The organism is Micromonospora sp. NPDC048986, assembly GCF_040649335.1.
Lineage (GTDB): Bacteria > Actinomycetota > Actinomycetes > Mycobacteriales > Micromonosporaceae > Micromonospora > Micromonospora alfalfae.
The window spans coordinates 113,965-171,635 of the sequence record NZ_JBEZFJ010000009.1 but is presented as its reverse complement, the minus strand read 5'-3'; the positions used below and the strand labels follow the sequence as shown (position 1 = coordinate 171,635).

The following is a 57,671-nucleotide window of genomic DNA, read 5'->3' as shown; positions in this document are numbered from 1 at the left end:
TGATCCCGTCGAACTGCTCCACCACCATCACCGCCCGTAACTGGGCACCGGACACTCGGCTGGCGGTCCCCTCCCGGGCGGATTCCCAGATGCCCAGCAGGGCAGCGGCCGCCACGTCCAGCGCGGCAGCCATACTCGTCTCAGGGTCCGTCGGACGGTTCAGTTCGGCCATGGTGGCCCGAGAGTACTCCGAACCCACTGGTAGTCGAGCTTTCAGCGAGGGAGTGACGATGAGCGAACCGGTCAATCGGGCACGACGTGCCCTGAACGAGACACCAGCCGACCGGCTCGTCGGTGGTATCGGGGACGTGCTCGCCCAGTCGTACGGGATCACCGACGTCGAGCTCTATCAGGTCGACTACCGACTCGCGGAGCTCCTGCCACTCACCGACGGTGACTCGATCACGAGCCCCGGGCACCCGGCCTGGCGCGCCTTCGACCACCAGTCGCCGATACTGATCGACGGCACCGCCTGGTTCCCGGTCACCATGCGTGGCGAGCGTCGAGGTGTGCTGTGCCTCTCGCCCGTTTCGGACGACCGGGAGCTCGTCGCCGACCTGGCCGACATCGCCACCGCGCTCGCCCACGAGGTGGCGGCGGTCTCCGCCGGCACCGACGTCTATCGGGCGGCCCGGCGCGCCCAACGCCTCACCCTGGCCGCCGAGATGCAGTGGGACCTGCTCCCCGGCCGCAGCCGGATCCGCCCCTCGTTCAGCCTGGCCGGGCAGTTGGAGCCGGCGTACGCGGTGCGCGGCGACAGCTTCGACTGGTCCGACGACGGGGAACGGCTCTGGCTGTCCACCATCAACGGCACCGGTGAGGGCGTGGCCGCCTCCCTGCTCACCTCGCTGGCCACCCACGCCCTGCGCAACGCGCGTCGGGCCGGGCTGAGCCTGGCCGACCAGGCCGCCCTCGCCGATCAGGCCATCTACGACCTGTACCGGGGCGAACAGCACCTCTCCGCGTTGCTGATGGAGCTGGACCTGCGCTCCGGGATGATGACAGTGGTGGACGCCGGTTCGCCCCGGCTGGTCCTGCTCCGCGACGGCGACGTCGCCGAGCAACCGCTGGAGGCGCAGTTCCCGCTGGGCATGTTCGAGGCGACCGACTACCACGAGCAGAAGTTCCCGCTGGAGCACGGCGACCGGGTCTTCGTGGTCAGCGACGGGGTGGTGGAGGCCACCGGTCAGCACGTGCGCTACGGCGAGACGGCACTGGATCGGTTCCTGCGGCGGACCGGGCCGATGGCACCCCTGGACGCCGTCCGGTCGCTGATCGGTGATCTGCGCGCGTTCGTGGCCGGTGACCTGGTCGACGACGCGGTGGTCGTCTGCCTGGACTGGACCGGCCCGCAGGCGTGAGCGCGGTGGTCAGTACGCGCCGCGGCCGTTGAGCACCGCGCCGAAGGTCTTCCAGAGAATGGTGAGGTCGGCGGCGAGGGACCAGTTCTCCACGTAGTACAGGTCGAGCCGGATGCCGTCCTCCCAGCTCAGGTCGGAGCGGCCACTGACCTGCCACAGGCCGGTCATGCCGGGCTTGACCAGCAGCCGCCGGGCCACGTCGCCGTCGTAGCGGGCCACCTCCGAGGGCAGCGGCGGGCGGGGCCCGACCAGGCTCATCTGCCCCAGCAGCACGTTGACCAGCTGCGGCAGCTCGTCCAGTGACCATTTGCGCAGCAGCCGGCCGACGCGGGTGACCCGGGGGTCGTGGCGCATCTTGAACATCAGGCCGTCGGTCTCGTTGCGCGCTGTCAGCTCGGCCAACAGCGCGTCCGCGTTCACCACCATGGTGCGGAACTTGAACACGCCGAACTCCTGCCCGCCCCGGCCGACCCGGACCTGTCGGAACAGCACCGGGCCCCGGCTGTCCAGTTTGATGGCCAGCGCGATGAACGCGATCAGCGGCAACAGCACCGCCAGCGCCAGCGACGAGACGGACCGGTCGACGAGACCCTTCACCAGCTTGCGGACGCCGCGGAACTCGGGCGCCTCGACGTGGATCAGCGGCAGGCCGGCGACCGGGCGGGTGTGGATGCGCGGGCCGGCGACGTCGGTCAGCGCGGGTGCCACCACCAGATCGATGCCGGTCCCCTCCAACTGCCAGCCGAGGCGGCGCAGCCGGGTCGCGGTCAGCTCACCGGAGGCGGTCACCGCGACAGTGTCCGCGCCGATCGCTGTGGCGGCCTCCGGGATGCCCCGGAACGACCCCACCACCGGCACGTCACCCAGCCGCTGCGCCACCGGCGCGAGCAGCGCGTCCGGGATGCAGGCGCCCACCACCTGGTAGCCGGCGTACGGCTCACGGCGCAGCGTGTGGACCAACTCCAACACGTGGGCGGTGTCACCGACCACCAGCACCTTGCGGGACCAGCCGGCGCCCAGCGAGCGGGCCCGGTGCAGCCGCTTGCGGGCGGCGAACCGCGCCACCTCCAGCCCGACGGTGCCCACCGCGAAGGAGATGCCCAGGAAGCCCCGGGAGACGCCGACGTCGGCGATGTAGCCGATGATGGCGATCGCCCCGGCCAGCCGCAGGCTGGCGGAGCTGACCCGCCGGTACTCGTCCGCGCCGTAGCCGATCACCCGGTCGTCGTAGCAGCCGAGCGCCTTGAGCGAGATCAGCCAGGCCAGCACCAACCCGGGGGCGACCAGTACGTACGGGATCTCCGACCCGGTCGGCTCGTCGTCACCGAAACGGGCGACGTACCCGATCAGCAGCGCGATGATGAGGATGGTGGTGTCCAGCACCACCAGAACGCGGACGTAGGACCGTTCGTCGGCGCGCGCCACGAACCCGGCGCGTGCACCGTCCGGCTCCGCCGACGTGGCGGGGGTCAACAGTGTCGCCACGCTCACCGGCCCTCCCACTCTGTACAGGATGGCCCCGGCCGACGGCTCGGACCGGAGGCGGACCGACCATGCCGGAACAGTCGACATCCTGCCTTGACAACTATGACTGCCGATTGCTTCCGACGTATTGCCGTCACTTTTCTTCAACAACCTCGTGACCGAAAAGGGGCCTGCCACACCGAATCGACGGTACGGCAGGCCCCTTGACGTCTGAGCGTCGGATCAGCGCGGCGCTGGCGGACGCCGTGCGATGGCGCTGAGGAAGATGCTGCCGATCTCGCTCGGGTCCTTCGTGACGAAGACGTCGCCACCGGTCACCTTGGTGATCGACTCCAGCTCCGCCTTGCTGACGCCCTCGCCGATACCGATCATGATGACCTGGACCGGCCGCTCCGGGTCGGCGATCTGCTTGAGCTTGCCGAGCAACTGCTGCTGGTTGAGGCCGTTGTCGTCCTCGTTCTTGCCGTCGGTGAACAGCACTATCGAGTTGACCCGGCCGGGCTGCCAGTTTTCCTGCACGGCCTGGTACGCCGCCAGCATGGTGTCGTAGAGGCCGGTGTCGCCGCTGGACGGCTTCACGGTGGCGAGCGCGCCCTCCAACTGGGCCCGCTGGCCGGAGAGCGGCCCGATCGGGACCAGCTCCCGGTAGTCCCGGTTGCCGACGAGCTTGGTGGAGAAGGTCCACAGGCCGATCGACCAGGAGTCGTCGAAGAGGCCGAGGCCGCGACGAGCCGCGTCGACGGTGACCTCCTCCCGGCTGCGGTTGTTGGCGCTGGGCACCGGGTCCTTCATCGAGCCGGATACATCGATGACGGCGAGCATCCGACCGGACTGCGTGGCGATCGACCAACTGGAGACGACCCGCTGGATGGCGGCCGGGTCGAGGCCACCCGCCGCGGTGCCGCCGTTCGCCGGTGCGGTCGGCGCGCCGCCGGACGGGCTCGGAGCACCCTGCGGCGCCTTGAATCCCTCACCCCAGTTGCCGTCCGGCGCGCGCAGCGACTGCGCGGCGAGCCGGTTACGGAAGGTCGGGCTGGTGAGCAGCTCGAACAGCACCTTGGCCGCCGACGCCTTGCTCGGCTCGATGCCGGGCAGCACCGCGTACGGGTAGTCCAGCGGCATCGGCGCCGGCTCCATGTAGAGCGCGGCGAGCGGCACCGGCGGCTTCTTGCTGTTGTACGCGATCACGTCCTCTTCGGACAGGGCCGCCGCGCCGAGACCGCTGGCGATGGACGTCGAGTCGTTGGCGGTGGGGAAGCGGGCCAGCAGGTCGTTGCGGAGCGAGGATCGCCCGGTGGCCAGTGCGCGGAGCGCGCCGACCGTGTTGCGCTGGGCGTCGCCGCCGGCGCCGTTCGCGGCGGCGGTCAGCGAGAGCAGACCGGACAGACCCGCCGCGTCGCGGGTCGGCTCGACGATCCCGGTCCGCAGCGGCGCGCTGGTGTTGTTCACCTGCTTGAGCAGGTCGGTCCAGTTGAACTTCCTGTCCGGCCAGCCCAGCCGGGTGGCGATCGGCTCGGGCATCGCGACGACGATCGGGCTGCGCGCGATGGACTGGCCGTTGGTCGGTGCGAACGCCGTCGCATCCTTCTTCAACCGCAGCAGCCAGGTCGAGGAGTCGGGCACCCAGACGTCCGGGCTGACGGCGGTGCCACTGGCCTGCCCCACACCGGCCAGCACAGCACCGTGCTTGGCCGCCACCACGGCCGCCACGTCGACCGGGTCGGACGCGGACACGTCGACGCGGATGCAGGTCGGGCCCACCGCCGCGCCATCCTTGACCCACTGGGACGCGGCGGCGTCCACCGCTGGCGCGAGTTCGGAGGCGACCGCCACGGCGAGTCGGATCTCTCCCGAGCAGCTGGGCTGAATCAACTCCTGGTAGCCGAACCACGCGCCCGTCGTCACGACGAGCACCCCCGCCGTTGCGGCGGCGGCGGCTAGGTGGAGTTTCGAACGCATGCGATGGCGGCCTGCTGACACGGTGACCATCTTGCGTACTAGGTGCCGTCTCTGCCACATCCGTTCGGACTAAAGTTACGGAGGAGAAACAGTTGACCACTTTTTTGCAACACAGAGTGATGGGGCAGCCTCACGGCGTTGCCAAATCAGTATCGCCCTCACTTCTCTAAGTCATCGTTCAGGCGAGTACGCACGTCGGGCTCGGCACCGGCACCGGCTCGCCGACCGCCTCCAGGACACCGGTGTCGGCGTCGCGACGGAACACCCGCACCATGTCCGCCCGCTCGTCGGCGACGTAGAGGTGCTCCCCGATGAGGGCGAAGTGCCGGGGCCACTCCCCGCCGGTGTCCACTTCGGCCACCAGCTCGGGCAGCTCTCCAACCAGGGCGAAGACCGCCACGGTCCCCACCCCACGGTTGGCGACGTAGAGGAACCGGCCGTCCGGGGCGACAGCGACCTCCGACGGCTGGACGTGGCCGGCGCGCTCGCTCGCCTCGACCCGCCCGCGCTGGTGCAACGCGCCGTCGTCGGTCAACTCGTAGGCGGTGACCGAGGCGTCCAGCTCACCGACGAGGTAGCAGCGCCGTCCGTCGGGGTGCCGGGCCAGGTGCCGGGGGCCGCTGCCGGGCTTCGTGTGCATCCGGGGGCCACGCGGCACCAGTCGACCGGTCGCCTCGTCCAGGTCGTACCGGTAGACCGAGTCGGTGCCGAGATCCACACCGAAGATCGGCCCGTGGCCCGCCCCGGGCGAGACCATGTGGGCGTGGGCGTGGTCCTGGCGCTCCGGGTCGGGGCCGTGCCCCTCGTGCACCACCAGGTCGGTGCGCTCGCCCGGCACGCCCTGCGGGTCGAGCGGGAAGACCGCGATGCTGCCGCCGCCGTAGTTGGCCGCCAGCAGGTGACTCCCGCCGGGCAGCACCGCCAGGTGGCAGGGCTCGGCCCCGCCGGTCGACCGACTGCCGAGCGGGTCCAGCGCGCCGTCCGCCCCGACCTGCCAGGCGCTGATCTCGCCGTCCGTCAGCTCGTTGACCGCGTAGAGCACCGGCTGGGTGGGATGCCGCGCCAGGAAGGAGGGGGACGGGGTGAGGGCCACAGTGCCGAGCGGGGTCAGCGCCCCGGTCCTCGGGTCGCGACGAGCGGCGACGATGCCGCTGCCCCGCCCGCCGCTCTGCGCTGTGTAACCCCCGATGTGGACGACCTCACCACTACCGCTCACGCCCAACTCCTCTGCCGGCATCCTTCGTCGATCCAACCAGAGGCTGCCCGCGTTGCCCGTCCGTTAACCGGCTTTCCGGCAGGGATCTCAGGCCGCCGGCACCGGCTCGCCGCGCTGTCGGGCGACGTGCTCCACCAGAGAGATCAACACCATCTTTCCGGACTGCCGGTCCCGGGCGTCGCAGAGCACCATCGGCACGTCCGGGTCCAGGTCGAGCGCTCGGCGTACGGTCTCCAGGTTGAACCGGCGGGAGTCGTCGAAACAGTTCACGCCCACCACGAACGGGATTCCCCGCTGCTCGAAGTAGTCGATGGAGGGGAAGCAGTCGGCCAACCGTCGGGTGTCGGCGAGCACCACCGCGCCGAGCGCGCCGAAGGCCAGCTCGTCCCAGAGGAACCAGAACCGGTCCTGGCCCGGCGTGCCGAACAGGTAGACCTGAAGGTCGTCGTTGATGGTGATCCGGCCGAAGTCCATCGCCACGGTGGTGGTGGACTTGCCCTCCACGCCGGAGATGTCGTCGGTGCCGATCCCGGCACCGGTGAGCACCTCCTCGGTCTGCAACGGACGGACCTCGCTCAGGGCGCTCACCAATGTCGTCTTGCCAGCCCCGAAGCCTCCCGCGATGAGGATCTTCAGGGCCAGCGGGATGGTGGTGCTGGTGCCCACCTGGTCATAGCGCACGGAGTCCACTGACCACCGCCTTGAGGATGTCGTCGTCGGGAAGGATGCCGGCGGGCGGCGGCTCGTGCACCGCTACCAGGCCCTCGGCGAGGAGATCACCGAGCAGTACCCGGACCACGCCGACCGCGAGGTCCAGCTCGGCTGCGAGTTCGGCCACCGACACCGGCCGGTGGGCCAACGTGACCAACCGTCGATGCTCCGGCGGCAGCTGCGACTGGCTCGTCGCGTCGACGTTCGAACCAGCCAGCACGAACGCGACAAGGTTGAAATCGTCGACGGCGGAGCGTACCCGGCCTCCGGTGAGCGTGTACGGGCGCATCACCGGGCCGGCTTCACCGTCCAGCCACTCGTGCTGCGGCCCGGGCGGCTCAGTCCGCATCTCCGGCACCCGCTGCCGATCGGGCCGGCGCGGCAAGGCTCTCCCCCACCCGGATCACCAGCATCGCCATCTCGTACGCGACCAGCCCGATGTCCGCGTCGGCGTCGCTCACCACTGCCAGGCAGGCACCCTGCCCGGCGGCGGTGACGAAGAGGTACGCCGCCTCCATCTCCACCACTGTCTGCCGGACCGGGCCGCCGTCCACGTGCCGGCTGGCGCCTCGGGCGAGGCTGGAGAAGCCGGCGGCGAGCGCACAGAGGTGCTCGGCGTCGGCGCGCTCCAGCTCGGCCGAGCAACCGAGCAGCAGGCCGTCGGCGGAGAGCACCACCGCCTCGCGGGCGGCCGGTACCCGTTGCACCAGTTCGTCGAGCAACCAGTCCAGGCCGGCGCTCTGCTTCGTCGAATGCCGCACTAGGCGTCCCTCTCAGTCACGGTCGGGGGTTCGGGGGTCGTCGTCGGCGGGTCGGTTGGCGCTGGCGGGCTGGTTGGCGCGGCCGGGCCGGTTGGCGCCGCCGGGGTGATGGCGGTGGCACGTCCGCGCGCCGTGCCGGCCTGGAGCGCCGCCATCACCTGACGGACCTCCTCGGGCGAGCGGGGCGACGGCGTGTCGGTGACTGTCGACCGGGGCTGGGCCGCCGCCGGGGTACGACGTCGCACCCGGCGGGGCAGGCCATCCAGCTCGTCGTCCGGCTCGTCGGGGGTCGCCGACCCCTCGTCGCGCCCGTTGGCAGGCGCGACGGCCGAGGTCGGCGCTCCGGTGGGTGGGGCGGGCGGGGCCGTGCTGGCGGACGGGGCCGTCGGCGGTCGGGTACGGGGGCGGGTGACGGTGCCCCGGCGCTGCGTCCGGGCCAGCCGCCGGCTCGGGTCGGCGGACGCGGCACCGAGCGTGGCGGGGTCGGGGCCGGCCGGCGGCTCGGTGGTGACCAGGTCGCCGGGGATCAGCGCCACGGCGGTCACACCACCCTCCCCGGATGGGCGCAACCCCACTCGTACGCCGTGCCGGGCCGCCAGCCGGGCCACCACGAACAGGCCGAGTCGGGCGCTCTGCGCCGGGTCGAACTCGGGCGAGCTGGCCAGTCGGGTGTTTGCGCTCTCCAGTGCCGCGTCGGACATGCCCAGCCCCTGGTCGGTGATCTCCAGGACGTACCCGTTGGCCACCTGCGCCCCGGTGACTGTCACCCGGGTGTCCGGCGGGGAGAAGGCGGTGGCGTTCTCGACCAGCTCGGCGAGCAGATGGATGATGTCGCCGACCGACCGCCCCAGCACGCCGGCCGGCTGCACGGCCTTGACGTCCACCCGCTCGTACGCCTCGACCTCGGAGATCGCGCCGCGGATCAGGTCGACCATCGCCACCGGGTTCCGCCAACCCCGGCCGGGCGCGGAGCCGGCGAGGATGACCAGATCCTCGGCGTGCCGGCGCAGCCGGGTGGCCAGGTGGTCGACCTGGAACAGCTCGGCGAGCTCGTCCGGGTCCTCGCTACGCCGCTCCATCCGGTCCAGCAGGTGCAACTGGCGGTGCACCAGGCTCTGGCTGCGGCGGGCGATGTTGAGGAAGACCTCGTTGAGCCCGCGACGCAGGGTTACCTCGTCCACCGCGGCCTGGACGGCGGTGCGCTGCACCTCGGTGAAGGCCCGCCCGACCTCGCCGATCTCGTCGTGGCCGTACTCCAGCGGCGGTGCCTCCCGGGCGACGTCGACCTGCTCGCCACGGCGCAGTCGGGCCACCACGTCGGGCAGCCGGTGCTCGGCCAGCTCCAGCGCGGCGGTGCGGACGCCGCTGAGCCGCCGGACCAGGGTGCGGCCGACCCGCAGCGCCACCAGCACCGAGACCACCACCGCGACGAGCCCGAGCACGCCGGCGGCGGCCAGCCGCACCAAAATCCGGACCGCCATCGGCACCGAACGGTCGGTCAGCGCGTCGGCCTCGGACAGTTCGAAGTCCCGCAACTGCTGCTGCACCGCGTCCTGGCTGGCCTGCCAGGCCGCCGCGTCGACCGTCGGCCGACCGGACCGGTTGGGTACGACAAGCGCGTCCTGCATGCTGCGCAGCCTGGTGAACGCCTCGCCCTCGGTCAGCCGTTGGTACGCGACCCGGCTGCTCTCGGGCAGGTCGGCCACGGCGCTCTCGGTGAGCCACCGTTGGTTGCCGATGGCCTGCACGAGCTGGGTGTGCTCCCCCTCGGCGAACCGTCCGGCGGTCAGCGCGCCGGCCAGCAGCGCGTCGCTCTGGCCGAGCAGCTCCCGGGAACGACCCAGCGCGGTGAGCGCCAGGGCCTGCCGGTTGATGTCCGGGTCGGTCAGGGTCGCCATGCCGGCGAACGCCTGGAAGGCCGCGGTGACCATGCCGCTGTACAGGCCGATCGCGCCGGCCCGGTCCACCTTGCGCTCGTCGATGAACCTCCGCCCGTCGGGTAACGCCGCCAGGGCGTTGACCAACTGGTCGACCCGCGTTTCCAGCAGGTCGTCAGCGGCGTCGCGCAGCGGTTCCCCGTCCACCCGGCGGCGCAGCTCGGCGACCGCCCGATCGGTGCGTCCGCGCTGCTCGGCGAGGGCGGGCAGCTCGCTACTGCCGGCGAGCTGCACCGCCGAGAGTCGGCGCTCCCGTTGCAGCTCGGTGACCACTGTCTCGCCGGGGCGGCCCAGGTCGTACAGCAGGGTGCGGGCGGAGAGCAGGTTCAGGGCGGGGCCGAAGGTCAGCGTGGTTGCGAAGATCCACAGCGCCAGGAGCGCGGTCACCGGCGCTACGACCAACGCGGTCAGCTTCGAGCGGATCGGCCAGTCGCGGGTTTTCATCAGACCTCGCCCGTACAGGGTGGCAGGAGGGGTGCCGGCACCGCCGGGCACCGCGCCTGCCGGTTGCGCGCCCGGCCGCGTCGCCGGGCACCGGCGCGGGCGCCTTGGGCAGGATACGTAATCGGAGGCTGTTTCACTACCGCCCGTGTCGTCACCGCCCAAGCGCCTCTTCGGGGATGAATCAGGTTTTGCCCGGTGAGTAGTTGCGCCCCTCGTCAGGAAAGTGTCTCGGATCGGGATTGGCGATCACTGCGTGGAGGGAATAGCAGATGACGAAGGAGGAGCCCATGTCGCCCACGCAGATAGTCGTCATCGTGCTCGTCGTGCTGGTGATCGTCGCGGTGCTGGCCGTGGCCGCCCGCTCGCTCAACAACCGCCGGGCCCTGCGCAACCGGTTCGGACCGGAGTACGACCGGGTGGTGGCGGAACAGGACAGCCGCTCCGCCGCGGAGCGCGAACTGCGCGACCGGGAACGCCGGCATGCCGAGCTCACGCTCACCCCACTCACCCCGGAGTCCCGGGCCCGGTACGCCGCCGCCTGGGAGGAACTCCAGGTCCGCTTCATCGACTCCCCCGGCGAGACAGTGGGTGACGCTGACGAACTGGTCACCCGGCTCATCGAGGAGCAGGGCTACCCGACCGGTGACTTCTCCGACCAGATCGCCCACCTCTCCGTCGAGCACGCCCGCACCCTGACCAACTACCGGGACGCGCACGAGATCCATCTGCGCAACTCCCGGGGCGAGGCCAACACCGAGGAGCTGCGGCAGGCGGTCGTGCACTACCGCGCACTCTTCGCCGACCTGCTGGGCGAGGAGCCGGTCGGCCACCACACGCCCGAACAGCGCCACCACCCGGACCACGACGCCACGAGCCGCTGAGGAGGCCACCGATGCGCCAGGAAGAGCAGCAGGTGAGCAACGACCACCCGGAGGCAGTCCGGTCCGCGCCCGTGCCGGTGCCCCCGGCCGGCGACCGGGCCGGCCGCTCCGACGTGCCGGAGGACGCCCTCGACGACCGGGGCACCTTCGACGACCAGGCCGCCGCCCACGAGCGGGCCGACGACACCGACCGGGACGCCGCGTACGACGCCGACGACACCGACCGGGACGCCGCGTACGACAGGGCCGACGACGAGCTGACCGACGACTCCGACCCGCGCCACCGGCGCGACGACCGGTCCACCGACGAGGGCGGTTTCCACGAGCCGGGGCCGCTGCCCACGACGTTCGGCGCGACCACTGTGGCCGACGCGGTGGCCGCCTCCGCGCTGGCCAGCCCGCGTCCGCAGGATCAGCCGGACCCCCGGGCCGAGCGGACCGCCCAGCCGGGCGACGGCGCCGAGGATGGTGAGCGGGAGGGTCTGCGCGCCGACCCGACAGCGGAGCTGCACCGGCGCGACGCGGACGTCGACGACAGCGCGGACGTCGACGGCCGCACCGACCTCGACGACAGCGCCGACGCTGACACGTCCGCGCGGACCGTCATCCCCCCGGGGAGCACTGACGGCGACCCCGAGCGGCGCGTCGATCTGACCGGCGACCGGGACGCCGCCGCGGCGGGCGCGGCCGGCTACGGCAGCGCGACCCCGGAGATGGTCGACCCGGACGCGGACGGCGAACCGGTCCCCGGCGACGACACCAGCCCCACGCTGGAGTCCGCCGGAACGTCCCGACCCGCCGGGTCGACAGTAGCGGCCGAGCCGGCCACGCTCCTCGACGCGGACACCGCACAGGGCTTCCGGGACCGCTGGCGGGACGTGCAGCTGCGTTTCGTCGACGACCCGCAGGCTGCTGCCGGCGAGGCGCAGTCGCTGGTGCAGGAGGCCATTCAGGCCCTCTCCTCGGCGCTGGCCGCCCAGAAGAACACGCTGGGCGGGTGGCAGGACGCCGGCTCCGCCGACACCGAGCAACTGCGGATGGCGGTCCGCAACTACCGGGACTTCCTGGACCGCGTACTCGGTCGCTGAGTCCACCCGACCAACACTGGCGCCCCGGCCGAAACGGCCGGGGCGCCAGCTTGCGTGCCGATCGTCGCCGAGCCCGCCAGACCGCCCGAAGGGCCCGAACACGGCAGTCCCGACACCTTCGGGAGTGAAATCGCGCGGACGGGGTAATAGGGCGCGCGCGAACCAACCAGCGTGGACGTCGGGACGAGGGGTGACGGGATGGACGGCGACGGTCTTCGGCTCAACATGAACGGCCTGGACTACCTGATCCTGGCGCTGTACTTCGTCACGGTCCTCGGGGTCGGCTTCGCCGCGCGCCGGGCCATCCGGACCAGCGTCGACTTCTTTCTCTCCGGCCGCTCCCTGCCGGCCTGGGTGACCGGTCTCGCCTTCGTCTCGGCGAACCTGGGCGCGTTGGAGATCATCGGAATGGCCGCCAACGGGGCCCAGTACGGCGTCATGACGGTCCACTACTACTGGATCGGCGCGGTCCCGGCGATGGTTTTCCTGGGCATCGTGATGATGCCCTTCTACTACGGCTCCAAGGTCCGCAGTGTGCCGGAGTACCTGCGGCTGCGGTTCAACCGCCCCACCCACCTGCTCAACGCGATCAGCTTCGCCGTCGCCCAGGTGCTGATCGCCGGCGTGAACCTGTACGCGCTGGCCCTCGTCATGCAGGCGCTGCTCGGCTGGCCGCTCTGGACGGCGATCGTGGTCGGCGCGGCGATCGTGCTGGCGTACATCACCATCGGCGGCCTGTCCGGGGCGATCTACAACGAGGTGCTCCAGTTCTTCGTCATTCTGGCCGGCCTCATCCCGGTCACGGTGATCGGCCTGGTCAAGGTCGGCGGGTGGAACGGCCTGATGGACGCGGTCGGCGACACCAAACTCGGCGAGGCCGGGCTGCACGCCTGGCAGGACACCGGCAGCACCGCGAACCCGCTGGGCGCGCACTGGATCGGCATCGTCTTCGGCCTCGGCTTCGTGCTGTCGTTCGGCTACTGGACCACGAACTTCGCCGAGGTGCAGCGGGCCCTGTCGGCCAAGAACATGAGCGCCGCCCGGCGTACGCCGATCATCGCCGCGTACCCGAAGCTGTTCATCCCCCTGGTCACTGTCATCCCTGGCCTGGTGGCCCTGGTCACCGTGAAGGGCCTCGGCGCGGAGAGCGGCGACCTGCAGTACAACAACGCCATCCCGCTGCTGATGCGCGACCTGCTCCCCAACGGCGTGCTCGGGGTGGCGGTCACCGGCCTGCTCGCCTCGTTCATGGCCGGCATGGCGGCCAACGTGAGCGGCTTCAACACCGTCTTCACTTACGACATCTGGCAGGCGTACATCCGCCGTGACCGGTCGGACGACTACTACCTGCGGGTCGGCCGGTGGGCGACTGTCGCCGCAGTGGTCATCGGGATCGGCACCGCGTTCATCGCGGCCGGGTTCAGCAACATCATGAACTACATCCAGGCGCTCTTCTCCGTCTTCAACGCGCCGCTGTTCGCCACCTTCATCATCGGCATGTTCTGGAAGCGGATGAGCGCGCTGGCCGGCTTCTGGTCGCTGCTGCTGGGCACCCTGGTGTCGCTGAGCCTCTACCTGCTCTACAAGGGCGGGGTGATCGATTTCAACTCCGACCTGGAGGAGAGCTTCTGGGGCGCCGGTCTGGCGTTCGTCACGGCGGTGGTGGTCGCCGCGATCGTCACTCCGCTCACCTCGCCCAAGCGGGACGAGGAGCTGCGCGGGTTGGTGTACGGCATGGGCGGCGTCGACCTGAAGGGCGACGTGCTCGCCGGGGACGCCGCCTGGTACCGCTCCCCGGTGCTGCTCGGTCTGATCGCGGTCGCGCTGGCCGCCCTGTTCTACATCCCGGTCTTCTAAGGAAAGGGGTCGGCAGATGAGTAACGATGGCCAGCCGGCACAGGACCCGCTGATCGACGAGGCGCAGGCGGAGCAGCGGCGCTCGGCCGCGGCCCGGCTGTTCGACATCCGCCGGGTGATCGGTGGCCTCTTCGTCGCGTACGGGGTCATCGTGACGCTGATCGGCATCTTCGACAGCCGGGCCGAGATCGACAAGGCCGAGGGCGTACGGATCAACCTGTGGGCCGGGCTGGTGATGCTCGTGTTCGGGCTGCTCATGCTGCTTTGGCAGTGGTGGCGCCCGGCGGAAGCGCCGGCCCCGAACGAGCAGCAGCCGGACGCCTGACCGCCTGACCGCACGGCATGCGCACGGCCCGGCCGGACCGCCGGGCCGTGCGGCATGAGCGCGGCACGAAGGGGTACGTGGGGGAAATCAGGCACCGTGTCGGACACAGGAGGCAGCACCATGACCGATCGCGATCGCCAACCGCCGTTGGAGGACAGCCCCGAGGTGGCCTCGGCGGTGGACGATGACGCCACCGTGCCGCAGTTGCGGACCGGAGGTGGCCCGGACCGGGACACTCCGGGCTTCGCCGAACCCCGCAGCCGACCGGACGACCTCGCACCCGACACCGACGAGCTGATCGGCGATCCGTACGCCGCCGGCACCGGGGCGACCGGGACGGGCACCGGCGCTGGCGGGGACAACATCCGCACCGGTGGCGAGCAGCAGTGGGAGCCGGAGGACCTGGTGATGGCCCGCGGGCAGGATCTGACACCGGAAAACCTGGAGAAGGCCCGCCGTGACCTGGCCGAGCAGGGCCGGGCGGCGATCGAACGCACAGTGCCCTGATCGGGGGCAAGGGGGGGTCCCCGGCCCGACCTGTGACGGTCGAGCCGGGGACCCGGGGGGAACCTGCTGCCAACAGTGCCTCACCAACCACTGGCAGCGGGTTGGTGCGTGGGCTACCCGATCAGAGCGCCGGGTAGGCGTTGCGCATGAGCTCCTGGAACTGGGCGGAGAACCAGGCACCGGAGATCGGTGCGTTGGCCAGCGCCCCGGACGGGTTGTTGCCGTTGCGGGCGTTGCCGCCGTACGTCGGGTCGCACATCCGGTCGAAGCCCTTGCCCTCGTTGTTCGGGATCTCCTTGCTGGAGCCGTCCGACTCACCCGGCGGCTTCACCCAGACGTAGGCGTCGATACCCGTGGCCGGGTTCGCCCGCGGCCGCTCGCCGAGACCGGCACCGGCCTGGTTGCACCAGTTGCCGAGGTGGGCCCGGCGGTCGATGCGGCCCCCGTTGACGTACGTGTCCACGCTGGTCGTCGCGCCCGGGCCGGTGGGCCGGGCAGAGCCACCCCAACCGTTGCGGGACGTGTCGATCAGCATGCCGATGTTGGAGTTGAAGCCCACCGAGACCAGCTGGTTGCGGAACGCCTGGGCGAAGGACAACTCGTCGACGTAGAAGTTCCAGTCGACCCACTTGGACTGCCGCACGGTCTGGCCGTTCACGTTGTCGGTGACCTTGAAGTACGGCTCCTGCAGCGCCGAGTAGTTCGCGGTGTTGGTGATGAACCCGTGCACGTTGTTGACAGTGCTGCCGGAGGCGACAGCGGCGGTCTTCAGGATGTTGGAGGTCGGGACGAAGTTGGAGTCCCAACCGAGCCAACCGTGGTGGCCGGCGTCGATGTAGTTGTAGACGTTGCCGATCGCGCCCAGCTTGGCGAGGGCGTAGCCGACACCGTTGACGTACGCGCCGTTGGCCTTGACCGTGTCGCACATGACGGTGCCGCCGGCCTGATCGGACGTGTTGGTGACCAGGTTCGGCAGGGAGTCGATCTCGATGATGTTGATGATCCGCAGGCTGCTGTACTTCGACTCACCCTGGATCGCGGCGATCGGGTCGATGTACTGGGACTTGTACTTCGGCAGTTCGTCCGGGCCCAGCTCGCCGTTGGAGGCGAGCGCCGAGCAGTCCCGGCCGGGCAGGTTGTAGATCACGAACTGGATGTAACCGGCGCCCTGACGCAGCGCCTCGTCCAGGTGGTCCCGCACTCCGAAGGCGCCGTTGGAGCTGCTGTCCGGCGTGCCGTTGATCGCTGCGATCCGGTCCAGCCAGACGGCGGTGGGGTTGTTGGAGACCCGGCTTCCGCCGGCCTCGGCGTCCGCCTTGGCCTTCCACTCCGGGTTCACGTACCCGCGCACCCCGGCGTACGGGTTGTCGACCTTGACGCCGGGAGGCGTCGTGGTCGGCGGATCGGTCGGCGGGTCGGTCGGCGGGTCGGTCGGCGGATCGGTCGGCGGATCGGTCGGCGGGTTAGTCGGCGGCGTGGTGCCACCGTTGCAGACCACACCGTTCAGGGTGAACGAGGTCGGCTTCGGGTTGCTGCCGCTCCACGCGCCGTTGAAGCCGATGCTCGTCGACGCACCGGTGGCCAGGGTGCCGTTGTAGGACAGGCTCCGGGCGGTGACCTGGCTGCCGGACTGGGTGAACGTGGCCGACCAGCCCTGCTGCACCCGCTGGCTGGAGTTGGCGAAGGTCCAGCCCAGCGTCCAGCCGTTCAGCGGGTCGCCGACGTTCTTGATGGTGACGCTCGCGGTGAAACCGCCGGGCCAGTCGTTGCTCGTGTACGCGATGTCGCACTGCGTCGCGGCCTGCGCCGCGGTAACCGGAATCGTTACGAGCCCACCGGCGACCAGGGCACCCGCGCCGGCGAGCGCGAGGGCCCGGCGTGGGCCGGTTAGCCTTCTCCACACATTCATGCCACTGATCTCCTTGGGCGAGACCGGGCCCAGGTACGGCCCGGCGGGACGGCCCGATGGGCGTCCTGCACGGACGGCCGTCGGCGCCAACGGGATTCTTTGGGGGCGCCCGACCCGGACGGGCGATGGTGGTGGTGGTGCCCGGCCGATGCGTCGGCCGGTCGATCGGCGGCGGGTGCGTCGCCCGGTGAAACCGGGTGCCCTCGACTCCCCTGCCTGCACGGTGTGGCTCTCTGAACCGCGTTCGCCGATTCTTGCATGGGAGCGCTTCCATGGCAATGGCTCGATGCCTCGCCGGGGAGTCGTTTCGGACGATACCTCCGAGTGCGCCCGACCGGCACGTGCCGCTCGGGCCCGCCGTTACCGGATGACCGGGGCAGGCCGGGCACGGGCAGCGCGGAACACCGTGGCCCACACACAGGCCCCGGGACGCCTGACACGACACTGAGTGCGGCGAAAGCCGCGTACCACCCCTTCACCTCTTACCCGGATCAAAGGTAAAACGCGAATCTTTCACTTCATAAGTCATGAAACGGTCTAACGTCGGTCTTAGCTCGGTTGTCGCCGAGCTCAGGACAACAGGGATGGAGTGACGCAGGTCATGGCTAAGAAGATGCTCGGGAAGGTCGTTGCGGGCGCCGCGCTCGGCGGCGCGTCGCTCCTGGTGTTCGCACCGGGGATCGCGTTCGCCGACGGCCACGACGACGGCAAGGTCTACGCCAAGCCGCACGTCGTCAAGGCTGGCGACGAGGTCAAGCTCCTCGAGATCTGCCCGGATCGGCAGGAGCACGCGTACGTGTGGTCCAAGGTCACCGGCAAGGTCAAGCTCAAGCCGGCGCACGAAGAACGGGGCGAGGACCGCGAGTGGCGCGAGGAGGAGAACTCCTCCGACCACGACAAGGGCAAGGACGAGCACGGCAAGGACGAGAACGGCAAGGACGAGAACGGCAAGGACCACGAAGGCAAGGACGACAAGGGCAAGGACCACGAAGGCAAGGACGAGAACGGCAAGGACGAGCACGGCAAGGACGACAAGAGCAAGGACGAGCACAAGGACGAGAACGGCAAGGGTGGCCAGGGTGGCGGCGCTGCCGCCGACGCCTACGGCGACGAGGACAGCAAGGACTGGAAGGGCGAGGAGCACGGCCAGGACGCCGAAGAAGGCCGTGACAAGAAGGACTGGGACTCCAAGGACGAAGACAAGAAGGACTGGGAGTCCAAGGACGAGCACGGCTCCGAGTACGGCTCCGACAAGGGCTGGGAGTCCAAGGACGAGCACGGCTCCGAGTACGGCTCCGACAAGGGCTGGGAGAACAAGGACGAGCACGGCTCCGAATACGGCTCCGACAAGGGCTGGGAGAACAAGGACGAGCACGGCTCCGAATACGGCTCCGACAAGGGCTGGGAGAACAAGGACGAGCACGGCTCCGAGTACGGCTCGGACGAGCGCGGCGGTTACGGCAAGGACGAGCGTGGCTCGGACGAGCGTGGCGGCTACGGCAAGGACGAGCGCGGCTCGGACGAGCGTGACTGGGACAAGGAGCGCGAGTTCGTCTACTACGGCGAAGCCAAGGTGGACAAGGACGCCAAGCCGGGTCGCTACGAGCTCAAGGGCTCCTGCGGCGAGGGCGAGCTCGTCGTGCTGCCGCACGGCGGTGTCGACGGTGGTGACGGCGGCGTCAGCACCGGTACCGACCGGGGCCTGGCCACCGGCGGGGCGGGCCTGCTCGGCGCTGCCGCGCTGGGCGGGATCGTGCTGATGCGTCGTCGGCGGACCGATGGTTCGCTCGTCTGACGTGACGACGACACCGGCCGGCGGCCGTCGCGGGAGACCGTGGCGTGCCGCCGGCACGGCCGTCGTCGTCACCATGGCCATGATCGGTGCCGGCATGATCGGCGCCTCCCTGAAGACCACGCCCACTCCCCGACCGCCGCAGCCGCTGGCGCAGGCCGGCCCCGAGGCGACCGGGCCGGCGAGCACCGCCGACGATGCCCCTCCGGTCGATGGGCAGCCGGTCGGTCAGGCGGCGGCCGGGTTGGCCCGTTCGGCACCGACCAGCATCGAGATCCCCCGGATCGGCGTCGACGCGACGATCATGTCGTTGGGCACCAACCCGGACGGCACGGTCCAGGTCCCTCCGCTGGAGAAGGCCGACCAGGCCGGGTGGTACGAGCCAGGGGCGAGCCCCGGCGAGACGGGCAACGCGGTCATCGTCGGGCACGTGGACTCGGCGGTGCTCGGCCCGGCTGTCTTCTTCGACCTCGGCGCTCTCACCCCCGGCGACACCGTCACAGTGCGCCGCGCCGACGGAGTGCCGGCCACCTTCACCGTCGACTCGGTGAAGTCGTACCCGAAGACGGCCTTCCCCACCGAGCTGGTCTACGGACCGAGTGACCGGCCGAGCCTGCGGGTGGTCACCTGCGGCGGTCAGTTCGATCAGGCCGCGAAGAGCTACCCGGACAACATCGTCGTCTTCGCCACCCTGGCGGCCTGACCGGCGGCGAGACGAAACGCGGTCCGGCCGGTCGGGTCACCCGCCCGGCCGGACCGCGTCCGGCGTACCTCTGACTCAGGCGGCCGCGGAGGTCCGTACCAGGGTGCGGATCTGGCGCAGCAGCACCGACAGGGCGGCGAGATCCGCCCGCGACTCGTCGAACTCACCCATCGCCCGCCGGGCCCGGTGGATCGAGGTGGCGTTCGACTGTTCCCACTGCTGCACCCGCTCGTGCGGCGGCAGGTCGCCCGGTGTGGAGTCCAGTACCTCCGCGGTGAGCGCGGCCAGCGCGGCGTACAGGTCGTACCGCAGCGCCATCCGGGCCAGCGTCTGCCAGCGGTCCTCCCGCGGCAGCAGGGAGATCTTCGACAGCAGCGAGTCCACCCGGAACAGGTCCGACAGCACGAAGTAGACCGAGGCCACCTCGCTGACGTCCCGCCCACTGGCGTTCGCGGTCTCCACCACGTCCATCAGACCGAAGCTGTACATCAGCCGGGTGGCCCGCTCCGCCAGCTCGCGGGGCAGCCCACGCTCGGTCATCGAGTCCATGTGCGCGGCGATGCCCTGGCGTTCGTTGCCGTAGAACAGCTCCTCCAGCCCCGGCAGCAGCCGGGTGACCCCGTCGCGCAGCCGGGCGATCTCGGCCGGCACGTCGATCGGCGAACGCCGGTTGGAGACCAGCCACCGCACCGCCCGGTCGAGCAGCCGACGAGTGTCCAGGTAGACGCTGGTCTGCAGCTCCGGCGCCACCTTGTTGTCCAGCGCCTCGACCTCGTCCCACAGGTCGCGCAGGCCGAACACCTCGCTGACCACCACGTACGCCCGGATCACGTCGGCCGCGCTGGCCGCCGTCTCCTCGACCACCCGGAAGATGAACGAGATGCCACCCCGGTTGATCGCCTCGTTGACCAGCACTGTGGTGACGATGTCGCGGCGCAGCCGGTGTCGGCCCATCCGGTCGGCGAACCGCTCGCGCATCGGCGTCGGGAAGTAGTTGACCAGGACGTCGGTCGTCCACTCCTCGTCGGCCAACCCCTCGGTGAGGATCTCCCGCTCCAGGACGATCTTCACGTACGCGAGCAGCACGGCGAACTCCGGCGCGGTCAGCCCGGACTCGCTGCGGACCGCCAGTTCCTCGTCCGGCGGCAGCGCCTCCAACGCGCGGTCCAATCCGCCCGAACGCTCCAGCTCGTTGATCATCCGACGGTGCACCGGAAGCAGCGAGGCGGCCTGGGCCTGGGCGTTGTTGATCGCCCGAGCCTGGTCGTAGTTGTCCCGCAGCACCAGCTCCGCGACCTCGTTGGTCATCCCGGCCAGCAGCTCGTCCCGGTCGTCAGTGGTCAGCTCACCGTCGGCCACCGCCGTGTTGAGCAGGATCTTGATGTTCACCTCGTGGTCGGAGGTGTCCACCCCGGCCGCGTTGTCGATGAAGTCCGTGTAGATCCGGCCACCTGTCAACGCGTACTCGATCCGGCCGAGCTGGGTCCAGCCCAGGTTGCCGCCCTCGCCCGCCACCCGGCAGCGCAGGTTGCGCCCGTCCACCCGGATCGCGTCGTTGGACTTGTCGCCCACCTCGGCGTTGGTCTGGGTGGAGGCCTTGACGTAGGTGCCGATGCCGCCGTTCCAGAACAGGTCCACCGGGGCGGTGACGATCGCCTTCATCAGGTCCTGCGGCGACAACTGCGTCACGTCGTCGTCCAGGCCGATCGCCGCCCGCACCTGCGGCGTGATCGGGATGGACTTCGCGGTACGCGCGAAGATGCCGCCACCTGCCGAGATCAGCTCCGGGTTGTAGTCCTCCCAGGAGGAACGGGGCAGGTCGAACAGCCGTCGACGCTCCGCGTACGAGGTGGCCGCGTCCGGCTCCGGGTCGAGGAAGATGTGCCGGTGGTCGAAGGCCGCCACCAGCCGGATGTGCTCGGAGAGCAGCATCCCGTTGCCGAACACGTCGCCGGACATGTCGCCGACACCGACCACAGTGAAGTCCTGGGTCTGGGTGTCCAGGCCCAGCTCACGGAAGTGCCGCTTGACCGACTCCCAGGCGCCCCGGGCGGTGATGCCCATCTTCTTGTGGTCGTAGCCGGCGGATCCGCCGGACGCGAACGCGTCGCCCATCCAGAAGTTGTGGGCCTTGGAGATCTCGTTGGCGATGTCGGAGAACGTCGCGGTGCCCTTGTCGGCCGCCACGACCAGGTACGGATCGTCGCCGTCGTGCCGGACCACGTCCTCGGGCGGCACGATCTGCCCGCTGACGATGTTGTCGGTGACGTCCAGCATCGCGCCGACGAACTCCTGGTAGCAGGCGACCGCCTCGTCCCGGTCGCCCGGCTTCTGCTTCAACACGAAGCCGCCCTTGGCGCCGACCGGCACGATCACCGTGTTCTTCACCATCTGCGCCTTGACCAGGCCCAGCACCTCGGTGCGGAAGTCCTCCCGACGGTCGGACCACCGCAACCCGCCCCGGGCCACCGGCCCGAACCGCAGGTGCACACCCTCGAAGCGGGGCGAGTAGACGAAGATCTCGAACTTCGGTCGCGGCGCGGGCAGGTCCGGAATGGCCTGCGGGTCGAGCTTGAACGCCACGTACGCCTTCGGCCGCCCGTCGGCGCGCTTCTGGTAGAAGCTCGTCCGCAGGGTCGCCTCGATCAGCGTCAGGTACGAGCGCAGGATCCGGTCCTGGTCGAGGCTCGCCACGTCGTCCAGCGCGCCCCGGATCGTCTCCACCAGCTCACCGCTGCGCTGCTGCCGCTGCTCGGTGCTCAACTCGCCCGGCGCGAACCGGGTCTCGAAGAGCTCCACCAGCAACGCGGCGAGCTTCGGGTACGCGATGAAGGTCTGCTCCATGTAGTCCTGCGAGAAGACCGTGCCGGCCTGCCGCAGGTACTTCGCGTACGCCCGCAGCACCACCACCTGCCGCCAGGTCAGCCCGCCGCGCAGCACCAGCTCGTTGAACCGGTCCACCTCGGCCTCGCCGCGCCAGGCAGCCGCGAAGGCGTTCTCCACGTGCGGGCGCACCTCGGCCAGCTCGTGATGCCCCTCGGGCAGCATGAGGCCGAAGTCGTACAGGTAGACCCGACCGTCGATCCGGTCCACCTCGTACGGGTGCTCGTCGACCACCCGTACGCCGAGCGAGTGCAGCACCGGCAGCACCGCGGAGAGCATCATCGGCTCGCCGTAGCGGTAGACCTTGAACCGGACGTCCATCGCCTCGGCCAGGTCGGCGCCCGGCACCCGGGTGCCCGGCCGGGGCGCCAACTGCTTGCGGAACAGGTGCATCTCCAGCTGGCCGGGCTCCTCCAGCAGCTCCAGCTTCGCCAGGTCCTTCATCGCCTCGTACGGCGTGTGCCCGTCCTTGTAGCCCTCCGGGAACGCGTCGGCGTACCTGGTGAACAGGTGCTTGGCCTGCTCGTCGCCGAGCTTGCGCTCCAGCACCAACCGGTAGTCGTCGTCCCACAGTCGGGTGGCGTCGGCCAACTCCTCGGCGAGCAGGTCGGCGTCGATGTCGCCGGGTGGCCGCGTCGGGTCGGTACGGACGATGAAGTGCACCCGGGCCAGCATCGACTCGGTGACCCGGGTGGTGTAGTCCACCCCGACACCGTTCAGCTCACGCAGCAGGATGTCCTGCATGCGCAGCCGGTTCTGGGTGGTGAACCGGTCCCGGGGCAGGTAGATCAGGCAGGAGATGAACCGCCCGTACGCGTCGCGACGCAGGAAGACCCGCAGCTGCCGGCGGCCGGCCATCCGCAGCACTCCGACCACCGCGTGGTACAGGTCGTCGGTCTTGATCTGGAACAGCTCGTCGCGCGGATAGGTCTCCAGGATCTGGATCAGATCCTTGCCCGAGTGGCTGCGCCGGCTCAGGCCGGAGCGGTCCAGCACCTCGGCCACCTTGCGGCGTACCACCGGCAGCTCGCGGACGCTGGTCCGGTAGGCGGCTGTCGAGAACAGGCCCAGGAAGCGCCGTTCACCGATCACGTCACCGGCGGAGTTGAAGATCTTGAAGCCGATGTAGTCCAGGTACGCCGAGCGGTGCACTGTGGCCCGGGAGTTGGCCTTGGTGATGATCAGCAGGCGCTTCTCCAGCACCTTCTCGTGCGCCTCGGGCGTCATCGAGGACAGCGACCGGGCGTCCGGCGAGTCGGAGCGCAGAATGCCCAGACCGGTGCCGAGCACCGCCTCCAACGCCTTGCCGTCGACCGGGTCGGCGGCGTCGCCGCCGTCGGCGTCCACCAACCGGTACTCGCGGTAGCCGAGGAAGGTGAAGTGGTCCTGGGCGAGCCACCGCAGCAGCTCCACCGAGTCGGTGATGTCCTTTTCCGGCACCGGTGGGCGGTTGTCGGAGGTACGGGCGGACGCCAGCTCGTCGGCGAGCGCGAGGGCACGCTGACGCATCTTCGGCCAGTCCTCCACCGCCTCCCGCACGTCGGTGAGCACCCGCTGCAACTCGCGGCGCAACCGGTCCCGTTCGGCCGCGTCCCGGACGGGGTCGATCTCGATCCGCATCCAGCTCTCGATGATGTCGCCGGCGATCGCGTCGTCCGGTTCCACATCGGCGGAGACCTCGGTGAGCCGACCCAGCGGCTCCCGCCGCACCACCACCAGCGGGTGCACCAGCAGGTGCACGTCGAGGTGGTACGAGTTGAGCAGCGCCGTCACCGAGTCGACCAGGAACGGCATGTCGTCAGTGACGATCTCGACGACCGTGTGGTGCTGGTCGGCGTGCGGTTCGTGGATCCGCAGCTTCAACTCGCCTGGCACCCGCTGCTGGGCGAGATCCCGGTGTGCCCGGGCCGCGTCGAGCATTTCTTCCGCCGTGAAGCCGACCAGCTCCTCGTCCGGGGCGAACCGCCAGAAACGGCCGACAAGTGTCGCCGCGTCGTGGTCGTCCCCGGCGAGCGCGACGGCCTGGGCCACCAGGCGCTCCGCGTTGGGGACGGGTTCGTCGAGCTCGGCGTCCTCCACGTCGTCGGCCAGCGCCTCGGCTGGCAGACCCAGATCGTAGATGGTGTCGATGCTCGACCCGGTCAGCCCGGTGACTCCCGTGTCGAGTCGGCCGTAGCCGTCCCCGTCGGTCGCCGAATCGAAGCTGTCATCGTCCCGGCCGGAGTCATCCTGCCGGAGGTCGGGTTCCGGTTTGATCGCCGGACGCCGGTCCATCGGTGCCACTCCCCTCGACCCACCGCGTTGTGGGTCACTCTGCCGCCCAGCCTAGGCCCTGCCGTTGTGCGCCTTCGTCGGCGGACCACTGGCCAGACGTCCGGATCGGGACTTTGTCCTTTCACCCGTTGCGGGTCCGAGGTTGGCCGGCTCCGGGATACCCCGCCACGCGATGTTCATCACACGGGTACGGCCCGTCTTTGAGCGCGGCCGAGCACCTGGGGGACGTTGGGGACGACGTTCCCGTACTACCGTGCGAGGGCAGTCCGAGATCGGAAGGACCAGCTTCATGCCCTTGTCGTACCCCCGGCCCCACCGGCCGAACCCCGCCCGCCGGCTCGCCGCCGCCACCACCACGGCGCTGCTCGCGGCGGGTGCCCTGGTCGGTTGCTCCGGTGACGACGGGCCGCAACGCACCGTCGACGCCTTCCTCGCGGGTTGGCGCAGCGGCGACCTCCAGGCGGTCGGTCTGATCGACCCGCTCGGCTCGAAACTGCCGTCGGCCGACGTGGCTCGCGAGATCAAGGACCTCTCCGGTGAGCTGGCCGCCACGCCGCCCACGCTGACGCGTCGCGGCGAGCCGAAGATCACGAAGGACATCGCCACCACGACCGTCCAGGTGGAGTGGACCCTGCCCGGTCAGACCCGCTGGGCGTACGACCGGGAGGTTCGGCTCGCCCACGGCGGCGACGACCAGTGGCAGGTGATCTGGGAGCCGAAGGTGGTGCACGAGCAGCTCACCAAGGGTGACCGGTTGGCGCTGCGTCGCGACCCCGGTGCCCGCGCCGCAGTGCTTGACAACGCCGGGAAGGCGCTGGTGACCCCGCGCCCGGTGGTCCGGGTGGGTGTGCAGCCCAACGGGGTCACCGACATCAGGAAGCTCGTCAAGGACCTCGACGCGGCGTTCACTGCCATCCGCCCGGCGCTGGTCCCCGGCGTCGACCTGGCCGACCTGCCCGACCGGGTGGCCAAGGCCGAGCCGGGCGCGTTCGTCGAGGTGGTGTCGCTCCGCGAGGAGGCATACCGCCAGATCAAGCCCCGGATCTACGACCTGCCCGGCACCAAGTTCGTCTCCGACAAGATCGACCTGGCGCCCACCCGCGAGTTCGCCCGTGCGCTGCTCGGCAGTGTCGACCAGGCGCAGGCCGACGACCTCGCCGCACACCCCGACCGGTACGTCGTCGGCGATCTGGTCGGGCATGGCGGGCTACAGGGCCGCTACGACGAGCGACTGCGCGGCGGCCCCGGGCTGACAGTTGTGGTCGAGCGTCCGGCCGAGGGCGGCAAACTCGAACCCACCGGCGCTGAGCTGTTCCGCCGGGAGCCGCAACCCGGGCAGGCGCTGAAGACCACGCTGGACGTCGCCGTCCAGAACGCGGCCGACGGGGCACTGCGCGCCGAGTCGCGCCGATCCGCACTGGTGGCGCTCCGCATCAGCGACGGCGCCGTGCTCGCCGCCGCCAACGGCCCCGGCCCGGCCGGGGAAAATCTGGCCTTCGACGCCCAGGTGCCTCCGGGCTCGACGTTCAAGATGGTCAGCACGCTGGGCCTGCTGGACCGGGGCGCGGTCACCCTGGACGGGCCGGTGGACTGCAAGAAGACCTTCACCGTGGACGGCCGGTCCTTCAAGAACTCCGACAACTTCGAGCTCGGCTCGGTGCCGTTCCGCACCGACTTCGCCAAGTCCTGCAACACGGCGTTCGCCGCGCTGGCCCCGAAGCTCGGCGGCGACGGGCTGGCCGCCGCCGGTCGCTCGCTGGGCCTGGAGGGTCAGTGGGACCTCGGCACGGACGCCTTCACCGGCAAGGTCTCGACGGGCGGAAGCCTGGCCGAGCAGGCCGCCGCGTCGTTCGGGCAGGGCACCACGTTGGTCAGCCCGCTCGCGATGGCCGGCGCTACCGCCGCAGTGGCCCGCGGCCGCTTCGAGCAGCCGAAGCTGCTGATCGACCCGGCGCCAGCCAAGCCGGCCCCAGCGGGCGAGCAGCTCAAGCCGGAGTCCGTCGAGGCGCTGCGCACGATGATGCGCGAGGTGGTCACCGCCGGCACCGGCAGCGCGCTCAAGGATGTGCCGGGCGAGGTGTACGGCAAGACCGGCACCGCCGAGTACGACGACAACCCGGCGCACACCCACGCCTGGTTCGTCGGCTGGCGGGGCGACGTGGCGTTCGCCGTCTTCGTGGAGAAGGGCGGGGCCAGCACCGCCTCGGCCGTCCCGATTGCCGAGCGCTTCCTTCGCGCCCTCCCAACCCCCTGACCCCACCGGCCTCGGCCCTTCTGGCCTTGATCCACTCGGTTTCGGTGAAACTGCGGTGTCCAAGCCACCCGGACGCCCCGGATTCACTGAAACCGAGTCGATCAAGGCCGGGTGGCCGAGGGCCGGGTCAGGCGGTGTCGGCTTCGCGCCCTTCGGGCGGATTCTGGGTCGACGGGGAGATACGTCGGAGCAGACCTGGACCGGCCGACGCCGGCGGGCCGACCGGTTCGCGCTCGATCAGCGGCGCGATACCGGCCGCGACGCCCGGCGGCTCGGGGTGGGCTGGTCCGCCGGTGCCGGGCGACTCCGCCTCGGCCGGCACGCCGCGAGGCGCCGCGCCTGGGGTGCCGCCGCCAGCCGGCCCGAGCCCAGCGGGCCCGACGCCAGCAGACCCGAGCCCAGCAGACCCGACGCCAGCAGACCCGAGCCCAGCCGGCCCGAGCCCAGCGGGCCCGAGCGCGGCGGGCCCGAGCCCAGCAGGCCCGAGCTCGGCGGACCGGACCCCGGCGGTGTCGAGGTCAGCGGCGACATCAGGCTCCGCGACCCGCTCAACGCGGTCGAGCCCATCAGGGCCGGCCAGCCCGTCGAGCCCAACCAGCCCGTCGAGCCGCTCGACACGGTCGGCACGCTCGGCACGGTCGGGACGCTCGGTGGCTGTCGCGGCCCGGCCGTTGCCGCGCCGCGGAGAGGGCGTCGGCCGTGCCGACAGCAGTCGGGGCGGCACGGCTTCCGGGGCGGTCACCGGCGCCAGACCGGCGACCACGGTGTTCACGATCTCGGCCGCGTACGAGCCGTCCGGGTCGTAGTCGGGGTCGAAGACGGTCAGCTCCACGCCGAGACAGTGCGGGGTGTCGACCAGGCCGGCGAGCAGGATCTCCAGCTCGGCGAAGGCGATTCCACCCGGGTCGGGGGCGTCCACGGCGGGCATCACCGCCGGGTCGAGCACGTCCACGTCGATGTGCACCCAGTAGCCCGCGCAGTCGGCGAGTTGCTCGTGCGCCCACTGGGCCGTCCGGGCGGCGCCTTCGGCGCGCAGCGCCGGCACCGGTCGGGTGGTGATCCCGGCGGCCTGGAGGTCGAGCCGGTATTCGTCCTGGGCCCGGATGCCGAGTACCACCACGTCGATGTCGCGGAAGTAGGGCCGCCGGCCCTCCAGCGCGGCCAGGTCGGCCTGCCCTCGCCCGGTGACCAGGGCCAGGTCCTCACCGGCGGCGGCGCCGACGTAGGAGGCGTTGCCGGGGTGCCGAAAGTCGGAGTGCCCGTCGACGAAGACCAGCCCGATCCGCCCGCCGACGGCCTCGCCGAGGCGGTGCATGGCCAGGGCCGAGCCGAGGAGCACGGAGCAGTCGCCGCCGAGCACCACCGGGAACTCGCCCCGGTCGATGATCGAGCCGATGCGTTCGGCGAGGGCCAACGAGTAGTCGGCGATCTCCCGGGCGTGGCAGACCCCGTCGCCGGGCCGCCAGTCGCCCGGGTCGTAGCGGGCGGGGGTGACGCAGCCGGCGTCGCGGGCGCGGAGCCGGGCCAGCAGGTCGTGGTCGCGCAGCGCCCCGGGTGCCTTGGCGCAACCCGGGACCGACGTGGGCGTCGGCGGCCGTAGACCGAGATTTGTCGGCGCGTCGAGGACGGCGATCCGGCGCATCGTGAGCTCCCGTCCTCGGTGGTCGGGCGGGCCGGCCGGAACGCCGGCCCGCGCTGGCGTGCTACGAACTCAGAACAGGGCGCTGGCCAGTGCCCGACGCGCCGAGGCGACGGCCGGATCGTCCGGGCCGGCGATGGAGAAGAGCGAGACCAGGTGCTGGCGAACCGTTTCACGGTCCTCACCGGCGGTGCGCCGGACCAGACCGACGAGCCGGGCGTACGCCTGCTCGGCCAGGCCGCTGAGCACCTCGATGTCGGCGGCCAGCAGTTGGGCGGCGACGTCGTCGGGGGCGCTCTCGGCGGCGGCCAGCGCGGTGGACGGGTCGGCGCCGGCCACCCGGCGGGCCACTCCGACCTGGGCCAGCCCGGCCGTGGCCGCGGCGTCCGCCGGGGCGTCGGCGAGGATCTTCCGGTACGCCTGCTCGGCGGCGTCCAGATCGCCGCTCATCAGCGCGTCGTCCGCCTCGTCGAGGCGGGGGTCCTCCGGCTCGGCGACGGTCACGCCACCGGCCTTGAGCACGGCCTGGATCCACTGCCGCAGCTGAGCCTCGGGAACCACTCCGGAGAAGGCGTCGACCGGCTGGCCGCCGACGACCGCGTAGACCATGGGGATGCCCTGCACCCGGAACATCTGGGCGATTCGGGGATTTTCCTGCACGTCGACCCGGGCCAGCACCCAGGTGCCGCCGCCCTCGGCGTTCAGCCGCTCCAGGACCGGGGCGAACTCGTCGCTCTCCGGGAAGCCGGCCGCACCGAAGAACACGACGACGGGCGTAGCCATCGAGCGTTCGAGCACGTCGGACTGGATGGTCGCCTCGGTGACGTCCACGATGGCGGTGTCACCGCCGGTGGTGGGCGCGCCGGGGGCGCCGTTGGACGGGCCGCCCTGCGGGGGCGTGCCGGGGCGGGTACTTGCTGGTGCGGGGCCACGCAGCGTGCTGAGGTCGACCGCGCCGCGGGTGAAGATCGACGAGGTGATCCGTGGGTCGCTCATGGTTACCTAGTCTCGCACGTGAGCCCGGATTCTCAGGTGACCCGCAACCCCGACGTTGCAACTCTCACGCCCCGTCCCCACCCCCGCGATCTTGCATATTCTGTCGCCGGTAGGCCGCATTCATGCCTTATGTCGGCGCAGAAACTGCAAGATCGACGGGGTGGGGGTGGGGTGGGGTTAGAAGCGGGCTGGCTCTCGGTAGGTGCCCCACTCGGCGCGCAGGGCGTCGCAGATCTCGCCAAGGGTCGCCTCGGCGCGGACCGCGTCGAGCATGGCGGGGATCATGTTCTCGTCGGTGCGGCTCGCCTCGACCATCCGGTGCACCGCCGCGCGTACCGCGTCCTCGTCCCGCGCGCTCTTGCGCTCGGCGAGCACCCGGCGCTGCTCCAGCTCCACCTCGTGCGAGATGCGCAGGATCTCCAGCTCCTTGGCGACAGTGCCGGTGTGACAGTTGACCCCGACGATCTTCTTGTCGCCCTTTTCGAGGGCCTGCTGGTAGACGAAGGCCGACTCGGCGATGTGCCCGGTGAACCAGCCGTCCTCGATACCGCGCAGGATGCCCGAGGTCATCGGGCCGATCTGGTGTGGCCCGTCTCCGCCGAGCTGCCGGATCCGGGCGAAGATCTCCTCCGCCTCGGCCTCGATCTTGTCGGTCAGCGCCTCGACGTACCAGGAGCCGCCGAGCGGGTCGGCCACGTTGACCACACCGGTCTCCTCCATCAGCACCTGCTGGGTACGCAGGGCGATCTCGGCCGACTCGTCGGTGGGCAGCGCCAGGGTCTCGTCCAGCGCGTTGGTGTGCAGCGAGTTGGTGCCGCCGAGCACCGCCGCGAGCGCTTCGACGGCGGTGCGTACGACGTTGTTGACCGGCTGCTGCGCGGTCAGCGACACCCCGGCGGTCTGCGTGTGGAACCGCAACCACAGGGCCTTCTCGCTGGTCGCGCCGTAGACGTCGCGCAGCCAGCGGGCCCAGATCCGGCGGGCGGCGCGGAACTTGGCGATCTCCTCGAAGAAGTCGAGGTGCGAGTCGAAGAAGAAGCTCAGCCCCGGCGCGAAGACGTTCACATCGAGCCCACGCGAGAGACCCAGCTCGACGTAGCCGAAGCCGTCCGCCAGGGTGTACGCCAGCTCCTGCGCCGCTGTCGAGCCGGCCTCCCGGATGTGGTAGCCGGAGACCGACAGCGGCTTGTAGCGCGGGATCTCCCGGGCGCAGTACTCCATCAGGTCGCCGATCAGGCGCAGGTGCGGCTCGGGGTCGAAGAGCCACTCCTTCTGCGCGATGTACTCCTTGAAGATGTCGGTCTGCAGGGTGCCGTCCAGCTTGGACAGGTCGGCGCCCTGCCGCTCGGCGGCGACCAGGTACATGCAGAACACCGGCACGGCCGGGCCGGAGATGGTCATCGAGGTGGTGACGCCGGCCAGGTCGATGCCGTCGAACAGCGCCTGCATGTCGGTGGCGGTGTCGATGGCCACGCCGCAGTGGCCGACCTCGCCGAGCGCCTGCGGGTCGTCCGAGTCGCGGCCCATCAGTGTCGGCATGTCGAACGCCACGGAGAGCCCGCCGCCGCCGGCGCCGAGGATCATCTTGTAGCGCTCGTTGGTCTGCTGGGCGTTGCCGAAGCCGGCGAACTGCCGGATCGTCCAGGTCCGACCGCGGTAGCCGGTCGGATACAAACCCCGGGTGTACGGATACTCGCCCGGCCAACCGATCCGTTCGAAGCCCGGATAGGTGGCCCCCTCCGGCGGCCCGTACACCGGCTCCACCGGCATTCCGGAGAGCGTGGTGAAGTCCGCGTCCCGCTTGCGCGCGGCGTCGTACCGGGCCTGCCAGCGCGCCCGTCCGGCGTCGATCTCGTCGGCGTCCATGAGCAGGGCTCCTCCTCGGGTCCTCGACTGCCCGTCGAGTGTAAGGCCCCTACCTGAACGATCGCTAAGTCACGCCCTACCGGCGGGTAACGGCAGACGCTGCATGATCGACCCGGGAGGTGGCGCAGGTCGCGTCGCGCACCGCTCAGGCCGGGGGTGTGGTGGGGGTGTCGCCGATCGCCATGTCGTCAACCCGGATGTTGACCTCATCGACCCGCAACCCGAAGACCTCGACCGCCTCGGTCACACGAGCGCGCACCTGACCGGTGACCTCCGACACGGGCCGACCGGCCTGAATCACCAACACCAGGTTGACCACTGCGGCGTCCCCGGTCACGTGGGCCGAGCAACCCCGCCGGGCGTCACCCACCTGGTCCAACCCGACCCGGTCGAGAACCGCGTTGAAGAACCGGGCGACGTCCCCGCCCAAATCGGCCACGCCGGGCACCGCGCGGGCCGCCGCGACGGCGATCTTCTCGATCACCTCGTCGGCGACCTGCGTCGTCCCGCCAGCCGGCACCGACGCCCTCGCCAGCTCCCGCGTTGCTTCCAGGTCCACAGTCGCTCCCTGCTCCTCGCACCACCGCGTTCGGGCACGTCCGGCCCCACTGAAGACGGGGCGGTGCGAGCCTACTGGGACGATGCGTCCCCGGATGTTCCCGGCGGACAGCCAACGGGCGGCGCGGCAGCCGTCACGCCGTTGGGCAGTTACGCCTCAGGCTCCGGCTGCCGCACCCGGCTGGTTCAGCTCGATGTCGTCCACAGTGACGTTGACCTGGGTGACCGTCAGGCCGTACTTCTCCACCGCCTCGATCACCGCGGCCCGCACCGCCTCGGTCACGTCGGCTACGACGTGACCGGCGTCGATCACCAGGACCACGTTGATGACGGCCGAGCTGCCCTTCACGTCGGCCGATATGCCCCGCCGAGCGTCGCCCACCTCGTCCAGGCCGATCCTGTCCAGCACGCTGTTGAAGAACCGGGAGACATCGCCGCCGAGGTCGGCGACACCGGGCACGGCACGAGCGGCCGCACCGGCGATCTTCTCGACGACCTCGTCGGAGACCGACGTGACACCCCGCGCCGCGCCCGTCGCGGGCTGCACTGCACCGTTCTCCACCGCGTCCGTCATGATCACATCTCCCCTGGTCCGACACATTGTGGACCGACCGTTCCGTCAGCCCGCTCGCGAGGCCGGCCATTCGGCGGCCACGCGCCGCGAGCCTACTAAAACCGGAGTGACCTTCGCTTCCGGGCAACCGAACCACGGCGTCGCAGCGACGTACCGGCGTGGAGTTCGGCGCACCATCGGACCACTTGGGCCGACGATCGGAACAATCCACAATGGATCGCTCCCGCTACACGAGTGCGGTCTGTCTGATGCGCAGGACGCATCGACGAGGGGCGCTTCGGGTACTACGCGGGGCCGGTGCGGGCCGACGCTGGCGGCCAGTGGGTCAGGTTCGGTGGCCAAAGCCGCGGCACCTGCTGGACCAGCCCCTGGGGGCACTGCGGATAGATCCGCGGACGCGGGGCCGTCGCCGGTCGTCGGCGGCGGCCCCCGCCGCACTCCCCGGTCAGCGCGCGAGCTGGGCGAGCAACTCGTCCGCCGCCGTGTACGGGTCGGTGGCGCCCTCGGCGACCTTCGCGGCGAGCGTGGCCAACTCCGTACCGTCGCGCAGTGAGCCGATCCGGGCGCGGAGGGTGCCGAGCGCGATCGCCTCGATCTCGGCGGCGGCCCGCGTCTCCTGGCGGCGGCGCAGCTCGCCGTGCTCGACCAGCCAGCCCCGGTGCTTGTCGATGGCGGCGGCGATGTCGTCGATGCCCTCGCCGCGCGCGGCGACCGACCGGACCACCTGGGGCCGCCACTGCCCCGGCCCGCGCTCACCGAGCGCGATCATGCCCTGGATGTCACGGACGGTGGCGTCGACGCCGTCCCGGTCCGCCTTGTTGACCACGAACACGTCGGCGATCTCCAGGATGCCGGCCTTGACCGCCTGGATCGCGTCGCCCATCCCGGGTGCGAGCAGCACCAACGTCGTGTCGGCGAGCGAGGCGACCTCCACCTCGGCCTGCCCGACGCCGACCGTCTCCACCAGCACCACGTCGCAGCCGGCGCCCTCGAGCACCCGGACCGCCTGCGGCGTGGCCGCGGCCAGCCCGCCGAGGTGCCCCCGGCTGGACATCGACCGGATGTAGACGCCCGGATCGGTGGCGTGGTCCTGCATCCGCACCCGGTCGCCGAGGATCGCACCGCCGGTGAACGGGCTGGACGGGTCGACCGCCAGCACGCCCACCCGGTGCCCGCGCGCCCGCAGCGCGCGGACCAGCTCGTTGGTGGTGGTCGACTTGCCCACCCCTGGTGAGCCGGTCAGCCCGACGACCTGGGCCTGCCCGGCGTACGGCGCCAGCGCCCCGGCGATCTCCGGTAACAGCGCGTCACCGTTCTCCACCAATGTGATCAGGCGAGCCACCGCGCGGGGGTCGCCAGTGCGGGCCCGCTCGACCAGCAGCGGTACGTCCCGGCTGCGGCGCACCGACGTGGTGACCGCTGCCGGGACGTGCTCAGCCTCGCTCACTGCGTCATCCCTGTCCGTGTCCGCGGGGCTCGCAGGACCGACTCACTCCTCGTGCTCACTGGCTGGTCTCGGCCTTGCCCGGCACGTGGATGATCAGCGCGTCGCCCTGGCCACCGCCGCCACACAGCGCGGCCGCGCCGGTGCCACCGCCGCGCCGCTTCAGCTCCAGGGCGAGGGTGAGTACGAGACGCGCGCCGGACATGCCGATCGGGTGCCCCAGCGCGATCGCGCCGCCGTTGACGTTGACCTTGTCCGGGCTGATCCCGAGGTCCCGGGTGGACTGGACGCCGACCTGCGCGAACGCCTCATTGATCTCGATGAGGTCCAGGTCCGCGACGCTCAGGCCACCCTTCTTCAGGGCGTGGTTGATCGCGTTGGACGGCTGTGAGTGCAGGGAGTTGTCCGGGCCCGCCACGTTGCCGTGCGCACCGATCTCGGCCAGCCAGGTCAACCCGAGTTCCTTCGCCTTGGCCTTGCTCATCACGAGCACCGCGGCGGCCCCGTCGGAGATCGGCGACGAGCTGCCGGCGGTGATGGTGCCGTCCTTGGCGAAGGCCGGGCGCAGCTTGGCCAGCGACTCGACAGTGGTGTCCGGACGGATGCCCTCGTCCTCGGTGATCACCAGCGGGTCACCCTTGCGCTGCGGGATGACGACCGGGGCGATCTCGTCGGCGAAGTGGCCGTTCTTCTGCGCGGCGGCGGCCCGCTGGTGGCTGGCGGCGGCGAAGGCGTCCTGCTCCTCACGCGTGATGCCGTGCTTGACGCCGAGCCGCTCGGTCGACTCGCCCATCGAGCAGCAGTCCCAGGCGTCGCTGAGCCCGTCGTGCGCCATGTGGTCCTTGACCACCACGTCGCCGTACTTGTAACCGGTGCGCTGGCCCATCAGCAGGTGCGGGGCGTTCGTCATCGACTCCATGCCGCCGGCCACCACGATGTCGAACTCGCCGGCGCGGATCAGCTGGTCGGCCAGGGCGATCGCGTCCAGGCCGGAGAGGCAGACCTTGTTGATGGTCAGCGCCGGCACCGACATCGGCACGCCGGCCTCGACGGCCGCCTGCCGAGCCGGGATCTGACCGGTGCCGGCCTGCAACACCTGCCCCATGATCACGTACTGGACCTGGTCCGGGCTGACGCCGGCACGCTCCAGCGCCGCCTTGATGGCGATCCCGCCCAGCTTCGTGGCGGGAAGGTCCTTGAGGTTGCCCAGCAGCCGGCCCATCGGGGTCCGCGCGCCGCTGACGATCACCGAAGCCATGCCTGCCTCCGAGAGGGGTGCCGAGCTGTACGCCTTAACGATTGTTCGGCCAGACTAGCGCCATGGCAGAGAACTCCCCCGTCGAGCCCGGTGCGGACTACGTCACAGACATCGGACTTCGCAAGATTGACCACGTCGGGATCGCCGTGGCCGACCTGGACGCCGCGATCGACTTCTACCAGCGGACGTTCGGGATGCGCTGCGTCCACGTGGAGACCAACACCGAGCAGGGCGTACGGGAGGCGATGCTTGCCGTCGGGCCGACCACCGAGGGCGGCTGTGTGCAGTTGCTCGCCCCGCTCACCCCGGAGTCGACGATCGCGAAGTTCCTGGACCGCAACGGGCCCGGCGTGCAGCAGGTCGCGTACACGGTGGTGGACATCGACGCGGCCTGCGCCGCGCTGCGCGAGCGCGGCGTGCGCCTCCTCTACGACGCACCGAGGCGTGGCACCGCGGACAGCCGGATCAACTTCGTCCACCCCAAGGACGCCGGCGGCGTCCTCGTCGAACTGGTCCAACCCGCCCCCACCCCCCACTGACCCCCTACCCCCCGCCGCCCCCCCCTGTTGATCAAGAGGTGTGCGTCAACCGGCGCCTCGTCGGTGACCGAAAGCTCTTGATCGACAGGGGGTGGCGCCCTGGGAGCCCGGTGGGCGCGCACGTCAGTGCGCGATTCGTGGGGTGGCTGGACACCTTCACGCATCGGCGGATGCAGTTTTTCACAGAGGACTTCCCGGCCTAGCTACCGTTCAGTAACGTCCGGCCCCACAGGAGCGCGACCGGTGCCGGATGTGTCGAATGCCGACATGGCGGTCGTGCCCACCGGCGCCGACGATGGCAGCACCCGGGCCCGTGCGGGTGCGGATGAACCGGAGGTCACCGTGCAGGACATCCTCGAAGCGATCATGGCGGCGGAGGAATCGAACGATCCGGACCGCGAACTCGCCGGCCTCGCCGGGCTGCCCGTACCGGAGAGCTACCGGGGCGTGGTGGTCCGCGCCGAGGAGGCCCGGATGTTCGACGGCATGGCCACCCGGGACAAGGACCCGCGTAAGGCCCTGCACGTGCAGGAGGTGCCGACGCCGGAGCTGGCGCCGGGCGAGGCGCTGGTCGCGGTGATGGCCAGCGCGATCAACTACAACACGGTGTGGACCAGCATCTTCGAGCCGCTGCCCACCTTCAAGTTCCTGGAGCGCTACGGCCGGGTCTCCGAGCTGACCCGCCGGCACGACCTGCCGTACCACGTTGTGGGCTCGGACGCGGCGGGCGTGGTGCTGCGCACCGGCCCCGGCGTGACCCGGTGGGCGCCCGGCGACGAGGTGGTCGCGCACTGCCTCTCCGTCGAGCTGGAGGACGCCGCCGGGCACGACGACACCATGCTCGACCCGCAACAGCGGATCTGGGGCTTCGAGACCAACTTCGGCGGGCTGGCCGAACTGGCGGTGGTCAAGGCCAACCAGCTGATGCCCAAGCCGCGGCACCTGAGCTGGGAGGAGGCGGCCAGTCCCGGGCTGGTCAACTCCACCGCGTACCGGCAACTCGTCTCGCACCACGGCGCCAACATGAAGCAGGGTGACGTCGTGCTGATCTGGGGCGCGTCCGGCGGCCTCGGCGGCTACGCCGCCCAGATGGCGCTCAACGGCGGCGCGATTCCGGTCTGCGTGGTGTCCTCGCCGGAGAAGGCCGAGCTGTGCCGCCGGATGGGAGCGGATCTGGTCATCGACCGCGCCGCCGAGGGCTTCCGCTTCTGGAAGGACGAGGAGACCCAGGATCCGGACGAGTGGCGGCGCTTCGGCGAACGGATTCGCGAGCTGACCAGCGGCGAGGACCCGGACATCGTGTTCGAGCACCCGGGCCGGGAGACGTTCGGCGCCAGCGTCTACGTGGCCCGGCGCGGTGGGACCATCGTCACCTGCGCCTCCACCAGCGGCTTCCTGCACCAGTACGACAACCGCTACCTGTGGATGCACCTCAAGCGGATCGTCGGCAGCCACTTCGCCAACTACCACGAGGCGTGGCAGGCCAACCGCCTGGTCGCGCTCGGCAAGGTGCACCCGACGGTGTCGCGCACCTACCCGCTGGAGCAGACCGGCCAGGCCGCGTACGAGGTGCACCGCAACGCCCACCAGGGCAAGGTCGGCGTGCGCTGCCTCGCACCCACCGACGGGCTGGGCGTACGCGACGGAGAGTTGCGGGCCCGGCACGAGGACGCGATCAACCGGTTCCGGGGTCACTGAGCGGCACCGCCGGCTCCCGGGGTCACTGACCGGGCTCCGGGGTGCCGAGGCGGGTCCCGGCCGGACGGTGGAACGCCGGATGACCATTGCGCTGATCGCTCATTGTTCTTCCGCCCCCATTAGCGGATACGCCACCCGGATCGAACAAAGGGCCTCGGGGTAACCCCGGGGCCCTTTTCCGCGTCACGCTGCGTGGCGTCCGACCCGCCGGGACCTGCCAAGATCGCCGATTGGTCCCACCTCGCCGATCGCGGGAGTTGACCATGTAAAGAGGGCACGAAAGCTTCGCACCGCTCTTGCGAAGCACCCTGGGGCGTCTGCCAGTATGTCCCAATGCCCCAGCAGCAGTCCTCCCCTCTCGCGTTCTTCGATAACGCGAACTCGCAGCCAGATTTCACCGTTGGCCTGCGCGGATACAACACCCATCAGGTCGACGACTTCCTCGGCCGGATGACCGCCGCGCTGACCCAGTCCGAGCAGGCCCGTGCCGAGGCCGAGCAGCGGATGAACGACGCCCAGCGTCGGCTCCGCCAGGCCGAGCAGCGCATGAGTGCGCTGGAGCAGAAGCTCACCGACACGAACAAGCAGCTCGAAGAGAACAGCCGACCCACCCTCTCCGGGCTCGGCACGCGCGTTGAGCAGATCCTCCGGCTCGCCGAGGAGCAGGCCAACGACCACCGCAACGAGGCCAAGCGCGAGTCGGAGGGCATCCTCTCCGCCGCCCGCCTCGAGGCCCGCGAGATCACCGACAAGGCCCGTGCCGAGGCCGCCGCCATGAAGGCGAGCGCCGAGCGCGAGGCGGGCAACCTGCGCACGGCCGCCGAGCGCGAGGCCGCCGAGGTCCGGGTGCAGGCTCGCCGCGAGGCCGACACGCTGCGCGCCGACGCCGACCGGGAGACCAAGCAGCTGCGTACTGTCACCGCGCACGAGGTGGCCGAGCTGAAGTCGACAGTCGAGCGGGAGGTCGCCACCCTGCGGGCCACCGCCGAGCGGGAGATCACCCAGCAGCGGGCGAAGGCCGCCCGCGAGGCTGAGGAGAAGCGCGCCGAGGCGACCAAGCTGCTCACCGATGCGCGGGACAAGCGCGACAAGGACCTGCAGGCGCTGGAGCTCCAGCTGGCCGAGCGGCGGGAGAAGGCCGAGCGCGAGGAGTCCGAGCGGCACGCCGCACAGGTCGCGCAGACCCAGAAGATGGTCAGCGAGGCCGAGCAGCGGGCCCGGGCCGCGCAGGAGCGGGCCAAGGAGATCGAGCAGCGCGCCGAGGCGCGGCGGGTCGAGTCGGAGCGCAACGCCGCCGAGACGGTCGACAAGGCCAAGGCCCACTCGGAGAAGACCCTCAACGAGGCGAAGGCCGAGTCGCAGCGCCTGCTCACCGAGGCTCGCACCGAGGCGGAGCTGACCACGCAGGCCGCTCGCCGCGAGGTCGAGGACCTCACCCGGCAGAAGGACGCTGTCACGTCGCAGCTGGGTCAGATGCTCTCCGGCCTCGCCGGCATCGTTCCGGGAATGCCGGCGCAGGCCGCTCCGGCCGCCAAGCCGGAAGCAGCCAAGAAGACCGATGGTGGTCAGGAGCGGGTGCCCGCGGAGACCGCCGGCTGACGCGAGGCGTCAGGTCGGGGCATCGACGGCGCGAGGTGACACCGGGTAACCGGTGCCACCTCGCGCCGTATGCGTTTCCTAACCCCTGGTATCCGTTGGCAGCAACGGAGTGAAGTAGCTCCCACAAGGCCCGTCCGTATCGCCCCAGCCGGGCCCGTTGCGTGTGAGGATGGGGGCATGTCGCACGGCGAGGAACTGTTCGCTCTCGGCGGGGACGTGACGACGGAGCCCAGCTTCGAGTCCGCTCTGCGGGGGTACGAGAAGAAACAGGTCGACCGTTATGTCGCACGTGCTGAGCACGAGATCGCGACCCTCGCCTCCGAACGGGAACAGGCGTACACACAGATCCACAAGCTCGCCGGCCAGGTCGAGGTTCTCCAGCGCGACCTGACCCAGGTGCGCAAGCAGATGAACGTCGTCGACCGGGCGTCGTTCCGGCACCTCGGCCCGCGGGTCGAGTCGATCCTCACTCTCGCCGAGGAGCAGGCCGAGCAGATCCTCGGCGACGCGAACGGAGAGATCGAGGCTCGTCGTGCCGCCGCCGAGCACATCATCGAGGAGGCCCGCGAGCAGGCAGCGCGGGCTCTGAAGGACTTCGAGATCGCCCTCGCTGCCCGACGCGCGGAGGAGGAGCGGCACAGCGCCGCGCAGCGGGCCGAGGCGGACGCGGCCCTGCGGTCGGCCAAGGACGAGTCGGCGCAGTTGCGCAAGGCCGCGCAGGACGCTCTGGCGAAGGCCCAGCAGGAGGCCACCCAGCTGCGGGATTCGGCCAAGGAGATCCACACCCGGGCCCAGCAGGAAGCCACCAAGCTGCGCGAGACGGCCCGCGAGACGCTGGCCAACGCCCGGCAGGAGGCAAGCGATCTGCGCGATGCCGCCAAGGAGGTGCATGCCAAGGCCCTCCAGGAGGCCAAGCGGCTCACCGACACCGCTACCGAAGCCGGGCGGGCCACCCACGCCAAGGCGCAGCAGGAGGCCAAGCAGATCATCGACGACGCGTCGATGGCCGGTCGGGCCACCCGCGCCAAGGCGCAGCAGGAGGCCGAGCGGCTGACGACGCAGGCCACCGAGTCGGCGAAGCGCAGCCGCGCCGACACCGAGGCGTACGTGCAGCGCATGCGCACCGAGACCGAGGCGTACGTGCAGCACACCCGGGCGCAGACCCAGCAGGAGCTGGGCGCGTGGCGGGCAGGGGTGGAGCAGGAGGTCAACTCCCGTCGGGAGGCGGCCGACCGGGAGCTGGCGCAGCGACAGTCCGCGGCCGAGCAGGAGTTCGCCAAGCGCCGCGACGAGCTGGACAAGCACCACGCGGCGCGCCAGCAGGAGCTGGAGGCCGGGTTCACCAGCCGTCAGCAGGAGCTGGAGGCCGGGTTCACCACCCGCCGCGACGAGCTGGAGACCGAATACTCCACCCGGAAGAACGAGCTGGAGACCGAGTACACGGCTCGCAAGAACGAGATCGAGCAGGGTGCGGCCGGCGTCCGTCAGGCTGCCGAGCAGGACGCGGCGGCGCTGCGCCAGCGGTCCGAGGCAGAGGCCGCCGAGCTGCTGAGCCAGGCCGAGGCCGAGGCCAGCGACAAGCGCCGCAAGGCCGACGAGCATGTCGCGGCGTCCCGGCGGCAGTTCGAGGAGTACGCGGCCACCACGCAGCAGCACCTGGCCACCACCCAGCAGCACCTGGCGGCGACCCAGCAGGAGTCGGCGGCGGGCCGTCAGCAGTTGGCCCAGGTGATGTTGGAGATCGCCCAGGCTCAGCAGCAGCTGGCGGATCTGCGGCAGGAGACCTGGAAGGCCCGGCAGGAGTCCGACGAGCTCCAGCGCCAGATGTCCGAGCTGCGGTTGCAGAGTGTCGCCGGTCCGATCGACGGCCCGACCGCGCCGGCCGGAGACGCCAGCGCGAGCGAAGGCGTGCCCGGTGGTGGGGACGACGGCGTGAGCGTTGCCGCCGGCTCGGGTACGGGCGGCGGGCTGAAGACGGAGCCCGCCGACACCAGGCAGCCGGTGAACGCCGGTGCGGAGGAGCCCGGGCAGTCCACGACGCGGCCGGTCGGCGAGCCGGTGACCACTGTGGACGGCGGCACGGCGAGCGCCGGGGTGGACGGTGAGCCGACAGTGGCCGCCGTTCCGGGCGAGGGTGGCCGGGGCGCCAAACCCACCAAGATCACTAGCACCGGTGAGAACGGCAAGCGACCCACCAAGCCGACCACCGACGAGCGCAGCGCGAAGCCCAGCAAGGTCACCATCGAGAAGGAGTGACGGGCACCCGCCAGTCGAAGCTTTGAAATCTTGGACACTCTCCGTCAGCGGCTGACGGAAAGTGTCCAAGATTCACTTCTGCGCCGGGTGGCCTAGGGGCGCGCTGGGGATCCAGCCGGCCGCGATGAGGGCGCGACGGACGCTGTCGGTGACCTCGTCCGGGCGAGCGCGAACCAGCCAGGCCGGGAAGCGCAGAATCCGGTCGCCGCTGGTCCAGACGCCGTTCTGCCGGCGCTTGCCGGCGTCGTGGTTGACGGAGGTGGCGACGTGGCTACGCTGCTCTCACGGTGGGAGACGGTTCGCAACGAAGCCCTTTCTCGTCGGCACTCGATTGACCTGATGAAGGAAGCAGTGGGTTCATGCACCTGAGCGGCGCAGTTTGGCGCACCTCCACTCGCAGCGGCAACAGTGAGTGCGTCGAGGTGGCGGACAATCTGCCGGGGGTCGTGGGGGTGCGGGACAGCAAGGATCCGGCCGGTGCGGTCCTGGTGTTCGTGCCCGCCGCGTGGCGGGCGTTCGTGGCCGTCGCCCGTCGTCCGACGGCCTGAGCCGGGAGGTTCCTGGTGCCACAGCACGACCCTTCCGGCGACGAGCCGGACGTGACCCCCGCTCCCCCGCCAGCGGAAACCCCACAATCGGCGCAGACGCCACCACCGGCGCAGACGCAGCCGGCCCCACCGGCGGAAACGGCACAGCCAGCCGAGACGCCACCGCCGGTGCCGGTTCCCGTGCCGGGGGTCGACCCGGATGAGCCGCCGGCTGTCCCGTCGGGGAAGTTCGGCACACCGGGGCGGCCACTGCGCCGCAGCAGCTTTCTGATCGGTTTCACCGGTGCGCTGGGAGTGCTGCTGGCGTACACCCTCTATCTGGGGATTCGTAACGCCGGCGGCATCCTCGTGCTGGTGGTGATCGCGCTCTTCCTCGCGGTCGGCCTCAACCCGGCAGTGGTCCGACTGGGCCGCTGGGGTGTGCCGCACGGCCTGGCGGTGGCGGCGGTCGCCCTGACGGTGGTGCTGCTGCTCTGCGGGGGCGTGGTGGCGCTGGTTCCGCCGATCGTCACCCAGTCGGGGCAGTTCATCGACCAGATCCCGAGCCTGCTCGACGAGTTGCGCCGCAACCCGACGGTCAATGACCTGGTGGAGCGGTACGACGTGGTGGAGCGGGTGCAGGGCGCTGCCAACGCGGAGACTGTCGGACGGGCGCTCGGCGGGGTGCTGGGCGGCGCACAACTGATCTTCGGCACGGTGTTCCGAACGCTGACCGTGCTGGTGCTGACCATCTACTTCCTGGCGTACTTCGACAAGCTGCGCTCGCTGGGCTACTCGTTGGTGCCCCGGTCGCGGCGGCAGCGGGTGCAGCTGATCGGCGACGAGATCCTGGCCAAGGTGGGCTCGTACATGGTCGGCGCGCTGAGCATCGCGGTGCTGGCCGGCGCGACCACCTTCGTCTTCGCGCTGATCGTCGACCTGCCGTACCCGTTCGCGCTGGCCGTGGTGGTCGCGGTGACCGACCTGATCCCGCAGATCGGCGCCACCCTGGGCGCGGTGATCGTGAGCCTGGTCGGGTTCGCCGCCGACCTGCCCACCGGCATCGCCTGCGCGGTCTTCTTCCTCATCTATCAGCAGGTGGAGAACTACCTCATCTACCCGAAGGTGATGCGGCGTTCGGTGGAGGTCAACGAGGTGGCCGCGCTGCTGGCCGCGCTGCTCGGGGTGGCGCTGCTGGGTGTGGTGGGCGCGCTGATCGCCATCCCCACTGTGGCCGCGCTGCAACTGATCCTGCGCGAGGTGGTGCTGCCCCGCCAGGAGCGCCGCTGAGTCGGCCCGCCTGGGTGGCGGCCAGACCCGCGCGGACGGGCGGGTCAGTCCGCCTTGGTGGCGGCCGGGCCGGGGACGGGGGTGTCGGCGAAGGCGGCCACCGTCCGGTCGGCGTACGCGCTGACGTCGCCGGCCTCCATCGGGCCGTCCCAGGTTGTCGGGAGCGGCACCTCGACGGCTGGGTTGACCCGCCGGACGATCTCGTCGAGCACCGTCTCCGCGTCGCCCACCCACAGGTGCTTGGCGCCCGGCACCCCGACCACCTCTGCCTGTGGCACGGCGGCGAACCGCTCCCGCGCCTCGGTGGGGCGCAGGTAGTCGTCGAACTCCGGCACCAGCGCCACCAGCGGCCGACCCGAGTCGGCCCAGGTGGCCAAGTCTTCGGGGGCGGAGAAGCGCAGCGGCGGGGAGAGCAGGATCGCCCCGGCTATCGCCGGGTCGCAACCGTACTTCAGCGCCAGGTCGGTGCCGAACGACCAGCCGACGAGCCAGATGTTGGGCAGCTCGGCGAACTCCGCGTACTCGATGGCGGCGGCCACGTCGTACCGCTCGCCCACCGCGCCGTCGAAGGCTCCCTCGCTGGTGCCGCGCACGCTGCTGGTGCCCCGGGTGTTGAACCGCAGCACCGCCAGGTCGGCCAGCGCGGGCAGCCGCCAGGCCGCCTTGCGGAACACGTGGCTGTCCATCATTCCGCCGTGGGTGGGTAGCGGGTGCAGGCAGACCAGGGTGGCCACCGGCGGCCGGTCGGCCGGCAGGGCCAGCTCACCGACCAGCCGCAGACCGTCGGCGGTGTGCAGCTCGATGTCCTCCCGGCGGCCGGGCAGGATCGACGACGCGCGGATCGCTGTGCTCACCGCCCAAGTCTGTCGCGAAGTCGCCCCCGCCGCCCGCCCAGGCACTGACAGGGTGACCCAGGTCGCTACCGGACGGGTCGGCCCGGCCCTGACGCGGCAGCGCCCCGCGCAGGTCGGCCCGGCCCTGACGCGGCAGCGCCCCGCGCAGGTCGGCCCAGCCCTGACGCGGCAGCGCCCCGGACGAGGTCAGTAGCGCGGGGATCCCCTGCCACGCTGCACCGCCGGCCCACGCCGGTCCCGGGCCCGCCAGCAGCCGCTGTGCCAGTGCCGCCGGTCGGTCAGGTCACCCAGGCCGTCCGCCGGCCAGGCCACCAGGTGCGCCACCCCTGGTCGGATCTCCTGGTTACACCCGGGGCAGCGGTACGTCTTGACCGACGCGCCAGCGCCGATGCCGCGTACCTGCCAGGCGCCGTCGGTCCACTGCTGCACCGAGGCGACGCCCTGGCGGACCCGGTCGGCGTCCAGGTTGGCGTTCTCGTCCCGGCGAGGGCGGTTGCGACGGGGGCTCACAGTCACCAAGGTTACGGTCACTTCCAGCTGGCCGGCTCGCCAAGGTCGTCGGCGACCCGGAGCCCGCCGATGACAGTGCTGACCTCGGCGTCCGTGGGCGACCGCTCCCAGCGGTTCTCGTGCCCCATGGACAGCAGGGTGTTCGGAATGCCGAGTACGTGCCAGAAGTCGCCCATGTCGAACACCGGCCTGCCGGCGATTGTCCGATTGGCCGTGGCACGGTCGGGCGAGGAGCGACGGGGTGTGTAGTTGAGCCGCACCGGCAGGGTGGCCGCGCCTTCGAGAGCGACTGTCAACGCCGCTTCGGTGTCGTCCGAAGCGGCAACGGGCATCTGCGTCGGCGTCGTGGTTCCCGCCACATTCACGATGCGGGGCCACACCAGTTGCCGCACCGCCACCTCGCACGTGCTGATCCGGGCACCGGGTGGCAGGGCGGTCAATTGAACCGGCGCGACACAGCGGCGGGCTTCGTCGAACCGAAGCGCCGCCGCCGCCCGGCGGACCTCGGCGCTGGTCTCCCCGAGAGCCGCGACCCGGACGTACAGGCCCGGGACGGGCTGCCAGCGCAGCACCCAACCCCTGGTGACCCTGTCGAGCTGACGTATCACCCCGTTGTACCTCGATGCGGCGTCGACGCCCTGGCCGGGCGGGGCAGGATCCTTGTCGCTGGTGCCGGCGTCCGCTCTGTCGGGGCCGATGTCACGAAGCTGGCTCGGGTCACCGGTCTCGGCCGTGCGTGGGTCGGCGGCGACGATCACCATCGCCTGCACGCCGTCACCGAGGTCCAGTCGCATGCTCTCGACCTGGCCCGCGGAGCGCCAGGCGACCGACTCCGCCGCTGTCGGATCGACCCCGAAGTGCAGCAACTGTGGATCCGTGCCGATCGCTGCGGGGCGCTCCGCTGCCCCCGGAACCCCCGGCGCGCGGGGCGGGGTGACCACGACCGGGCTGGGCGTGACGGCCGGCTGCGGCGGCGCGGCGGGCGGCGTACGCAGTGCCACACCGGCCCCGAGCATCACCGCGACGCCGAGCGCCGCCCCGATGGCGGCGCGCCGCCGTCGCCGACGGGCCCGTCCCCCGTTCACCGCCGCCGTCAGCAGGCTGTCGGTGTCCACGGGCCCGTCGGCCTGCTCCCGGAGTGCCCGGGCGATCCGCTCGTCGAGGCTGGTCACGGCCGGCTCCCGTTCGTCGTGGGAACGCCGTGGCGCTCCCGCAGCTGGCTGAGCGCCCGCATCGCATGGGTGCGGACGGTGACCGGGGAACAGCCGAGAATCTGGGCGATGGTCGGGTCGTCGAGGTCCTCGTAGTAGCGCAGCACGAGCACAGCGCGTTGCCGGCCGGGGAGGCCGAGGATCAACCGCCACATCTCGTCCCGGTCGGCCGCATCGCCGCTGAGGTCCCCGCGCCCCGGCCGGTCGGCAAACTCGGCGGTGGCCAGCTCCCTGCTGGATCGGCGGCGCCACCAGGAGGTGTTGGCGTTGACCATCATCCGGCGCACGTAGACGTCCGGGCGGTCGGCACGGGCGATCTTCCGCCAGTGCACGTAGGCGCGCGCCAAGACGTCCTGGGTGAGGTCCTCGGCGCGGTGTTCGTCACCGGTCAGCAGCCGGGCCAGCCGGACGAGCGCCGGCCCGCGACTGCTGACGTATTCCTCGAAGGTCACACCACTCAGACGCCGTCACCGGCGCCCACTGTTGACACCGCTCAGCGGTGCGCGTGGTCGCGGAAGCCGCGGCGGGTTTTGCGGCCCAGGTAGCCGGCGGTGACCAGGTGCTCCAGCAGCGGCGCTGGCGCGAAGCCCGGCTCGCGCAGTTCCAGGTACAGCTCGCGCTGGATGGCCAGGGAGACGTCCAACCCGACCACGTCGAGCAGCTCGAACGGGCCCATCGGGTAGCCGCAGCCCAGCTTCATGGCGTGGTCGATGTCGTCGGCCGTCGAGTAGCTGGCCTCCAGCATCTTCACCGCGTCGTTCAGGTACGGGAAGAGCAGCGCGTTGACGATGAAGCCGGACCGGTCGCCGCAGACCACGCCGGTCTTGCCGAGCGCGGCGCAGACGGCGCGGGCGGTGGCGGTGGCTTCCGGGGAGGTGCGAATGGTGCGGACGACCTCGACCAACGGCATGACCGGGGCCGGGTTGAAGAAGTGCAGCCCGACCACGTCGGCCGGCCGCTGGGTGGCCATCGCCACGTCGATCACCGGCAGCGACGAGGTGGTGGTGGCCAGCACCACACCCGGCTTGCAGATCTCGTCGAGGCTGGCGAAGAGGGCCTTCTTGACGCTCAACTCCTCGACGACCGCCTCGACCACCAGGTCGACGTCGGCGAGGTGGTCGAGCGTGGCGGACCAGCTGATCCGCCCCAGGGCGGCGTCCCGGTCGGCCTCGGCGAGCTTCCCGCGCACCACGCCCTTGTTGAGCGAGGTCTTCACCGCCTCGCAGACCTTCGCGGACTTCTCCATGCCGCGGGTCACCGAGACCACCTCGTAGCCGGCCTTCGCGAAGACCTCGATGATCCCGGTGGCCATGGTTCCGGAGCCGACCACGCCGACCTTCGCGATGGCGCGAGCGCCGTCGGCGAGCGCGGCGTCCGTGGCCAGCGGCGTCGTCTCATCCGGTACGACCACCGGGGAGCCGGGCCGCTCGTAGGTGTAGAAGCCCCGGCCCGACTTCCGGCCGAGCAGCCCTGCCGTCACCATCTGCTTGAGCAGCGGCACGGGGGCGTGGCGGCGGTCCCGCCCGCCGCGCCGGTACATGGTGTCCAGGATCTCGTACGCGGTGTCCAGGCCGATCAGGTCCATCAACGCCAGCGGGCCCATCGGCAGGCCACAGCCGAGCTTCATGGCGGCGTCGATGTCCTCCCGGGTCGCGTAGTGCGACTCGAACATGGCGACCGCGTGGTTGAGGTAGCCGAAGAGCAGCGCGTTGGCGATGAAGCCGGCCCGGTCGTTGATGGTGACGTCGACCTTGCCGAGTCGGGCGCAGAGCGCCTCCACGTCGGCGACCACCTCGGGTGCGGTGACGACGGTGCGGACCACCTCGACAAGCTTCATCACCGGGGCCGGGTTGAAGAAGTGGATGCCGATGACCTGGTTGGGTCGACTGGTGGCGACCGAGATCTCAGTGACGCTCAACGACGAGGTGTTTGTGGCGAGGATCGTCTCCGGTCGGCAGACCCGGTCCAGCTCCGCGAAGATCCGCTGCTTGAGGTCCAGGTGCTCGGGCACCGCCTCGATGACCAGGTCGACGGAGTGCAGCGCGTCCAGCCCGACCGCGAAGTGCACCCGCTCGTGCAGGGCGTCGCGGTCCGCCTCGGCGAGCTTGCCCTTGGCGACCGCCCGGTCGGTGGAGCCCTTCAGGGTGGCCCGGCCACGCTCCAGCGCCGGCGCGGAGATTTCCACTGCCACCACGTCGATGCCGTTGCGGGCGAAGACCTCGACGATGCCGGCACCCATGGTGCCCAGCCCCACCACACCAACGGTGCTGAACTCGCGCGCCACGACCGGCCTCCCCAGAGACTCCGCACGACCACTGAACGGCCGCTAAGGTTATGCGCGCGAGTCTGCCACGTGACAATGAGTTGTCGAGACGCCGTGGCGTATTTCACCAACGGCTCGGCATCGCCGTTACCCGGCCGCCACGCTGGTCAGGGCCAACAACTCCGCGACGAACTCCGCAGGGCGCTCCAGGTGCGGGCTGTGTCCGCAATCGGGCAGCACCACCTCGTGGTACGCGCCGCCGGCCGCCGCGTACCGGTCGAGCACCGCCCGGGTCTGGCCGACCATCGGCTGCGGTGGGCAGGCGTCCGCGCCGGGCCAGCCGGGCACGAGATCCAGCGAACCCAGGTACGCCAGGTCGAAGAGCGAGGTGTCCGAGACGATGACGTCGACGTCTCCGCGTACCCAGGTGACCGGGGGTTTCTCGGCGACGGCCACCAGCTCGTCGGCGAGCCGGAACCAGGTCGGCGCGAGCGCGTTGAGCACCCCGCGCTCCCCCGGCGCGGTGCCCGGCCAGTTCTCCGACGGCACCGCCGTGCCCGGGTAGTTGTCGTCCCCGGTGGCTGTGGAGAGCACGGTGTCCAGCAGCAGTTCCTCGTCCTCGATTAGAGAGGCGGGATCGGCCACGTAGGTGGCTCGCAGCACGGCGCGCGGGCTGGCCGGCGCGTCGGTGCTCCGGTCACCGGCCGCGAGGCGGGCGACGAAGTCCGGGTTCGCCGTGCCGGCGCCGGTGCCGGCGAAGTCGGGGGTGGTCGGCGTGCCGGTCAGGTCGCGGGTGCCGCCGAAGCCGTACGGGGAGACCGGCGCGGCGAGCAGCAACGCCCCCACCCGGTGCGGATGGTCGACCAGCAGGCGCATCGCCACGCCGCCGCCGAGGGAGTGCCCGACCACCACCGGGCGCGCGTTGGCGTCGAAGAGCGTCGGGTCGTCGAGCAGGGCGGCCACGTCGTCGGCGAAGTCGCGCAGCCCTCGGGTGGCGTCCACCGGGGCGGTAGCCGAGTCGCCGTACCCCCGTAGGTCGGGGGCGACCACCCGCAGCGTCGGTGGCAGGCGACGGACCAGCGGCTCCCAGAACAGCGCGGACGAGCAGTTGCCGTGGATCAGCAGCACCGGTGTGCCGTCCGGCGGGCCGGCCACCCGTACCGCCTGGGTGATGCCGTTCGCCGTCACGGTCCGCTGCTCGGTCTCCATCCGCGGCATGCTGCCACGGGCGTCCCCGCCAGTCCAGGTGTCGGACCGCCACCCAACGGAGCCGCCCGGTGTGGCAGGCCGCCAGGCGATCAGCGACGTGAGCCCGGTGGCGCGGCCAGCGGCAGCGGCAACGTCGGTCGGACGTCGCGTCGGGACGGGCCGAAGCTGAGCCCCACCGGGTCGGTGAGTGCCACCCCGGGGTCGAACAGACGCAGTTCGGTACGGCCCAGCCGGATGACGTCGCCGTCGGAGAGTCGTTCCACCTCGGTGATCCGCCGGTCGTTGAGCCAGGTGCCGTTGGTGGAGCCCAGGTCGCGCAGGGACGGGCCCTCCGGCGCCAGCCACACCTCGGCGTGGCGACGGCTCAGGTGTGGGTCGTTGATGACCACCTGACCGCTCGGCGCTCGGCCGATCACCTGTATCTCGGCTCGCATACGAAAGCTCGCGCCGCGCATCGGTCCACCCGCGACCGTCAACAGCGGCATCAGTTCCGGATGTTCCTCCATGGACAGTCAGCCCTCCACCCCACACCGTCACTCCGCGCGTCAGCTTGCCATCAGACGGTAGTCGTCAATACCGACCGGCCGGTCAGCCTCTCGTCACCTCCCGGCCACCTGCCGTTCGACGATTCGGGCGGGCCGCATCCGTCACCAACGCCCTGACCTGCACTGATCAACGATCGGCCGGGTTGGTGCGACGCCGCTCCCTCGGGCCCGAATCGGGGACCCTACCGGTGAGTAATCCTCGGGTCTAGACTTCCGCCATGACGGCAGTGCATATCCCGGGCGTTCCGGTCATCGACGCGGACCAGTTGGTCTCCACCAGCCCGGCGACCGGCGCCGAGGCCGGCCGTCTCCCGGTCGCCACCGACGCCGACGTGCGGCAGGCCGTCGACCGCGCCCGCGCCGCCAGCGAGTGGTGGGCGGGTCTCGGCTTCACCGGCCGCCGCCAGCGGATGCTGCGATGGCGTGCGCTGCTCGCCAAGCGCATCGAGCAGTTGGCCGAGTTGGTGCACGTCGAGGGCGGGAAGCCGGTCGCCGACGCCATCGTCGAGATCGTCACCGCGATCGAGCACATCGACTGGGCCGCCCGCAACGCCGGCCGCGTGCTCGGTCCACGTCGGGTGCGGTCCCGGCTTATCCTCGCCGAGTTCTCCGGGCACCTCGAATACCAGCCGTACGGGGTGGTCGGCGTGATCGGGCCGTGGAACTATCCGGTCTTCACGCCGATCGGCTCCGCCGCGTACGCCCTCGCCGCCGGCAACGCCGTGGTGCTCAAGCCGAGCGAGTACACGCCCGCCGTCGGCCAGTGGCTGGTGGACAGCTTCGCCGAGGTCGTGCCCGAGCAGCCGGTCTTCACCGCCGTGCACGGGCTGGGCGACGTGGGTGCGGCGCTGTGCCGCTCCGGCGTCGACAAACTGGCCTTCACCGGCTCCACCGCCACCGCCCGAAAGGTGATGGCCGCCTGCGCCGAGACGCTGACCCCGGTGCTCATCGAGGGCGGCGGCAAGGACGCCATGATCGTCGACAGCGACGCCGACCTGGACGCGGCCGCCGAGGCGTGTGTCTGGGGCGGCATGACCAACGCCGGCCAGACCTGCATCGGCATCGAGCGGGTGTACGCGGTCGACGCCGTCTTCGACACCTTCGTCGACAAGGTGGTGGCCCGCGCCGGTCGGCTGACTGTCGGGCCGGAGGGCACCGACATCGGCCCGATCACCATGCCCCAGCAGATCGACGTGATTCGCCGACACATCGACGCCGCCATCACGTCCGGCGGGCGCGCCGTGCTCGGCGGCCCGAGCGCCGTGCAGCCGCCGTACGTCCACCCCACAGTGCTGGTGGACGTTCCGGAGGAGTCGGCGGCCGTCCGCGAGGAGACGTTCGGCCCCACGCTGACCATCAGCCGGGTCCGCGACGCCGACGAGGCAGTCGCCCGCGCCAACGCCCTGTCGTACGGCCTCGGGGGTTCGGTCTTCGGCCGGCGGCGCGCGGTGGCCATCGCCCGGCGACTGCGCTCCGGGATGGCGTCGATCAACTCCACACTGACCTTCGCCGGCATGTCCACACTGCCGTTCGGCGGTGTCGGCGACTCCGGCTTCGGGCGGATCCACGGGGAGGACGGCCTGCGTGAGTTCGGTCGGGCCAAGGCGATCACCCGACGTCGTGCCCGGTCGCTGCTGCCGTCGATGACCTTTCAACGCACCCCCGCCGACGTGGCCCGACTCGTCAAGGCCATCAAGGTCATGTACGGGAGGTAAGTGTCGGATAACCGATCATCAACAAGGATCGGTGTATCCACATGTTTATACGCCGTGGTCACGGCGGTACATTGCGTTAAATGGGCCCCAATCGATTGCGCTACCGCCTTGTCGACAGTGACCAGTCGTGGAGCGCCCGACGGCGTCGGCACCGCTCGGACTGGCTGGCGCGCACCTTTCCCGACATCGGGGACATGCACGTCGTCGACCTCGGTGGGCGGCTCGGCACCTGGCACCGCGCCACCGTCCGACCGGCCCGGGTGACAGTCGTCAACCTGGAGCAGCCGCCCGCCGTCGTCCCGGAATGGGCCCACGTCGAGCAGGCCGACGCCTGCGCTCTGCCCCCGCACCTCACCAAGGGCAGCTACGACCTGGTCTTCTCGAACTCGGTGCTGGAGCATGTCGGCGGGCACGAACGCCGGATTCGCTTCGCCGCCGCCGCCCGCTCACTGGCCGAGCGGCACTGGGTGCAGACGCCCTACCGTTACTTCCCCATCGAGCCACACTGGATCGCGCCGGGAATGCAGTTCCTGCCGGTACGACTGCGCACCGCGTTCGCCCAACGCTGGCCGCTCGGGCACAAGCCGACCCGCAGCCACGCCGCCGCCATCCACCAGGTGCTCTGGACCGAACTGCTGGACCGTTCGCAGATGCGCCACTACTTCCCCGACTCGACGATGCTGGTGGAGCGGGTGTTCGGTCTGCCGAAGTCGCTGATCGCGGTGCGCAACGGGTAGGACGCCGGTCAGAAGAGGGTCAGCTCGTCCTTCACGATGCCGCGCAGCTTGTCGTAGTCCACGACCACACACCGGATGCCCCGGTCGGTGGCGAGCACCCGGGCCTGCGGCTTGATCTCCTGGGCGGCGAAGACCCCGACGACGGGGCTGAGCAGCGGGTCACGGTTCATCAGCTCGAGATAACGGGTCAACTGCTCCACCCCGTCGATGTCGCCACGCCGCTTGACCTCGACGGCCACCGAACCCGAGTTGGCGTCCCGGCACAGCAGGTCGACCGGGCCGATCGCCGTCATGTACTCGCGGCGGACCAGCGTGAACCCCTCACCCAGGACACCCGGGTTGGCGGCCAGCAACTCCTGCAGGTGCGCCTCCACCCCGTCCTTGCGCAGGCCCGGATCCACACCCAACTCGTACGAGGTGTCCTGGAAGATCTCCTCCAGGGTGATCCGCAGTTCCTCGCCAGCCTTGTTGACGACCCGCCACACCCCGGGGGCCTCCTCCAACCGACACGGCGGGCTCATCCAGTTCAACGGCTTGTACGCCCGGTCGTCGGCGTGAATAGACACCGACCCGTCCGCCTTCACCATCAGCAACCGGGTGGCCAGCGGCAGGTGAGCCGAGAGCCGTCCGACGTAATCCACCGAGCACTTCGCAATGACCAACCGCACCCGACGAGGGTAGCCGAGCACCCACCGGTCGCCAGCGAGCGGCACTGGCGCGTCGATGCGATGCTGAGACCGTGTTCGAAGTCCTCACCGGCACCGGTCTCGCCGCCTCGGCGGGGCTGAACGCCTACATACCCCTGCTCATCCTCGGTCTACTCGGCCGTTACACCGACCTGATCGACCTGCCCAGCGGCTGGACCTGGCTCGGCAACGGCTGGGTCATCGCCATCATGGCCGTGCTGCTCGCCGTGGAGATGGTCGCGGACAAGGTGCCGGTGGTCGACCACATCAACGACGTGGTGCAGACAGTGGTCCGACCCACCGCCGGTGGCCTCGCCTTCGGCGCCGGCTCCTCGTCGGAGACGGTGACGGTCAGCGACCCGGGGAGCTTCTTCTCGTCGCACCAGTGGGTGCCGGTCGTCACCGGCGTCCTGCTGGCGTTGGGCGTGCACCTGCTCAAGTCCGCGGCCCGCCCGGTGATCAACGCGACCACCGCCGGGATCGGCGCGCCGGTCGCCAGCACCGCCGAGGACGCGACCAGCGTGGTGGTCTCCCTGGTGGCGATCATCCTGCCGGTGTTGGTGCTCGTCGTCCTGGTCGGCCTGGCGTTCTTCGTCTTCTGGTTCTTCCGTCGTCGATCCGAACGACGCCGCGAACGGGAGGCCGCCCGCGCCGCCGGCTTCCGCGTCTGACCCGGCGGATCGGCGGCCCGGCATACCGGGCTTCCCCAGGCCGACAAAAGCCTAGTATCGGGGCAAGAGCCTAGAGGAGGTCGGCATGACCGCAGCGTTGGAGATGCCCCGAGTCCAGGAATGTGTGGTTGCCGCGTGCGCGTACAACCAGTCGGGTGACTGCCACGCCTTCGCGATCACCATCGGCAGCATGGATCACGCCCACTGCCACACCTTCGTCGAGTCGCCCGTCCGGGGCGGCGTGGAGAGCCTGATCGCGCAGGTGGGCGCCTGCCAACGCGCCGACTGCCGGCACAACGAGCAGTTGGAGTGCCACGCGCCTTCGATCAGGGTCGGCCCGGACAACGACATGGCCGACTGCATGACCTACGCCGGCCGCTGACCCACGCCCGCCGCCGACCTGCCGGAACAGCCATCGATCACGGCAGGTCGTTGGCGTGACGGATGACAGTCACCAGGTCGTCGATGATGCCGGTGAGGGCGAAGTCCTTCGGGGTGAAGACCCGGGCGACCCCGGCCGCCCGGAGGGTGTCCGCGTCACTGGTCGGGATGATGCCGCCCACCACCACCGGCAGGTCCGCCCGGCCGGCGGCGCGCAGCCCGTCGAGCACCGCGGGCACGGCGGCCAGGTGCGATCCGGAGAGCACTGAGAGCCCGACCAGGTCGACGTCCTCCTCGACGGCGGCGGCGACGATCTGCCCCGCGGTCAACCGGATGCCCTGGTAGACGACCTCGAAGCCGGCGTCGCGGGCCCGTACCGCGATCTGCTCCGCGCCGTTGGAGTGCCCGTCCAGGCCGGGTTTGCCGACCAGCAGCCGCAGCCGGCCGCTGCCCAACTCCCGCGCGGTGGCGGTGACCCGCTCGCGGACCGCCGCGAGTCCCGGCTCCCCACCGCCGCCGGTGGCACCGGCCAGGCCGGTCGGCGCCCGGTACTCGCCGAAGACCTGGCGCAGCGCGCCGGCCCACTCGCCGGTGGTCACCCCCGCCCGCACGCACTCCACTGTGGCCGGCATCAGGTTGGTGCTGGTCGCGGCGTCCGCGCGCAGCCGGGCCAGCGCCGCGTCGACGACGGCCGCGTCCCGGTCGGCCCGCCACCGGCGTACGCCGTTGACGGCGGCGGCCTCGACGGCGGGATCGACCTGCTCGACGGCGTCCGCGCCGGCGGCGGTCAGCGGGGAGGGTTCGGTCTCGGTGTACCGGTTGACCCCGACCACCACGTCGGCACCGGACTCCATCCGCCGACGGCGCTCGGCCAGCGACGCCACCAACGCGCTCTTGAGGTACCCGGTTTCCACCGCGGCGACGACGCCGCCCAGCTCCAGCACCTTGTCCAGCTCGACCCGCGCCCCGGTGACGACCTCGTCCACCAGCGCGGTCATCACGTGCGAGCCGGCGAACAGGTCGGGGTATTCGAGCAGATCCGACTCGTACGCCAGGACCTGCTGCATCCGCAGCGACCACTGCTGGTCCCAGGGGCGGGGCAGGCCGAGCGCCTCGTTCCAGGCGGGCAGTTGGACCGCGCGGGCCCGGGCGTCGCGGGACATCGTCACGCCGAGCATCTCCAGCACGATGCGCTGGATGTTGTTCTCCGGCTGCGCCTCGGTGAGGCCGAGAGAGTTGACCTGTACGCCGTAGCGGAACCGCCGTTGTCTGGCGTCGGTCACCCCGTAGCGGTCCCGGGTGATGTGGTCCCAGAGCACGCCGAACGCGCGCATCTTGGCGATCTCCTCGACGAAGCGCACCCCGGCGTTGACGAAGAACGAGATCCGCTGGACCACGTCGCCCATCCGTTCGGCGGGCACCTGCCCGGAGTCGCGGACCGCGTCGAGCACGGCGACCGCGGTGGCCAGGGCGAAGCCGACCTCCTGCACTGGCGTGGCGCCGGCCTCCTGGAGGTGGTACGAGCAGATGTTCACCGGGTTCCACCGGGGCATCTCACGCAACGTGTACGCCACCACGTCGGCGGTCAGCCGCAGCGACGCCGCCGGCGGGAAGATGTAGGTGCCCCGGGACAGGTACTCCTTGATGATGTCGTTCTGGGTGGTGCCGGCGCAGCGGGTCAGGTCGGCGCCCTGCTCCAGCCCGACGCTTGCGTACAGGGCGAGCAGCCACATCGCCGGGGCGTTGATGGTCATCGAGGTGTTCGTGTCGGCGAGCGGGAGACCGTCGAAGAGCGCCCGCATGTCGCCGAGGTGGGCCACCGGCACGCCGACCCGTCCGACCTCGCCGGCGGCGAGTTCGTGGTCCGGGTCGTACCCGGTCTGGGTGGGCAGGTCGAAGGCGACCGACAGACCGGTCTGCCCCTTCGCCAGGTTGCGGCGGAAGAGGGCGTTGGTCGCCGCGGCCGACGAGTGGCCGGCGTAGGTGCGCATCACCCACGGGCGGTCCCGCTCGGGCAGCCGCCCCGGGAATGCCGTCTCATCCATGGCCGGAGTCTAAGTTACCGTTCAGTAAAAGGGGTTGTGGAAAACCACACAGGTCCATGTCGGGGACGTCCGGGTGTCAAGTTCCCGCAGTGGCGCGGACCGCCACACCCCGGGCACCACGCGGGCCAGGTCAGGACGCACACTGGACGGCATGGATGACGAGCTGGCCATCTCCGTCCGAGGGCTGCGCAAGGCGTACGGGGACAACGTAGCGGTGGCGGACGTGGATCTCGACGTGCGCCGTGGCGAGGTGTTCGCGTTGCTCGGCCCGAACGGCGCCGGCAAGACCACCACGGTGGAGATCCTGGAGGGTTACCGACACCGGGATGCCGGCGAGGTCTCGGTGCTCGGCGCGGACCCGGCCCACCCAGACTCCGACTGGCGTTCCCGGGTCGGCATCGTGCTCCAGGGCACCGGCGAGTTCGACGAGATGTCAGTGGCCGAGGTGATTCGGCACTTCTCCGGCTTCTACCCCGACGCCGACGACCCGGCGAAGGTGATCGAGCGGGTCGGGCTGGCCGGCAAGGCGAAGGCCCGCACACACACCCTCTCCGGCGGGCAGAAGCGCCGCCTGGACGTGGCACTGGGCATCGTCGGCCGGCCGGAGCTGCTCTTCCTCGACGAGCCGACCACCGGCTTCGACCCGGAGGCGCGTCGCGAGTTCTGGGAGCTGATCCGCGACCTGTCCGCCGCCGGCACCACAATCGTGCTCACCACCCACTACCTGGACGAGGCGGAAGCGCTCGCCGACCGGGTCGGCGTGATCGCCGGCGGCCGGCTGGTCGAGGTGGCCGCCCCGAACCGGCTGGGCAATCGGCAGGAGGCCCTCGCGACGGTCTCCTGGCGTACCCCCGAAGGGACGCTGGAAAGCGCGCAGAGCGCGACGCCGACGGCCTTCGTGGCCGACCTGGCGGCGCGCCACGGCGGCGAGGTCCCCGGGCTCACCGTGACCCGGCCGACCCTGGAGGACGTCTACCTCACCATGATCGGACACGCGCGATGACGACCACGACGAAGCCGGCGACGCCGGTCACCGCGACTCGCGGGCGGAGGCCGGGGGCCGGCGGGCTCGCCCTGCGCCAGGGCCGGTTGGAGATCACCCAGTTCCTGCGCAGCCGGGAGTCGGTGGTCTTCACCATGGGCTTCCCGATCATCATGATCCTGATCTTCGCGTCGATCTTCCATGGGACGATCGGCGGTGGGGTGAAGTTCACGCAGTACTTCATCACCGGCATGATCGCGACCGGCCTGATGACCGTGAGCTTCCAGAACCTCGGCATCTGGATCCCGGTCGAGCGGGACCGGGGCGTGCTCAAGCGCTACCGGGGCACGCCGATGCCGAAGTGGGTCTGGTTCGCCGGCAAGGTGATCATGGTGGCGGTGATCGGCATCGCCGAGACGGCGCTGCTGCTGGCCTTCGCGGTGGCGCTGTTCGACCTCGACCTGCCGGGCACCGCCGGGAAGTGGCTCACCTTCGGCTGGGTCGCCGTGCTCGGGGTGATCGCGTGCACCCTGTGCGGCATCGCCATCTCGTCGGTGGCCAGCACCGCCCGCAGCGGCTCGGCGGTGGTCACCCCGGTGTCCCTGATCCTTCAGTTCATCTCCGGGGTGTTCTTCGTCTTCACCGACCTGCCCACCTGGATGCAGCAGGTGGCGGCGCTGTTCCCGCTCAAGTGGATGTGCCAGGGGCTCCGATCGGTCTTCCTCCCGGAGAGCTTCGGCGCCCAGGAACCGGGCGGCTCGTTCGAGCTGGGCCGGGTGGCGGTGGTGCTGGCTCTCTGGTGCGTGATCGGTGCGGTGGTCTGCCTGACCACCTTCCGCTGGACCACCAAGCGCGACGGCTGAGCGGCCGGCCGGGGCGGCTGCCCGCCCCGGCCGTCAGCACTCAGTACGTGTAGAAGCCCTTGCCGGTCTTGCGGCCCAGGTCACCGGCGGTGACCATCCGCTGGAGCAGCTCCGGCGGGAAGAACTTCTCGTCGGCGGTGTCGGTGTAGATGTTCTTCGAGGCGTGCAGCAGCACGTCCACCCCGGTCAGGTCGGTGGTGGCCAGCGGGCCCATCGCGTGCCCGAAGCCCAGCCGGCAGGCGGTGTCCAGGTCTTCAGCGGACACCACGCCGGACTCGACCAGCTTGACCGCCTCCATCACCAGGGCGGAGATCAGCCGGGTGGTGACGAAGCCGGCGATGTCCCGGTTCACCACCACGACCGTCTTGCCGATCTCCTCGGCGAAGACCCGCGCGGTGTCCAGCGTGG

47 protein-coding genes and 2 pseudogenes (2 of these 49 only partly in view) are annotated in these 57,671 nt (G+C 70.9%); 22 read left to right on the top strand and 27 right to left on the bottom strand.

What is annotated here, in order from left to right; genetic code table 11:
- Positions 1-172, bottom strand: partial view of a MarR family transcriptional regulator gene (locus tag AB0B94_RS19900; protein ID WP_357281880.1) — the beginning only. Its footprint begins 497 nt before the window's first position; only the first 172 of its 669 coding nucleotides appear in the window; its start codon is at positions 170-172; the stop codon falls past the left edge of the window.
- 58 nt (positions 173-230) lie between these two features.
- Between AB0B94_RS19900 and AB0B94_RS19895 the strand changes: the two genes are divergently transcribed.
- On the top strand, positions 231-1,361 hold the full coding sequence (locus AB0B94_RS19895) for a PP2C family protein-serine/threonine phosphatase (protein WP_357281877.1): 1,131 nt from the start codon (positions 231-233) through the stop codon (positions 1,359-1,361).
- A gap of 9 nt (positions 1,362-1,370) precedes the next feature.
- Here AB0B94_RS19895 and AB0B94_RS19890 read toward each other — a convergent pair whose 3' ends face one another.
- The 7 genes from AB0B94_RS19890 to AB0B94_RS19860 all read right to left on the bottom strand — a co-directional run bounded on the left by AB0B94_RS19890 (position 1,371) and on the right by AB0B94_RS19860 (position 9,874).
- The gene (locus AB0B94_RS19890; RefSeq protein ID WP_238670583.1) at positions 1,371-2,786 is read right to left on the bottom strand and encodes a sugar transferase; all 1,416 of its coding nucleotides are present in this window, start codon (positions 2,784-2,786) and stop codon (positions 1,371-1,373) included.
- Between the two features lie 282 nt (positions 2,787-3,068).
- On the bottom strand, positions 3,069-4,826 hold the full coding sequence (locus AB0B94_RS19885) for a substrate-binding domain-containing protein (RefSeq protein WP_357281875.1): 1,758 nt from the start codon (positions 4,824-4,826) through the stop codon (positions 3,069-3,071).
- A 157-nt stretch (positions 4,827-4,983) separates the two neighbouring features.
- Positions 4,984-6,021, bottom strand: a complete 1,038-nt coding sequence (locus tag AB0B94_RS19880; protein WP_357281872.1) for a lactonase family protein — start codon at positions 6,019-6,021, stop codon at positions 4,984-4,986.
- 87 nt (positions 6,022-6,108) lie between these two features.
- Complete coding sequence (locus tag AB0B94_RS19875) at positions 6,109-6,711, bottom strand: ATP/GTP-binding protein (RefSeq protein WP_091405745.1); 603 nt, start codon at positions 6,709-6,711, stop codon at positions 6,109-6,111.
- Positions 6,692-7,081, bottom strand: a complete 390-nt coding sequence (locus AB0B94_RS19870; RefSeq protein WP_357281870.1) for a DUF742 domain-containing protein — start codon at positions 7,079-7,081, stop codon at positions 6,692-6,694. The genes AB0B94_RS19875 and AB0B94_RS19870 overlap by 20 nt, the downstream gene beginning before the upstream one ends.
- A complete protein-coding gene (locus tag AB0B94_RS19865) occupies positions 7,071-7,493 on the bottom strand; it encodes a roadblock/LC7 domain-containing protein (RefSeq protein WP_357281867.1) in 423 nt (140 codons plus the stop codon). The genes AB0B94_RS19870 and AB0B94_RS19865 overlap by 11 nt, the downstream gene beginning before the upstream one ends.
- Entirely contained in the window at positions 7,493-9,874 is a 2,382-nt protein-coding gene (locus AB0B94_RS19860; RefSeq protein WP_357281865.1) for a nitrate- and nitrite sensing domain-containing protein, read from the bottom strand. Before AB0B94_RS19860 ends, AB0B94_RS19865 begins: the two co-directional genes overlap by 1 nt.
- Positions 9,875-10,161: 287 nt before the next feature.
- Here AB0B94_RS19860 and AB0B94_RS19855 point away from each other — a divergent pair, with 287 nt between their 5' ends.
- From AB0B94_RS19855 to AB0B94_RS19835, 5 genes are all read left to right on the top strand, one after another.
- Positions 10,162-10,755: a hypothetical protein gene (locus tag AB0B94_RS19855; RefSeq protein WP_238670584.1), complete on the top strand. Its 594-nt coding sequence runs from the start codon at positions 10,162-10,164 to the stop codon at positions 10,753-10,755.
- 11 nt (positions 10,756-10,766) lie between these two features.
- Positions 10,767-11,843: a hypothetical protein gene (locus AB0B94_RS19850; RefSeq protein WP_357281861.1), complete on the top strand. Its 1,077-nt coding sequence runs from the start codon at positions 10,767-10,769 to the stop codon at positions 11,841-11,843.
- A gap of 198 nt (positions 11,844-12,041) precedes the next feature.
- Positions 12,042-13,700, top strand: a complete 1,659-nt coding sequence (locus AB0B94_RS19845) for a sodium:solute symporter family protein (RefSeq protein WP_357281858.1) — start codon at positions 12,042-12,044, stop codon at positions 13,698-13,700.
- Positions 13,701-13,716: 16 nt separating this feature from the next.
- Positions 13,717-14,025 carry a hypothetical protein gene (locus AB0B94_RS19840; RefSeq protein WP_357281856.1) on the top strand — a complete coding sequence of 103 codons (309 nt, stop codon included), beginning with the start codon at positions 13,717-13,719 and terminating at the stop codon, positions 14,023-14,025.
- A 120-nt stretch (positions 14,026-14,145) separates the two neighbouring features.
- Positions 14,146-14,532: a hypothetical protein gene (locus AB0B94_RS19835; RefSeq protein ID WP_238670492.1), complete on the top strand. Its 387-nt coding sequence runs from the start codon at positions 14,146-14,148 to the stop codon at positions 14,530-14,532.
- A 121-nt stretch (positions 14,533-14,653) separates the two neighbouring features.
- Here the strand turns inward: AB0B94_RS19835 and AB0B94_RS19830 are convergent, their stop codons facing one another.
- Entirely contained in the window at positions 14,654-16,441 is a 1,788-nt protein-coding gene (locus AB0B94_RS19830) for a glycoside hydrolase family 6 protein (protein ID WP_357281853.1), read from the bottom strand.
- 601 nt (positions 16,442-17,042) lie between these two features.
- On the opposite strand from AB0B94_RS19830, the gene AB0B94_RS19825 reads away from it, so the two are divergent.
- Positions 17,043-18,236, top strand: coding sequence for a hypothetical protein (locus AB0B94_RS19825; protein ID WP_357281850.1), 1,194 nt, complete (start codon positions 17,043-17,045; stop codon positions 18,234-18,236).
- Position 18,237: 1 nt separating this feature from the next.
- Positions 18,238-18,936: a class F sortase gene (locus AB0B94_RS19820; RefSeq protein WP_238670496.1), complete on the top strand. Its 699-nt coding sequence runs from the start codon at positions 18,238-18,240 to the stop codon at positions 18,934-18,936.
- A 75-nt stretch (positions 18,937-19,011) separates the two neighbouring features.
- Here AB0B94_RS19820 and AB0B94_RS19815 read toward each other — a convergent pair whose 3' ends face one another.
- Positions 19,012-24,093 carry an NAD-glutamate dehydrogenase gene (locus AB0B94_RS19815; protein WP_357281848.1) on the bottom strand — a complete coding sequence of 1,694 codons (5,082 nt, stop codon included), beginning with the start codon at positions 24,091-24,093 and terminating at the stop codon, positions 19,012-19,014.
- A gap of 289 nt (positions 24,094-24,382) precedes the next feature.
- On the opposite strand from AB0B94_RS19815, the gene AB0B94_RS19810 reads away from it, so the two are divergent.
- Positions 24,383-26,347, top strand: coding sequence for a penicillin-binding transpeptidase domain-containing protein (locus AB0B94_RS19810; protein WP_357281846.1), 1,965 nt, complete (start codon positions 24,383-24,385; stop codon positions 26,345-26,347).
- Between the two features lie 676 nt (positions 26,348-27,023).
- On the opposite strand, the pseudogene AB0B94_RS19805 reads toward AB0B94_RS19810, so the two are convergent.
- The 7 genes and pseudogenes from AB0B94_RS19805 to AB0B94_RS19775 all read right to left on the bottom strand — a co-directional run.
- Positions 27,024-27,989, bottom strand: a pseudogene (locus tag AB0B94_RS19805) (arginase family protein); the annotation flags it as partial.
- 69 nt (positions 27,990-28,058) lie between these two features.
- A complete protein-coding gene (locus AB0B94_RS19800; protein WP_238670500.1) occupies positions 28,059-28,982 on the bottom strand; it encodes a tetratricopeptide repeat protein in 924 nt (307 codons plus the stop codon).
- A 177-nt stretch (positions 28,983-29,159) separates the two neighbouring features.
- Positions 29,160-30,848 carry a methylmalonyl-CoA mutase family protein gene (locus tag AB0B94_RS19795; RefSeq protein ID WP_357281843.1) on the bottom strand — a complete coding sequence of 563 codons (1,689 nt, stop codon included), beginning with the start codon at positions 30,846-30,848 and terminating at the stop codon, positions 29,160-29,162.
- 145 nt (positions 30,849-30,993) lie between these two features.
- The gene (locus tag AB0B94_RS19790; protein ID WP_357281840.1) at positions 30,994-31,407 is read right to left on the bottom strand and encodes an Asp23/Gls24 family envelope stress response protein; all 414 of its coding nucleotides are present in this window, start codon (positions 31,405-31,407) and stop codon (positions 30,994-30,996) included.
- A gap of 156 nt (positions 31,408-31,563) precedes the next feature.
- On the bottom strand, positions 31,564-31,980 hold the full coding sequence (locus AB0B94_RS19785) for an Asp23/Gls24 family envelope stress response protein (protein ID WP_357281837.1): 417 nt from the start codon (positions 31,978-31,980) through the stop codon (positions 31,564-31,566).
- Between the two features lie 445 nt (positions 31,981-32,425).
- Positions 32,426-33,427: a methylmalonyl Co-A mutase-associated GTPase MeaB gene (gene meaB, locus AB0B94_RS19780; protein WP_357281835.1), complete on the bottom strand. Its 1,002-nt coding sequence runs from the start codon at positions 33,425-33,427 to the stop codon at positions 32,426-32,428.
- Positions 33,428-33,482: 55 nt separating this feature from the next.
- Positions 33,483-34,682, bottom strand: a complete 1,200-nt coding sequence (locus AB0B94_RS19775; protein ID WP_357281833.1) for an acetyl-CoA C-acetyltransferase — start codon at positions 34,680-34,682, stop codon at positions 33,483-33,485.
- A 62-nt stretch (positions 34,683-34,744) separates the two neighbouring features.
- Between AB0B94_RS19775 and mce the strand changes: the two genes are divergently transcribed.
- The 7 genes and pseudogenes from mce to AB0B94_RS19740 all read left to right on the top strand — a co-directional run bounded on the left by mce (position 34,745) and on the right by AB0B94_RS19740 (position 42,591).
- Entirely contained in the window at positions 34,745-35,221 is a 477-nt protein-coding gene (gene mce, locus AB0B94_RS19770) for a methylmalonyl-CoA epimerase (protein ID WP_210785794.1), read from the top strand.
- Positions 35,222-35,563: 342 nt separating this feature from the next.
- Positions 35,564-36,919 (top strand): crotonyl-CoA carboxylase/reductase, encoded by a 1,356-nt coding sequence (gene ccrA / locus AB0B94_RS19765; RefSeq protein ID WP_357282160.1) that lies wholly within the window; start codon positions 35,564-35,566, stop codon positions 36,917-36,919.
- 333 nt (positions 36,920-37,252) lie between these two features.
- Entirely contained in the window at positions 37,253-38,518 is a 1,266-nt protein-coding gene (locus tag AB0B94_RS19760) for a DivIVA domain-containing protein (protein ID WP_091405818.1), read from the top strand.
- 177 nt (positions 38,519-38,695) lie between these two features.
- Positions 38,696-40,774: a hypothetical protein gene (locus AB0B94_RS19755; RefSeq protein WP_357281830.1), complete on the top strand. Its 2,079-nt coding sequence runs from the start codon at positions 38,696-38,698 to the stop codon at positions 40,772-40,774.
- 234 nt (positions 40,775-41,008) lie between these two features.
- Positions 41,009-41,143, top strand: a pseudogene (locus AB0B94_RS19750) (DNA-binding protein); the annotation flags it as partial.
- Positions 41,134-41,322, top strand: coding sequence for a DUF397 domain-containing protein (locus AB0B94_RS19745; RefSeq protein ID WP_357281827.1), 189 nt, complete (start codon positions 41,134-41,136; stop codon positions 41,320-41,322). The pseudogene AB0B94_RS19750 and the gene AB0B94_RS19745, both read left to right, overlap by 10 nt.
- Before the next feature lie 168 nt (positions 41,323-41,490).
- Complete coding sequence (locus AB0B94_RS19740) at positions 41,491-42,591, top strand: AI-2E family transporter (RefSeq protein ID WP_357282158.1); 1,101 nt, start codon at positions 41,491-41,493, stop codon at positions 42,589-42,591.
- A gap of 44 nt (positions 42,592-42,635) precedes the next feature.
- Here the strand turns inward: AB0B94_RS19740 and AB0B94_RS19735 are convergent, their stop codons facing one another.
- The 7 genes from AB0B94_RS19735 to AB0B94_RS19705 form a co-directional block, all read right to left on the bottom strand.
- Positions 42,636-43,445, bottom strand: a complete 810-nt coding sequence (locus tag AB0B94_RS19735; RefSeq protein ID WP_357281825.1) for an alpha/beta hydrolase — start codon at positions 43,443-43,445, stop codon at positions 42,636-42,638.
- A 186-nt stretch (positions 43,446-43,631) separates the two neighbouring features.
- Positions 43,632-43,961 (bottom strand): hypothetical protein, encoded by a 330-nt coding sequence (locus AB0B94_RS19730; protein WP_238670517.1) that lies wholly within the window; start codon positions 43,959-43,961, stop codon positions 43,632-43,634.
- A gap of 11 nt (positions 43,962-43,972) precedes the next feature.
- The gene (locus tag AB0B94_RS19725; RefSeq protein ID WP_357281822.1) at positions 43,973-45,127 is read right to left on the bottom strand and encodes a hypothetical protein; all 1,155 of its coding nucleotides are present in this window, start codon (positions 45,125-45,127) and stop codon (positions 43,973-43,975) included.
- Positions 45,124-45,618 (bottom strand): SigE family RNA polymerase sigma factor, encoded by a 495-nt coding sequence (locus tag AB0B94_RS19720; RefSeq protein WP_357281820.1) that lies wholly within the window; start codon positions 45,616-45,618, stop codon positions 45,124-45,126. The genes AB0B94_RS19725 and AB0B94_RS19720 overlap by 4 nt, the downstream gene beginning before the upstream one ends.
- A gap of 41 nt (positions 45,619-45,659) precedes the next feature.
- A complete protein-coding gene (locus AB0B94_RS19715) occupies positions 45,660-47,450 on the bottom strand; it encodes a 3-hydroxybutyryl-CoA dehydrogenase (RefSeq protein ID WP_357281817.1) in 1,791 nt (596 codons plus the stop codon).
- A gap of 126 nt (positions 47,451-47,576) precedes the next feature.
- Positions 47,577-48,638: an alpha/beta hydrolase gene (locus AB0B94_RS19710; protein ID WP_357281815.1), complete on the bottom strand. Its 1,062-nt coding sequence runs from the start codon at positions 48,636-48,638 to the stop codon at positions 47,577-47,579.
- 89 nt (positions 48,639-48,727) lie between these two features.
- Positions 48,728-49,093 (bottom strand): FHA domain-containing protein, encoded by a 366-nt coding sequence (locus AB0B94_RS19705; protein WP_357185272.1) that lies wholly within the window; start codon positions 49,091-49,093, stop codon positions 48,728-48,730.
- Between the two features lie 308 nt (positions 49,094-49,401).
- Here AB0B94_RS19705 and AB0B94_RS19700 point away from each other — a divergent pair, with 308 nt between their 5' ends.
- Both AB0B94_RS19700 and AB0B94_RS19695 read left to right on the top strand, forming a co-directional pair.
- Positions 49,402-50,898, top strand: coding sequence for an aldehyde dehydrogenase family protein (locus AB0B94_RS19700; protein ID WP_357281812.1), 1,497 nt, complete (start codon positions 49,402-49,404; stop codon positions 50,896-50,898).
- An 80-nt stretch (positions 50,899-50,978) separates the two neighbouring features.
- On the top strand, positions 50,979-51,635 hold the full coding sequence (locus AB0B94_RS19695) for a class I SAM-dependent methyltransferase (RefSeq protein ID WP_357281810.1): 657 nt from the start codon (positions 50,979-50,981) through the stop codon (positions 51,633-51,635).
- Positions 51,636-51,643: 8 nt separating this feature from the next.
- Here the strand turns inward: AB0B94_RS19695 and nucS are convergent, their stop codons facing one another.
- Positions 51,644-52,303, bottom strand: coding sequence for an endonuclease NucS (nucS, locus tag AB0B94_RS19690; protein WP_124773555.1), 660 nt, complete (start codon positions 52,301-52,303; stop codon positions 51,644-51,646).
- A 71-nt stretch (positions 52,304-52,374) separates the two neighbouring features.
- On the opposite strand from nucS, the gene AB0B94_RS19685 reads away from it, so the two are divergent.
- Both AB0B94_RS19685 and AB0B94_RS19680 read left to right on the top strand, forming a co-directional pair.
- Complete coding sequence (locus AB0B94_RS19685) at positions 52,375-52,992, top strand: DUF4126 domain-containing protein (protein WP_238670525.1); 618 nt, start codon at positions 52,375-52,377, stop codon at positions 52,990-52,992.
- Between the two features lie 85 nt (positions 52,993-53,077).
- Positions 53,078-53,374: a DUF1540 domain-containing protein gene (locus tag AB0B94_RS19680; protein WP_357281806.1), complete on the top strand. Its 297-nt coding sequence runs from the start codon at positions 53,078-53,080 to the stop codon at positions 53,372-53,374.
- A 37-nt stretch (positions 53,375-53,411) separates the two neighbouring features.
- Here AB0B94_RS19680 and AB0B94_RS19675 read toward each other — a convergent pair whose 3' ends face one another.
- On the bottom strand, positions 53,412-55,418 hold the full coding sequence (locus AB0B94_RS19675; protein ID WP_357281804.1) for a protein meaA: 2,007 nt from the start codon (positions 55,416-55,418) through the stop codon (positions 53,412-53,414).
- Between the two features lie 151 nt (positions 55,419-55,569).
- On the opposite strand from AB0B94_RS19675, the gene AB0B94_RS19670 reads away from it, so the two are divergent.
- Together AB0B94_RS19670 and AB0B94_RS19665 are read left to right on the top strand one after the other, a co-directional pair.
- On the top strand, positions 55,570-56,421 hold the full coding sequence (locus AB0B94_RS19670; protein WP_357281802.1) for an ABC transporter ATP-binding protein: 852 nt from the start codon (positions 55,570-55,572) through the stop codon (positions 56,419-56,421).
- Entirely contained in the window at positions 56,418-57,263 is an 846-nt protein-coding gene (locus AB0B94_RS19665; RefSeq protein ID WP_357281800.1) for an ABC transporter permease, read from the top strand. Before AB0B94_RS19670 ends, AB0B94_RS19665 begins: the two co-directional genes overlap by 4 nt.
- Positions 57,264-57,303: 40 nt before the next feature.
- Here AB0B94_RS19665 and AB0B94_RS19660 read toward each other — a convergent pair whose 3' ends face one another.
- On the bottom strand, positions 57,304-57,671 hold the 3' portion of the coding sequence (locus tag AB0B94_RS19660; RefSeq protein ID WP_124773549.1) for a 3-hydroxyacyl-CoA dehydrogenase family protein. It continues 481 nt past the right edge of the window; the window shows 368 of its 849 coding nt (coding positions 482-849); its start codon lies beyond the right edge, outside the window — the gene reads right to left on this strand; the stop codon is at positions 57,304-57,306.

What these genes read in the sequence shown, in the direction of transcription:
- AB0B94_RS19755 (WP_357281830.1), top strand. Translation starts at nt 38,696, where the DNA reads ATGTCGCACGGCGAGGAACTGTTCGCTCTCGGCGGGGACGTGACGACG.
- AB0B94_RS19845 (WP_357281858.1), top strand. Translation starts at nt 12,042, where the DNA reads ATGGACGGCGACGGTCTTCGGCTCAACATGAACGGCCTGGACTACCTG.
- AB0B94_RS19835 (WP_238670492.1), top strand. Translation starts at nt 14,146, where the DNA reads ATGACCGATCGCGATCGCCAACCGCCGTTGGAGGACAGCCCCGAGGTG.
- AB0B94_RS19775 (WP_357281833.1), bottom strand. Translation starts at nt 34,682, where the DNA reads ATGGCTTCGGTGATCGTCAGCGGCGCGCGGACCCCGATGGGCCGGCTG.
- AB0B94_RS19830 (WP_357281853.1), bottom strand. Translation starts at nt 16,441, where the DNA reads ATGAATGTGTGGAGAAGGCTAACCGGCCCACGCCGGGCCCTCGCGCTC.
- AB0B94_RS19670 (WP_357281802.1), top strand. Translation starts at nt 55,570, where the DNA reads ATGGATGACGAGCTGGCCATCTCCGTCCGAGGGCTGCGCAAGGCGTAC.
- AB0B94_RS19825 (WP_357281850.1), top strand. Translation starts at nt 17,043, where the DNA reads ATGGCTAAGAAGATGCTCGGGAAGGTCGTTGCGGGCGCCGCGCTCGGC.
- AB0B94_RS19665 (WP_357281800.1), top strand. Translation starts at nt 56,418, where the DNA reads ATGACGACCACGACGAAGCCGGCGACGCCGGTCACCGCGACTCGCGGG.
- AB0B94_RS19760 (WP_091405818.1), top strand. Translation starts at nt 37,253, where the DNA reads ATGCCCCAGCAGCAGTCCTCCCCTCTCGCGTTCTTCGATAACGCGAAC.
- AB0B94_RS19700 (WP_357281812.1), top strand. Translation starts at nt 49,402, where the DNA reads ATGACGGCAGTGCATATCCCGGGCGTTCCGGTCATCGACGCGGACCAG.
- AB0B94_RS19705 (WP_357185272.1), bottom strand. Translation starts at nt 49,093, where the DNA reads ATGCGCGGCGCGAGCTTTCGTATGCGAGCCGAGATACAGGTGATCGGC.
- AB0B94_RS19870 (WP_357281870.1), bottom strand. Translation starts at nt 7,081, where the DNA reads ATGCGGACTGAGCCGCCCGGGCCGCAGCACGAGTGGCTGGACGGTGAA.
- AB0B94_RS19810 (WP_357281846.1), top strand. Translation starts at nt 24,383, where the DNA reads ATGCCCTTGTCGTACCCCCGGCCCCACCGGCCGAACCCCGCCCGCCGG.
- AB0B94_RS19855 (WP_238670584.1), top strand. Translation starts at nt 10,162, where the DNA reads ATGTCGCCCACGCAGATAGTCGTCATCGTGCTCGTCGTGCTGGTGATC.
- mce (WP_210785794.1), top strand. Translation starts at nt 34,745, where the DNA reads ATGGCAGAGAACTCCCCCGTCGAGCCCGGTGCGGACTACGTCACAGAC.
- AB0B94_RS19710 (WP_357281815.1), bottom strand. Translation starts at nt 48,638, where the DNA reads ATGGAGACCGAGCAGCGGACCGTGACGGCGAACGGCATCACCCAGGCG.
- AB0B94_RS19840 (WP_357281856.1), top strand. Translation starts at nt 13,717, where the DNA reads ATGAGTAACGATGGCCAGCCGGCACAGGACCCGCTGATCGACGAGGCG.
- AB0B94_RS19850 (WP_357281861.1), top strand. Translation starts at nt 10,767, where the DNA reads ATGCGCCAGGAAGAGCAGCAGGTGAGCAACGACCACCCGGAGGCAGTC.
- AB0B94_RS19785 (WP_357281837.1), bottom strand. Translation starts at nt 31,980, where the DNA reads ATGACGGACGCGGTGGAGAACGGTGCAGTGCAGCCCGCGACGGGCGCG.
- AB0B94_RS19895 (WP_357281877.1), top strand. Translation starts at nt 231, where the DNA reads ATGAGCGAACCGGTCAATCGGGCACGACGTGCCCTGAACGAGACACCA.
- AB0B94_RS19860 (WP_357281865.1), bottom strand. Translation starts at nt 9,874, where the DNA reads ATGAAAACCCGCGACTGGCCGATCCGCTCGAAGCTGACCGCGTTGGTC.
- AB0B94_RS19675 (WP_357281804.1), bottom strand. Translation starts at nt 55,418, where the DNA reads ATGGATGAGACGGCATTCCCGGGGCGGCTGCCCGAGCGGGACCGCCCG.
- AB0B94_RS19680 (WP_357281806.1), top strand. Translation starts at nt 53,078, where the DNA reads ATGACCGCAGCGTTGGAGATGCCCCGAGTCCAGGAATGTGTGGTTGCC.
- AB0B94_RS19695 (WP_357281810.1), top strand. Translation starts at nt 50,979, where the DNA reads ATGGGCCCCAATCGATTGCGCTACCGCCTTGTCGACAGTGACCAGTCG.
- AB0B94_RS19800 (WP_238670500.1), bottom strand. Translation starts at nt 28,982, where the DNA reads ATGAGCGACCCACGGATCACCTCGTCGATCTTCACCCGCGGCGCGGTC.
- AB0B94_RS19795 (WP_357281843.1), bottom strand. Translation starts at nt 30,848, where the DNA reads ATGGACGCCGACGAGATCGACGCCGGACGGGCGCGCTGGCAGGCCCGG.
- AB0B94_RS19745 (WP_357281827.1), top strand. Translation starts at nt 41,134, where the DNA reads ATGCACCTGAGCGGCGCAGTTTGGCGCACCTCCACTCGCAGCGGCAAC.
- AB0B94_RS19815 (WP_357281848.1), bottom strand. Translation starts at nt 24,093, where the DNA reads ATGGACCGGCGTCCGGCGATCAAACCGGAACCCGACCTCCGGCAGGAT.